Origin of the sequence: Paraburkholderia lebeckiae, assembly GCF_014201005.1 — a bacterium.
Classification (GTDB): Bacteria; Pseudomonadota; Gammaproteobacteria; order Burkholderiales; family Burkholderiaceae; genus Paraburkholderia; species Paraburkholderia tuberum.
This window is the reverse complement of sequence record NZ_JACHDK010000024.1, coordinates 1-57,671: the sequence shown is the minus strand read 5'-3', so window position 1 is coordinate 57,671 and position 57,671 is coordinate 1. Positions and strand designations below refer to the sequence as shown.

48 protein-coding genes, 1 other RNA gene, 1 pseudogene and 1 riboswitch (1 of these 51 running past the window's edge) are annotated in these 57,671 nt (G+C 66.6%); of the genes and pseudogenes, 23 read left to right on the top strand and 27 right to left on the bottom strand.

Features of this window, described 5'->3' with window-relative positions; all coding sequences use genetic code 11:
- Positions 1–1,015, bottom strand: partial view of a DNA gyrase subunit A gene (gene gyrA, locus HDG39_RS29325; RefSeq protein ID WP_184011039.1) — the beginning only. The gene continues 1,616 nt to the left of window position 1, outside the view; 1,015 of the gene's 2,631 nt are visible here — the first part of the coding sequence; it begins with the start codon at positions 1,013–1,015; the stop codon falls past the left edge of the window.
- A gap of 476 nt (positions 1,016–1,491) precedes the next feature.
- On the opposite strand from gyrA, the gene ompA reads away from it, so the two are divergent.
- From ompA to HDG39_RS29300, 5 genes and pseudogenes are all read left to right on the top strand, one after another.
- Positions 1,492–2,139: an outer membrane protein OmpA gene (ompA, locus tag HDG39_RS29320; protein WP_026225971.1), complete on the top strand. Its 648-nt coding sequence runs from the start codon at positions 1,492–1,494 to the stop codon at positions 2,137–2,139.
- A gap of 234 nt (positions 2,140–2,373) precedes the next feature.
- On the top strand, positions 2,374–3,072 hold the full coding sequence (gene ubiG / locus HDG39_RS29315) for a bifunctional 2-polyprenyl-6-hydroxyphenol methylase/3-demethylubiquinol 3-O-methyltransferase UbiG (RefSeq protein ID WP_184011037.1): 699 nt from the start codon (positions 2,374–2,376) through the stop codon (positions 3,070–3,072).
- A gap of 41 nt (positions 3,073–3,113) precedes the next feature.
- Positions 3,114–3,827 carry a phosphoglycolate phosphatase gene (gene gph, locus HDG39_RS29310; RefSeq protein ID WP_184011034.1) on the top strand — a complete coding sequence of 238 codons (714 nt, stop codon included), beginning with the start codon at positions 3,114–3,116 and terminating at the stop codon, positions 3,825–3,827.
- A 144-nt stretch (positions 3,828–3,971) separates the two neighbouring features.
- Positions 3,972–4,341: a transfer-messenger RNA gene (gene ssrA, locus HDG39_RS29305) on the top strand.
- A gap of 91 nt (positions 4,342–4,432) precedes the next feature.
- Positions 4,433–4,797 (top strand): annotated as a pseudogene (locus tag HDG39_RS29300) (COG4315 family predicted lipoprotein).
- Positions 4,798–4,912: 115 nt separating this feature from the next.
- Here HDG39_RS29300 and HDG39_RS29295 read toward each other — a convergent pair.
- Both HDG39_RS29295 and HDG39_RS29290 read right to left on the bottom strand, forming a co-directional pair.
- Positions 4,913–5,179, bottom strand: a complete 267-nt coding sequence (locus HDG39_RS29295; protein WP_184011032.1) for a hypothetical protein — start codon at positions 5,177–5,179, stop codon at positions 4,913–4,915.
- Positions 5,180–5,309: 130 nt separating this feature from the next.
- Entirely contained in the window at positions 5,310–6,389 is a 1,080-nt protein-coding gene (locus HDG39_RS29290; protein ID WP_184011030.1) for a substrate-binding domain-containing protein, read from the bottom strand.
- A 134-nt stretch (positions 6,390–6,523) separates the two neighbouring features.
- Here HDG39_RS29290 and HDG39_RS29285 point away from each other — a divergent pair, with 134 nt between their 5' ends.
- Genes HDG39_RS29285 through HDG39_RS29270 form a run of 4 tightly spaced genes read left to right on the top strand, consistent with a single transcriptional unit; the run spans position 6,524 to position 11,849 of the window.
- Positions 6,524–7,009, top strand: coding sequence for an NAD(P)H-dependent oxidoreductase subunit E (locus tag HDG39_RS29285; protein WP_184011028.1), 486 nt, complete (start codon positions 6,524–6,526; stop codon positions 7,007–7,009).
- The gene (locus tag HDG39_RS29280; RefSeq protein ID WP_184011026.1) at positions 7,006–8,580 is read left to right on the top strand and encodes a formate dehydrogenase beta subunit; all 1,575 of its coding nucleotides are present in this window, start codon (positions 7,006–7,008) and stop codon (positions 8,578–8,580) included. The genes HDG39_RS29285 and HDG39_RS29280 overlap by 4 nt, the downstream gene beginning before the upstream one ends.
- 15 nt (positions 8,581–8,595) lie before the next feature.
- Positions 8,596–11,580 (top strand): formate dehydrogenase subunit alpha, encoded by a 2,985-nt coding sequence (gene fdhF / locus HDG39_RS29275; protein WP_184011025.1) that lies wholly within the window; start codon positions 8,596–8,598, stop codon positions 11,578–11,580.
- Positions 11,581–11,588: 8 nt separating this feature from the next.
- A complete protein-coding gene (locus HDG39_RS29270) occupies positions 11,589–11,849 on the top strand; it encodes a formate dehydrogenase subunit delta (protein WP_184011023.1) in 261 nt (86 codons plus the stop codon).
- A gap of 87 nt (positions 11,850–11,936) precedes the next feature.
- Here the strand turns inward: HDG39_RS29270 and HDG39_RS29265 are convergent, their stop codons facing one another.
- Entirely contained in the window at positions 11,937–13,661 is a 1,725-nt protein-coding gene (locus HDG39_RS29265; RefSeq protein ID WP_184011021.1) for an FAD-dependent monooxygenase, read from the bottom strand.
- Positions 13,662–13,870: 209 nt separating this feature from the next.
- On the opposite strand from HDG39_RS29265, the gene HDG39_RS29260 reads away from it, so the two are divergent.
- Positions 13,871–15,718 (top strand): tetratricopeptide repeat protein, encoded by a 1,848-nt coding sequence (locus tag HDG39_RS29260; RefSeq protein ID WP_184011019.1) that lies wholly within the window; start codon positions 13,871–13,873, stop codon positions 15,716–15,718.
- Positions 15,719–15,792: 74 nt separating this feature from the next.
- On the opposite strand, the gene HDG39_RS29255 is transcribed toward HDG39_RS29260, so the two are convergent.
- Positions 15,793–17,094: an MFS transporter gene (locus HDG39_RS29255; RefSeq protein ID WP_184011017.1), complete on the bottom strand. Its 1,302-nt coding sequence runs from the start codon at positions 17,092–17,094 to the stop codon at positions 15,793–15,795.
- A gap of 322 nt (positions 17,095–17,416) precedes the next feature.
- Between HDG39_RS29255 and HDG39_RS29250 the strand changes: the two genes are divergently transcribed.
- Positions 17,417–17,941, top strand: coding sequence for a GNAT family N-acetyltransferase (locus tag HDG39_RS29250; RefSeq protein ID WP_018421404.1), 525 nt, complete (start codon positions 17,417–17,419; stop codon positions 17,939–17,941).
- A 200-nt stretch (positions 17,942–18,141) separates the two neighbouring features.
- On the top strand, positions 18,142–19,167 hold the full coding sequence (locus HDG39_RS29245) for a hypothetical protein (protein WP_184011015.1): 1,026 nt from the start codon (positions 18,142–18,144) through the stop codon (positions 19,165–19,167).
- A 9-nt stretch (positions 19,168–19,176) separates the two neighbouring features.
- Here HDG39_RS29245 and HDG39_RS29240 read toward each other — a convergent pair whose 3' ends face one another.
- From HDG39_RS29240 to HDG39_RS29230, 3 genes are all read right to left on the bottom strand, one after another.
- On the bottom strand, positions 19,177–19,890 hold the full coding sequence (locus HDG39_RS29240) for a DUF2968 domain-containing protein (protein ID WP_184011013.1): 714 nt from the start codon (positions 19,888–19,890) through the stop codon (positions 19,177–19,179).
- A gap of 66 nt (positions 19,891–19,956) precedes the next feature.
- On the bottom strand, positions 19,957–21,408 hold the full coding sequence (locus HDG39_RS29235; protein ID WP_184011011.1) for a gamma-glutamyl-gamma-aminobutyrate hydrolase family protein: 1,452 nt from the start codon (positions 21,406–21,408) through the stop codon (positions 19,957–19,959).
- Positions 21,409–21,536: 128 nt separating this feature from the next.
- Complete coding sequence (locus HDG39_RS29230; RefSeq protein ID WP_184011009.1) at positions 21,537–23,294, bottom strand: cation:proton antiporter; 1,758 nt, start codon at positions 23,292–23,294, stop codon at positions 21,537–21,539.
- Between the two features lie 213 nt (positions 23,295–23,507).
- Here HDG39_RS29230 and HDG39_RS29225 point away from each other — a divergent pair, with 213 nt between their 5' ends.
- The 8 genes from HDG39_RS29225 to guaD all read left to right on the top strand — a co-directional run bounded on the left by HDG39_RS29225 (position 23,508) and on the right by guaD (position 33,559).
- Positions 23,508–24,887, top strand: a complete 1,380-nt coding sequence (locus HDG39_RS29225; protein WP_184011007.1) for an amidase — start codon at positions 23,508–23,510, stop codon at positions 24,885–24,887.
- A 127-nt stretch (positions 24,888–25,014) separates the two neighbouring features.
- On the top strand, positions 25,015–25,524 hold the full coding sequence (locus HDG39_RS29220; protein ID WP_184011005.1) for a disulfide bond formation protein B: 510 nt from the start codon (positions 25,015–25,017) through the stop codon (positions 25,522–25,524).
- 86 nt (positions 25,525–25,610) lie between these two features.
- The gene (locus HDG39_RS29215; protein ID WP_184011002.1) at positions 25,611–25,772 is read left to right on the top strand and encodes a hypothetical protein; all 162 of its coding nucleotides are present in this window, start codon (positions 25,611–25,613) and stop codon (positions 25,770–25,772) included.
- 138 nt (positions 25,773–25,910) lie between these two features.
- The gene (xdhA, locus tag HDG39_RS29210; RefSeq protein WP_184011000.1) at positions 25,911–27,449 is read left to right on the top strand and encodes a xanthine dehydrogenase small subunit; all 1,539 of its coding nucleotides are present in this window, start codon (positions 25,911–25,913) and stop codon (positions 27,447–27,449) included.
- Entirely contained in the window at positions 27,449–29,938 is a 2,490-nt protein-coding gene (xdhB, locus tag HDG39_RS29205; RefSeq protein ID WP_184010997.1) for a xanthine dehydrogenase molybdopterin binding subunit, read from the top strand. Before xdhA ends, xdhB begins: the two co-directional genes overlap by 1 nt.
- A complete protein-coding gene (gene xdhC / locus HDG39_RS29200; RefSeq protein WP_184010995.1) occupies positions 29,919–30,935 on the top strand; it encodes a xanthine dehydrogenase accessory protein XdhC in 1,017 nt (338 codons plus the stop codon). Before xdhB ends, xdhC begins: the two co-directional genes overlap by 20 nt.
- Positions 30,936–30,982: 47 nt before the next feature.
- Positions 30,983–32,032: an adenosine deaminase gene (locus tag HDG39_RS29195; RefSeq protein ID WP_184010993.1), complete on the top strand. Its 1,050-nt coding sequence runs from the start codon at positions 30,983–30,985 to the stop codon at positions 32,030–32,032.
- A gap of 165 nt (positions 32,033–32,197) precedes the next feature.
- On the top strand, positions 32,198–33,559 hold the full coding sequence (gene guaD, locus HDG39_RS29190; RefSeq protein WP_184010991.1) for a guanine deaminase: 1,362 nt from the start codon (positions 32,198–32,200) through the stop codon (positions 33,557–33,559).
- A 46-nt stretch (positions 33,560–33,605) separates the two neighbouring features.
- On the opposite strand, the gene HDG39_RS29185 is transcribed toward guaD, so the two are convergent.
- On the bottom strand, positions 33,606–34,832 hold the full coding sequence (locus HDG39_RS29185) for an NAD(P)/FAD-dependent oxidoreductase (protein ID WP_409259217.1): 1,227 nt from the start codon (positions 34,830–34,832) through the stop codon (positions 33,606–33,608).
- Positions 34,833–34,989: 157 nt separating this feature from the next.
- Between HDG39_RS29185 and HDG39_RS29180 the strand changes: the two genes are divergently transcribed.
- A complete protein-coding gene (locus tag HDG39_RS29180; RefSeq protein WP_184010987.1) occupies positions 34,990–35,724 on the top strand; it encodes a class I SAM-dependent methyltransferase in 735 nt (244 codons plus the stop codon).
- 7 nt (positions 35,725–35,731) lie between these two features.
- Here HDG39_RS29180 and HDG39_RS29175 read toward each other — a convergent pair whose 3' ends face one another.
- Genes HDG39_RS29175 through HDG39_RS29095 form a run of 17 tightly spaced genes read right to left on the bottom strand, consistent with a single transcriptional unit; the run spans position 35,732 to position 52,462 of the window.
- Positions 35,732–36,154, bottom strand: coding sequence for a signal peptidase (locus HDG39_RS29175; protein WP_184010985.1), 423 nt, complete (start codon positions 36,152–36,154; stop codon positions 35,732–35,734).
- A gap of 36 nt (positions 36,155–36,190) precedes the next feature.
- Positions 36,191–37,474, bottom strand: coding sequence for a beta-ketoacyl-[acyl-carrier-protein] synthase family protein (locus HDG39_RS29170; RefSeq protein WP_018421421.1), 1,284 nt, complete (start codon positions 37,472–37,474; stop codon positions 36,191–36,193).
- Positions 37,471–38,697 (bottom strand): beta-ketoacyl-ACP synthase, encoded by a 1,227-nt coding sequence (locus HDG39_RS29165; protein WP_184010983.1) that lies wholly within the window; start codon positions 38,695–38,697, stop codon positions 37,471–37,473. The genes HDG39_RS29170 and HDG39_RS29165 overlap by 4 nt, the downstream gene beginning before the upstream one ends.
- Complete coding sequence (locus tag HDG39_RS29160) at positions 38,697–39,422, bottom strand: 3-ketoacyl-ACP reductase FabG2 (protein ID WP_184010981.1); 726 nt, start codon at positions 39,420–39,422, stop codon at positions 38,697–38,699. Before HDG39_RS29160 ends, HDG39_RS29165 begins: the two co-directional genes overlap by 1 nt.
- Positions 39,419–39,910, bottom strand: coding sequence for an ApeP family dehydratase (locus HDG39_RS29155; protein WP_184010978.1), 492 nt, complete (start codon positions 39,908–39,910; stop codon positions 39,419–39,421). The genes HDG39_RS29160 and HDG39_RS29155 overlap by 4 nt, the downstream gene beginning before the upstream one ends.
- Positions 39,911–39,915: 5 nt before the next feature.
- Entirely contained in the window at positions 39,916–41,100 is a 1,185-nt protein-coding gene (locus HDG39_RS29150) for a beta-ketoacyl-[acyl-carrier-protein] synthase family protein (protein WP_184010976.1), read from the bottom strand.
- A complete protein-coding gene (locus HDG39_RS29145; protein WP_184010974.1) occupies positions 41,097–43,571 on the bottom strand; it encodes an MMPL family transporter in 2,475 nt (824 codons plus the stop codon). The genes HDG39_RS29150 and HDG39_RS29145 overlap by 4 nt, the downstream gene beginning before the upstream one ends.
- Positions 43,571–44,293, bottom strand: coding sequence for an outer membrane lipoprotein carrier protein LolA (locus HDG39_RS29140; protein ID WP_184010972.1), 723 nt, complete (start codon positions 44,291–44,293; stop codon positions 43,571–43,573). The genes HDG39_RS29145 and HDG39_RS29140 overlap by 1 nt, the downstream gene beginning before the upstream one ends.
- Positions 44,281–44,721 carry an acyl-CoA thioesterase gene (locus tag HDG39_RS29135; protein ID WP_184010970.1) on the bottom strand — a complete coding sequence of 147 codons (441 nt, stop codon included), beginning with the start codon at positions 44,719–44,721 and terminating at the stop codon, positions 44,281–44,283. Before HDG39_RS29135 ends, HDG39_RS29140 begins: the two co-directional genes overlap by 13 nt.
- The gene (locus tag HDG39_RS29130) at positions 44,718–46,343 is read right to left on the bottom strand and encodes an HAL/PAL/TAL family ammonia-lyase (RefSeq protein ID WP_184010968.1); all 1,626 of its coding nucleotides are present in this window, start codon (positions 46,341–46,343) and stop codon (positions 44,718–44,720) included. Before HDG39_RS29130 ends, HDG39_RS29135 begins: the two co-directional genes overlap by 4 nt.
- Positions 46,330–48,054 carry a glycosyltransferase family 2 protein gene (locus HDG39_RS29125; RefSeq protein ID WP_184011072.1) on the bottom strand — a complete coding sequence of 575 codons (1,725 nt, stop codon included), beginning with the start codon at positions 48,052–48,054 and terminating at the stop codon, positions 46,330–46,332. Before HDG39_RS29125 ends, HDG39_RS29130 begins: the two co-directional genes overlap by 14 nt.
- Positions 48,054–49,763: an ApeI family dehydratase gene (locus HDG39_RS29120; RefSeq protein ID WP_184010966.1), complete on the bottom strand. Its 1,710-nt coding sequence runs from the start codon at positions 49,761–49,763 to the stop codon at positions 48,054–48,056. Before HDG39_RS29120 ends, HDG39_RS29125 begins: the two co-directional genes overlap by 1 nt.
- Positions 49,763–50,431 (bottom strand): COG4648 family protein, encoded by a 669-nt coding sequence (locus HDG39_RS29115; RefSeq protein WP_184010964.1) that lies wholly within the window; start codon positions 50,429–50,431, stop codon positions 49,763–49,765. Before HDG39_RS29115 ends, HDG39_RS29120 begins: the two co-directional genes overlap by 1 nt.
- Positions 50,431–50,682 (bottom strand): acyl carrier protein, encoded by a 252-nt coding sequence (locus HDG39_RS29110; protein WP_018421433.1) that lies wholly within the window; start codon positions 50,680–50,682, stop codon positions 50,431–50,433. Before HDG39_RS29110 ends, HDG39_RS29115 begins: the two co-directional genes overlap by 1 nt.
- 2 nt (positions 50,683–50,684) lie before the next feature.
- Positions 50,685–50,984 carry a phosphopantetheine-binding protein gene (locus tag HDG39_RS29105; protein WP_184010962.1) on the bottom strand — a complete coding sequence of 100 codons (300 nt, stop codon included), beginning with the start codon at positions 50,982–50,984 and terminating at the stop codon, positions 50,685–50,687.
- Positions 50,959–51,753 (bottom strand): lysophospholipid acyltransferase family protein, encoded by a 795-nt coding sequence (locus HDG39_RS29100; RefSeq protein ID WP_184010960.1) that lies wholly within the window; start codon positions 51,751–51,753, stop codon positions 50,959–50,961. The genes HDG39_RS29105 and HDG39_RS29100 overlap by 26 nt, the downstream gene beginning before the upstream one ends.
- A complete protein-coding gene (locus HDG39_RS29095; protein WP_184010958.1) occupies positions 51,737–52,462 on the bottom strand; it encodes a beta-ketoacyl synthase chain length factor in 726 nt (241 codons plus the stop codon). Before HDG39_RS29095 ends, HDG39_RS29100 begins: the two co-directional genes overlap by 17 nt.
- 439 nt (positions 52,463–52,901) lie before the next feature.
- Positions 52,902–53,115, top strand: a riboswitch (yybP-ykoY riboswitch).
- A gap of 10 nt (positions 53,116–53,125) precedes the next feature.
- Between HDG39_RS29095 and HDG39_RS29090 the strand changes: the two genes are divergently transcribed.
- Positions 53,126–53,698, top strand: coding sequence for a TMEM165/GDT1 family protein (locus HDG39_RS29090; RefSeq protein WP_184010956.1), 573 nt, complete (start codon positions 53,126–53,128; stop codon positions 53,696–53,698).
- Between the two features lies 1 nt (position 53,699).
- Here HDG39_RS29090 and HDG39_RS29085 read toward each other — a convergent pair whose 3' ends face one another.
- Positions 53,700–54,395, bottom strand: a complete 696-nt coding sequence (locus tag HDG39_RS29085; protein ID WP_184010954.1) for a DUF4136 domain-containing protein — start codon at positions 54,393–54,395, stop codon at positions 53,700–53,702.
- Between the two features lie 323 nt (positions 54,396–54,718).
- Between HDG39_RS29085 and pepN the strand changes: the two genes are divergently transcribed.
- On the top strand, positions 54,719–57,415 hold the full coding sequence (gene pepN, locus HDG39_RS29080; RefSeq protein WP_184010952.1) for an aminopeptidase N: 2,697 nt from the start codon (positions 54,719–54,721) through the stop codon (positions 57,413–57,415).
- Positions 57,416–57,671 lie beyond the last annotated feature (256 nt).

Genomic DNA, 57,671 nt, shown 5'->3' with positions numbered 1-57,671 from the left:
CGACGAGCGCGACCATGTTCATACCGAACGTGTCCTGAAGCTGGGTCGCCTTGTACAGATTGTTCAGCACGACCTCGGGCACTTCGCCGCGCTTCAGCTCGATCACGACACGCATGCCGCTCTTGTCGGATTCGTCGCGGATGTCGGAAATGCCTTCGAGCTTCTTCTCATTGACGAGCTCGGCGATGCGCTCGAGCAGCGAGCGCTTGTTCACCTGATATGGCAGTTCGTCGACAATGATCGCCATGCGCTGGCCACGGTCGATTTCCTCGAAGTGAGTCAGCGCGCGCATCACGACGCGGCCGCGACCGGTGCGATAGCCGTCGCGCACGCCGGCCACGCCGTAGATGATGCCGGCGGTCGGGAAGTCGGGCGCGGGGATGATCTCGATCAGCTCGTCGATCGTCGCTTCCGGGTTCTTCAGCAGATGCTGACACGCGTCGACGACTTCATTGAGGTTGTGCGGCGGGATATTGGTCGCCATGCCGACCGCGATGCCGGACGAACCATTGATCAGCAGATTAGGGATGCGCGCGGGCAGGATGGCCGGCTCGTTCTCGCTGCCGTCGTAGTTCGGCGCGAAGTCGACCGTTTCCTTGTCGATGTCGGCCAGCAGCTCGTGGCCGATCTTCGCCATGCGGATTTCGGTGTAACGCATCGCCGCGGCGTTGTCCCCGTCGACGGAACCGAAGTTCCCCTGGCCGTCGACGAGCATGTAGCGCAGCGAGAAGTCCTGCGCCATCCGTACGATCGTGTCGTAGACAGCGGTGTCGCCGTGCGGATGATATTTACCGATGACGTCGCCGACGATACGCGCCGACTTCTTGTAGGCGCGGTTCCAGTCGTTGTTCAGCTCGTGCATCGCGTACAACACGCGCCGGTGCACCGGCTTCAGGCCATCGCGGACATCGGGAAGCGCTCGCCCTACGATCACGCTCATCGCGTAATCGAGATACGAGCGGCGCATTTCCTCCTCAAGGGAGATTGGCAGAGTCTCTTTGGCGAATTGATCCATTATCCGTATCTTTTACGTGCGAAGGCGCGGTTTCGCCGCTTCTTCGCGTAAGCATTGCAGGCGCAACGCATCACGCGATTCTAACATGCCACGAATCCACGCCCGACGAAGGTACGTATACATATTAGAGGGGCACCCGCCAACACTTCGCCGATCGCACAATTTCGGTCTCGTCAGGCTCGATTCCTGCAGGGGACCGATTCGCCGCTCAGCCAGAGCCGGCGGACCACTCAGACGAAAACCTTTGTTGCGCATGCACCACAATTGGAGGGGGATTTGATCGGGGACGGATTTTTTTTTCGTCGGAAGGGAACGATATGGCAAAATGCCAACGCACAAAGAGTCGAGACGCTGCTCGAAGTCTACACAGACGGTTTTTGTTCCTCACCAATGTTATACTTCGAGCAATGTATGACTGGTCTTCGTCAACAGGCTCGCAGTAAACCTGCGGTAATCTCAATTTCGAGAGGAGAAATATGAATAAACTTTCAAAGCTCGCGTTCATTGCAGCTACCGCAGTTATGGCTGCATCCGCCATGGCGCAGTCGGTGCCGGCATCGCGACAAGCTACCAACGACAACTGGGTGAATGGTACTGGCGAATACGTGTGGATGAATGGCACGAACGAGCTTTGCTGGCGCGATGCATTCTGGACGCCCGCAACGGCTAACGCCAAGTGCGACGGCGCTCTGGTTGCTCAGGCACCGACCCCGCCGGCACCGGTCGCTCCGGCTCCGGCTATCTCCAGTGAAAAGATTACGTATCAAGCTGATGCGCTGTTCGACTTCGACAAGGCAATCCTGAAGCCGGCCGGCAAGGAACGTCTGAGCGAACTGGCATCGAAGATCCAGGGCATCAACCTCGAAGTCGTCGTTGCTACGGGCCACACCGACCGTATCGGTTCCGTCGCCTACAACGACCGTCTGTCGCTGCGTCGTGCTCAAGCTGTGAAGGCCTTCCTGGTCAGCAAGGGCGTCGAAGCCAACCGTATCTACACGGAAGGCAAGGGTCCGCGCAACCCGGTTACCACCGGTTGCAATCAGAAGAACCGCAAGCAACTCATCGCCTGCCTCGCACCGGACCGCCGCGTGGAAGTCGAAGTTGTCGGTACGCCGAAGCAGTAAGCTGGAAAATTACCGCAGTATCGAAAGCCCCGCTTCGGCGGGGCTTTTTTTATGCGCGGATGCCGCGACGGGGCGTGATGCGCGACGCAGGAGCGTCCCGCGCCGCTACTAGCGGCTCGCAGCTCGCATCGGCACCCGCTAACGACGCGCTTTTGCCGCTCTTTCTCTCGCCCTATATACTCACGGTTTATCCTCGAGCGTCCGCTCACCGCTTTCATCGAGGCAGCCTTCACCATGACCAACGCCGATCCCCACGAACTACAGAAATTCAGCGACCTCGCGCATCGTTGGTGGGACCCGAACGCCGAATTCAAGCCGCTGCACGAACTGAATCCGACTCGTCTAAGCTGGATCGACGCCCACGCCCATCTCGCCGGCAAGAAGGTGCTCGATATCGGCTGCGGCGGCGGCATCCTGTCGGAATCGATGGCAGGTTTGGGCGCTCATGTGAAGGGTATCGATCTGTCGACACAGGCACTCGGTGTCGCCGACCTTCACAGTCTTGAAAGCGGTGTAACCGTCGATTACGAAGAAATCGCGGCAGAGGCGCTGGCCGCACGCGAACCGGGCACCTATGACGTGGTCACTTGCATGGAAATGCTCGAGCACGTGCCCAGGCCGGCCGCGATCGTCGAGGCCTGCAAGAATCTCGTGAAGCCGGGCGGCTGGGTGTTTTTCTCCACGCTGAACCGCAATGTCAAGTCGTATCTGTTCGCGGTGATCGGCGCCGAATACATCGCGCGAATGCTGCCGAAGGGCACGCACGACTATGCGCGCTTCATCCGCCCGTCGGAGCTCTCCGGCTTCGTGCGCGCCGCCGAGCTGCGCACGACCGACATCAAGGGCATCGTGTACAACCCGCTCAGCAAGCATTTCGCACTGTCGTCCGACACGAGCGTCAACTATATGCTCGCCTGTCGCCGCGACGCCTGAATTGCCCGAACCGCCCCGATCCGCCGTATCCGAAACGAACAATGAGCGACCCGACTCCCCTGCCGCAACGCGAAGATAACGACGACACGCTCGGCTTTTGCCTCGCCGTGCTATTCGACCTCGACGGCACACTTGCCGACACGGCGCCCGACCTCGCGGCCGCCGTCAATAAGATGCGCCACGACCGGGGACTCGAGATGGTGCCGCTCGAGAAGCTGCGCCCGCTGGCTTCAGCCGGAGCGCGCGGACTGATCTGCGGCGCGTTCGGCATCGGGCCCGATCATCACGAATTCGCATCGATGCGCGAGGAGTTTCTCGCGAACTACGAAGCAGATCTGTGCATCGAGACAACGCTCTTTCCGGGTATCGCGGAAGTGCTCGACGAACTCGACGCGCGCGGCGTGCGCTGGGGCATCGTCACGAACAAGGTCGCGCGGCTCACCGAGCCGCTCGTCGCGCAACTCGGGCTCGAGGAGCGCGCCGGCTGCGTGGTGAGCGGCGATACGACCCCGCATTCGAAGCCGCACCCCGCGCCGTTGCTGCACGCGGCGCGCGAGCTGGACATCGCGCCGGAGCGCGTCGTCTATATCGGCGACGATCTGCGCGACGTGCAGGCCGGTTTTGCCGCCGGCATGAAGACCGTCGCCGCGGCGTACGGCTATTGCGGCAACGACATCCCGCCGACACGGTGGCACGCGCAACACGTCGTAGAATCGACGGCCGAGTTGCAAACCCTGCTGCGCGACATCGGCTGACAAAGTCAGACAGATCGGCTGAAGGGCGCGTCCGGCACTCCTGTTAACCATGTTGCACCATTCAGCGGCCACCGAGGATGCGCGACGCGGCTCTCGATCTATTGTAAAATCTCCTTTGGCTCACATATGTGAGCAACGAACCGCGGGGGCGACCTGGTTTCGACAGGGGTTGCGAAGCGGCTAGGGCATGTCGAGGACCCGTCACCTCGTTAATCAATGGGAAAAACGTAACTGCAAACGACGATACGTTCGCACTGGCAGCCTAAGGGCCGCCGTCCTCTGCCTAGTTCACTGACGGGCTAGTGTCGCAAGACCGGTAGCAATACCGACAGAGGTCATATACGTCAGTTAAGCCTTGGCGGCGTCACGACGTCCGGGTCGAAAATTTAGTGAATCGCCATAGCGCAGCGTGTTCGTCCGCGTCGCTACGGTTAAATCAAAAGACAGAACTAAACATGTAGAACTGGTCGTAGAGGACTTCTGGACGCGGGTTCGATTCCCGCCGCCTCCACCAAACACCTGGGACGTTCGCAATGAACGGCCCCGAAAAACCCCGTAGCGTAACGCTGCCGGGGTTTTTCATTTTCAGCACCGTCCGCGACGCTTTGTGGGCCGGCCACAATTCTCCGCTCGCGCTCGCCGTCCTACACGCCGGCGCCTTCGCCGATCCGCCCAATCTGTTCGACGGCCGCTTCGTCACCGTCGACGGCATGACGCTCTACACGTTCGACAAGGACACCACGCCCGGCGTCAGCGCCTGCACCGGCGGCTGCATGAGCAACTGGCCGGCGGCCACGGCGGCGCCGACCGACAAGCCGTCGGGGGCGACTGGACGCTGATCCCGAGCGCAGACGGTAAACAACAATGGATGTACAACGGCCATCCGCTGTATCACTACGCGGCCGACAAGCAGGCGGGCGATGCAAAGGGGGACGGCTTCAAGGAAATCTGGCACATCGCCAGGCCATAAGAAGCCACTCCGGCCGGCAACTGGGCCGCCATCGCCCTCGCCACAAAGCACAACGCCGACCCAAGGGCCGGCGTTGCGTCAGACCTCGAAGCTCGAGCGAAGCCCGAGCCAATTCTTATTCGTCTTTCGGGCACTGCAGATTGCAGCCATTCGGATCGCCCATGTCGCCACGCTTGCGCGCCTGCGAACGTTGGCCGTGCTGATACTTGTCCGACGGGGCGGACGCGGCGAACGGCATCTGCGGATGCTCGTTAATGCGGAATTCGTCGGTCAGGATGCCACCCGGCACGCCAGGCGAATTTTGCGCGTAAGCGACGGAGACGGTGGCACAGAGCACACCAGCCGCGGCAGCGGCGGCACATGCATGGAGAAGAGCTTTCATGTCGGTTCAGCGCGGCTTGTCGCGCGGTCAAGGCGGATACGAAGCCAAGAGAGTAGCCGAAACCGGCGCGCTGCGCAGCCGCGCACGCCGAGCGCCACCGCTTTTCTGGTTACAGGCTCTTACTCCGCCGTTACGCGAGCGCGCCGCCGAGCCCATCGTCCAGATCGACGAGCCTGCCGCAGTCGCACGGATCGTAGCCAGCGAGTTGCTCGACGCGTTGGTGAAACGCGCTGCCGCGCAACAGGTTGATCACCGTGGCGAGCGGCGCGCGAGAGAGGTGCGCGCGATCGCACGCGAAGTAATAGTCCTCGTCGACGATCGGAATGAAGTCGAGCCCGAAATGATGCGCGGCCGGTTCGACGCCGAAGCCTATGTCCGCCATGCCGCTCGCGACGAACGCCGCGATCGCCGAGTGCGTCAGCTCGGTCGACGCATAGCCGTTGACGCGGTCCGGGTCCACACCGACCTGTCGCAGCGCGAGATCGAGCAGCATCCGCGTACCCGAGCCCGGCTGGCGGTTGACGAAACGGATGTCGTCGCGCGCCAGATCGCCGAGCCCGCCGATCCGCTTCGGATTGCCCTTGCCGATGAACAGACCCTGCTTGCGTCGGGTCAGATGCACGAGCACATGGCGTTGCGGATCGAGCCAGCGCCGGTAGGTATCGGCGCACACCGCGCGGAACTCGCCGAGCGGCAGATGAAAGCCCGCCAGATCACACTCGCCGCGCGCGAGCGCACTGACCGCCTCGGCGCTGTCGCGGTACTTGATCTCGACCGGCAGATCGTTGGCGACCAGCGCCGTAACAAGCGCGGCCACCGCGTAACCGTGCGACGCGTGGATGCGCACGTCATCGGCGGGGGGCGCAAGCCAGCGGTTCAGATCGCTCGCCACTTCGCTCGCGAGCGCCTGCAAATTGCCGTCGAGCCGCTCGCCGCAGAGCCGCTGCCCGCGCAGCACCGCGTGACCGAGCTCGGACAACACCGAGCCGCGCCCACGCTCTTTCGCGATCAGAGGACCACCAAGCCGCTCCTCGATGCTGCGCAGCAAACCCCATGCGTGCCGATAGGACAAACCCTTAAGCGCCGCGGCCTGCGCAATGCTGCCAGATTCATCGACGAGTGCGAGCAGCGGCACCACGTCAGACAGGCTGGCCCCGCGGCCGTCCGCGCCCTTGACCACCAGATCGACCTGACATTCGATCCTGACCATATATGTTTGACTGTTTCCTATTGCGCGCGCCGGTCGGCGCGCCTATCTTTCGGCTATACCATATCGAATAAGCGAAGCATACGTGCATGCATTATGAATAACAAGTGCATATATCGCTTTGGAGGAGCTCCCCTTTGGACGATTCTCTCGCCACGGCGCCGGATCAGCTCGTGCAACGTCACGCGCAGCCGGGCCGCACACTCATCACGATCCTGCACGCGATCCAGGACGAACTCGGCTTTGTGCCACCCGCGGCGGTCGGACCGCTCGCCCGCGCGCTGAACCTGTCGCGAGCGGAAGTGCACGGCGTCATCACTTACTACCATCACTTTCGCACCTCGCCGGCCGCGCCCGTCACGGTGCAGCTTTGCCGCGCCGAAGCGTGCCGCAGCATGGGCACCGAGGCGCTTGCCCAGCACATCGAGGCGCACACCGGTTGTCGCTTCGACGCCGGTCACCATGACGGCGCAACGGTGGAACTCGAATCGGTGTACTGCCTAGGCCAATGCGCGCTGTCGCCGGCGATGATGCTCAACGGCACGCTGCACGCGCGCGTGTCGCCGCAAAAATTCGACGCGCTGTTCGCCGCTGCCCGCAAATGCGTGGAGGTACCGGCATGACGCGCATCTATGTTCCGCGAGATTCGTCGGCGCTCGCGCTCGGCGCCGATGCGCTGGCCGAAGCCATCGCCAGCGAAGCCGCGCGCCGCGGCATTGCGATCGAACTGATCCGCAACGGTTCGCGCGGGTTGCTGTGGCTCGAACCGCTCGTCGAAGTTGCGACGCCCGAAGGCCGCATCGGCTATGCGAGTGTCGACGTGGAAGACGTCGCCGCGTTGTTCGACGCGGGCTTCGTCGACGGCGGCGAGCATGCGCGGCGCGTCGGCGTGGTCGACGAGATTCCGTATCTGAAGAAGCAGCAGCGCCTGACCTTCGCGCGGATCGGCATCACCGACCCGCTGTCCATCGACGATTACGTCGCGCACGGCGGCCTCGAAGGCCTACGCAACGCCCTGCAAACCGACGGCGATGCCGCCTGCGAAGCGCTGATCGAATCCGGTCTGCGCGGCCGCGGCGGCGCGGCCTTCCCGGCCGGCATCAAGTGGCGCACGGTGCGCGGCGCGAAGGCCGCGCAGAAGTACGTGGTCTGCAATGCGGACGAAGGCGATTCCGGCACCTTCTCCGATCGTCTCGTGATGGAAAGCGATCCGTACGTGCTCATCGAAGGCATGATCATCGCCGGCGTCGTCACCGGCGCGACCGTCGGCTACATCTATGTGCGCAGCGAATACCCGCATTCGATCGCGACGCTCGAAGCTGCCATCGCCCGTGCGCGCACAGCCGGCTGGCTCGGCGACAGCGTGCTCTCGAGCGGGCAGCGTTTCGAGCTGTTCGTCGCGAAAGGCGCGGGCTCGTATGTGTGCGGCGAGGAAACCGCGATGCTGGAATCGCTCGAAGGCAAGCGCGGCATCGTCCGCGCAAAGCCGCCGGTGCCCGCGCTCGTGGGTCTCTATGGCCAACCCACCGTGATCAACAACGCGATCACGCTCGCCACCGTGCCGATCATCTTCGCGCGCGGCGCCGCGTTCTATAAAGACTTCGGCATGGGCCGCTCGCGCGGCACGCTGCCGTTCCAACTGGCCGGCAACATCAAGCGAGGCGGCCTCGTGGAACTCGCGTTCGGCGTGACCTTGCGCGAACTGCTCGACGACTTCGGCGGCGGCACCGCGAGCGGCCGGCCGGCGCGCGCGGTGCAGGTCGGCGGTCCGCTCGGCACCTATCTGCCGCCAAGCCAGTGGGACATTCCGATGGACTACGAGGCGTATGCGGCAGTCGGCGCGGTAATCGGCCACGGCGGTCTCGTCGTGCATGACGACACCTCGAACCTTGCCGAGCTCGCGCAATACGCGATGCACTTCTGCGCGCTCGAATCGTGCGGCAAATGCACACCGTGCCGGATCGGCTCGACGCGCGGCGTCGAGGTGATCGCGCGGATTCGCAACGGCGACACGTCGACGCGTCAGGTGCAATTGCTGCGCGATCTGTGCGACACGATGGTAGCCGGCTCGTTGTGCGCGATGGGCGGCATGACGCCGTATCCGGTGCTGTCCGCGCTCGATCATTTCCCTGAAGACTTCGGTCTCGCCGCCGATCCCACTGCCGACCACGCCACCAAAGCGGCCGCGGCCTGACTCCAGGAGTTCACCATGTCCGACCAGTTCAACTCCCCTGCCGGCGCCCCGAAGGAAGTCCCCCTGGGGGGCGGCTGCGGCTCAGGCAACTGCGCGTGCAAGTCGCAAGCCCTGGCACGCGCCGCCAACGCGTTCGCCGACGACACCGACTACGGCACCCCCGCCCGCCACTCGGACGTCGACGTGACGCTCGAAATCGACGGCCAGGCGGTGACCGTACCGGCGGGCACGTCGGTGATGCGCGCGGCCGCTGAAGCCGGCGTCAACGTGCCGAAGCTGTGCGCGACCGATTCGCTCGAACCGTTCGGCTCATGCCGCCTGTGTCTCGTCGAAATCGAAGGACGGCGCGGCTATCCGGCCTCGTGCACGACACCGGTCGAAGCCGGCATGAAGGTGCGCACGCAGACCGACCGTCTGCAGTCGCTGCGTCGCAACGTGATGGAGCTGTACATCTCCGACCATCCGCTCGATTGCCTGACCTGCCCCGCCAACGGCGACTGCGAACTGCAGGACATGGCGGGCGTGACCGGCCTGCGCGAAGTGCGCTACGGCTTCGACGGCGCGAATCATCTGAAGGACCAGAAGGACGAATCGAATCCGTACTTCACGTACGACCCGGCGAAGTGCATCGTCTGCAATCGCTGCGTGCGCGCGTGCGAGGAAACCCAGGGCACGTTCGCGCTGACGATCACCGGACGCGGCTTCGAATCTCGCGTCGCGGCCAGCGAGAACCAGCCGTTCATGGAATCGGAATGCGTGTCGTGTGGCGCCTGCGTGGCCGCATGCCCGACCGCGACCTTGCAGGAAAAGTCCGTCGTGATGCTCGGCCAGCCCGAGCACTCGGTCGTCACCACCTGTGCCTATTGCGGCGTCGGCTGCTCGTTCAAGGCAGAGATGAAGGGCAACCAGGTCGTGCGGATGGTGCCGCACAAGAACGGCCAGGCCAACGAAGGCCATGCGTGCGTGAAGGGTCGCTTCGCGTGGGGCTACGCGACGCACAAGGACCGCATCAAAAAGCCGATGATCCGCGCGAAGATCACCGACCCGTGGCGCGAAGTCAGCTGGGACGAAGCGATCTCGTACGCGGCGTCGGAATTCCGCCGCATCCAGGCGAAGCATGGGCGCGATTCGATCGGCGGCATCACGTCGTCGCGCTGCACGAACGAAGAGACTTACCTCGTGCAGAAGCTCGTGCGCGCCGCGTTCGGCAACAACAACGTCGACACCTGCGCGCGCGTCTGCCACTCGCCGACCGGCTATGGTCTGAAGACGACGCTCGGCGAATCGGCTGGCACGCAGACGTTCGCCTCCGTCGACAAAGCCGACGTGATCATGGTGATCGGCGCGAATCCGACCGATGGCCACCCGGTGTTCGCCTCGCGTCTGAAGCGGCGCGTGCGCGAGGGTGCGAAGCTGATCGTCGTCGATCCGCGCCGGATCGACATCGTCGATACGCCGCACGTGAAGGCGTCGCACCATCTGCAATTGCGGCCCGGCACCAACGTCGCGATCGTCAACGCGCTCGCGCATGTGATCGTCACTGAAGGCCTGCTCGACGCAGCGTTTGTGGCCGAGCGCTGCGAGACGCGCGCGTTCGAGCAGTGGCGCGATTTCGTCGCGCTGCCGGAGAACTCGCCGGAAGCGACCGAAACAGCGAGCGGCGTGCCCGCGCAGCAGGTGCGCGAAGCCGCACGCATGTACGCGACCGGCGGTAACGCCGCGATCTACTACGGCCTCGGCGTCACCGAACACGCGCAAGGCTCGACGATGGTGATCGGTATCGCGAACCTCGCGATGGCGACCGGCAACGTCGGCCGGGAAGGTGTCGGCGTGAATCCGCTGCGCGGCCAGAACAACGTGCAAGGCTCGTGCGACATGGGCTCGTTCCCGCACGAGCTGCCGGGCTATCGCCACATCAGCGATCCGCTCGTGCGCACTCAGTTCGAAAACGCCTGGAACGTCACGCTGCAACCGGAACCGGGCCTGCGCATTCCCAACATGTTCGACGCCGCGCTGGACGGCAGCTTCATGGGCCTCTACTGCCAGGGCGAGGACATCGTGCAGTCGGACCCGAACACGCATCATGTGGCGGCGGCGCTGTCATCGATGGAATGCATCGTCGTGCAGGACATCTTCCTGAACGAGACCGCCAAATACGCGCACGTGTTGCTGCCCGGTTCGTCGTTCCTCGAAAAAGACGGCACGTTCACCAATGCCGAGCGCCGCATCTCGCGCGTGCGCAAGGTGATGCCGCCGCTCGGCGGCTACGCGGACTGGGAAGTCACGCTGCTGCTGTCGCGCGCGCTCGGCTACGAGATGGACTACACGCATCCGGCCGAGATCATGGACGAAATCGCGCGGCTCACACCGACCTTCCACGGCGTGTCGTACCAGAAGATCGACGAAATGGGCAGCATCCAGTGGCCATGCAACGAGGACGCGCCCGACGGCACGCCGACGATGCACGTCGACACCTTCGTGCGCGGCAAGGGCAGGTTCGTGATCACAAAGTTCATCGCATCGCCGGAGAAGGTCACGCGCAAGTATCCGTTGCTGCTGACGACCGGACGCATTCTGACGCAATACAACGTCGGCGCGCAGACGCGCCGCACCGAGAATTCGCGCTGGCATGACGAAGACCGGCTCGAACTGCATCCGCACGATGCCGAGGAACGCGGCATCAAAACCGGCGACTGGGTCGGCATCGAATCGCGCGCGGGGCAGACCGTGTTGCGCGCGAAGGTGACGGAGCGGATGCAGCCGGGCGTCGTCTATACGACGTTCCACTTCCCCGAATCGGGCGCGAACGTGATCACGACCGACAGCTCCGACTGGGCGACCAACTGCCCCGAATACAAGGTCACCGCGGTGCAGGTGATGCCGGTCGAGCAGCCGTCGCAATGGCAGAAGGACTATTCGCGCTTCAATAGCGAACAGCTCGAACTGCTGAAGCAGCGCGAGCTGGCCAATGCGGCCGCGGCCGTCACCGCGGGCAAGTGAGGCGAGCCATGGACAATCGGAATCTGATCGACATGGCGAACCGGATCGGCGACTTCTTCGAGTCGATGCCCGACCACGAGGAAGCGCTGACCGGCGTCGCCGAACACATCCGCCGCTTCTGGGAGCCGCGCATGCGGCGCGCGCTAGTCGCGACGCTCGACGAAGCGCCGGACACGTATGACATCGCGCTATCGGACTTCACGCGCGAGGCGATCGTCAGGTATCGGGAGAAGTTGACGCCGGCGCAGGCCCAGGCGCCGGCGGCTTAGGCTCGAGCCGTTTCCCCCAATCAACCAGGCGCGGCGGCACGATCCGCTGCCGCGTGCGTGCCCATGCCATGTAACAGGCGGCGCCAATCACAACGTCGCCTGCTCCGATATCTCTCCCCCAACCGTGAACCACGCTTCGCAGTGCCGTACGAGACCGTGCAGGTCCGAGCCGGTGCGTCCGCGCGCGCTGATGTAGCCGTCGGGCCGCACCAGATAAAACGACGGCCGCGTGCGCCCATACGATTCGGACAACGCCGGGCCGCCGTCGCCGCTCGTATCGGTGACGCGCCAGATCCGCACCGCGTTCGGCAGCAGCCGCTCGACCTCGGCGGCGAGCTTTTCGACTTCGGGGTCCGGCGGTGGTGCATGTTTCGCGGCGGGATCGAGCGGCGTGCCATCGACGGGCAGCGGCGGCAACAGCAGAAACAGCGAGAAGAACGCCGGATCGTGCAGATCGAAAATGCAGCCGACGCCCGGCGCGCGCCCGAGCGGACCGTCGACGACGTGCACGAGCGCATCGGGTGCGCGCTCGCCCGCGCGGGGGCCGCCGTCGAGCACGCGTTCGAGCGTCAGCGGACTGCGCCGGTATTGGATCGACAGCTCGCTGATCGTCGCGCGTGCGGCATCGCGCAGCGGACCGAACGCGGCCAGCACCGGCATCACGCGCTCGCGCAGCAGCTTCATCGGTCCGTGATCGGCCTCGGCCATCTGCGTGATGAAACCGGTCTGCCGCAGCACCTCGCGCTCGATCGGATGTCGCTCGGCGTGATACGTGTCGAGCAGACGATCCGGCGCCGCGCCGCCGATCACGCGCGCGAGCTTCCAGCCGAGATTGAGCGCTTCCTGGATGCCGGTGTTCATGCCTTGCGCGGCCGCGGGGCTGTGTACGTGCGCGGCATCGCCGGCGAGGAAGATGCGGCCCACGCGCAGCCGATCGACCATCCGGCTGTTCACGTGGAAGTACGCCGACCACGCCAGATCCGACACGTCGACGCGCTCGCGTACGCGTCGCGCGATCAGCGCCTTGCATTGTTCGAGCGACGGCGCCGGCGCCCGCTCCAGCGGCGGCTCGCCGAGCACCGCGGGGGCCGGCGGCGCGGCACTGCCGGACGGCTCGACCGCATGATCGGCGATCAGACGATGGCGGCCGTGGCCCATCGGAAACAGCGCGACGAGACCGTCTCCCGACGCGAAGATATGGAACTCGTCGTCGGGCCAGTCGGTTTCGGCGTGCAGGTCGGCGAGCAGAAAGGTCTGCTCGAAGGTCTTGCCCTCGAAGTTCAGGCCGAGGCGATGGCGAATCGAACTGTGCGCGCCATCGGCCGCGATCAGATACGACGGGCGCATGGCTTCCGTGCGGCCGTCTGCGCGGCGCAAGGTCGCCTGAACGCTCGCGGAGCCTTGCATGAATGCCATGAGCTCGACGCCGCGCTCGACCTTCACGCCGAGCGTCGCCAGATGCTCGGTCAGGAGCCGCTCAGTCACCGACTGGTCGAGAAACAGCAGATAGGGATAGCGCGTGTGCAACGGGTCGAAATCGAGCTGCGCAAGCCGCATGCCGTTCGAAAACAGATTCGCCACGCGCGCGCGATGGCCGAGCTCGAGAAACGGTTCGACCAGCCGATGCTGCTCGAGCAGTTCGAGCGTACGTGCCTGAATGCCGATCGCGCGCGAGTAAGGGTTCGGCTGCGGCGCCTTGTCGATCAGGCGCACGGGGATGTGGGCGCGCGCGAGACTCATCGCTGCGGCAAGTCCGGTGGGACCGGCCCCGACGATCAGCACCGGCGACGCGTCGTAAGCGGCAGCGTCCATGCGGAACTCCGGAGGCAACAATGCGATCTAGTGTACGCCGCCGCTCTTGCGCACACGGGTGCGCTGCATCAATCGCGCGTCGGCAAGAGGGTCGCGCGGAGGTTCCATCCGTCGTTGCCATGAACTCACGCTCCGCGCAAATCCGGGCCACTTGCGCAAGTATGGGAAAATGCGCCCTCAGTCTGATTGATCCGAATGCCCTCCCCGTCATGCAACCTGTATTTGACCGCGCGTTCGCGGCGCATCGTGACGGCCGCCTCGACGACGCCGAACGCGGCTACCGCGCCACGCTCGACCACGACCCCAGCCACGTCGACGCGCTGCATCTGCTCGGCGTGCTGCGCCACCAGCAGGGCCAGCACGCCGAAGCCGCGGCGCTGGTGCGGCGCGCGGTCGATCTGCGCCCCGAAGACGCGGCGCTGCAGCTGAACCTCGGCAATGCGCTGAAGGCGCTCGGCCAGATCGACGACGCGATCGAGCAGTTCCGCAACGCGCTGACGCTCGCGCCGACCTTCCCGATGGCGCACTACAACCTCGGTAACGCGTACGCGTCGCTAGGCCGTCACGAAGACGCCGCCGATGCGTTCGAACGTTCGCTGCGCCTGCAGCCGAACGACGCGTCGTCGCACAACAATCTCGGCAACGCGCTGCACGCGCTCGGCCGTCACGCGGACGCGATCGCGTCGTTCCGGCGCGCGCTCGAGCTGCGCCCCGGTCACGCGGGCGCGCTGAACAACATGGGCATGTCGCTGAACGCGCTCGATCGACCGAACGAGGCGGTGCCCTGCTTCGAGGCCGCGCTCGCAGCCGAGCCGCGCTTCGTCGCCGCGCACTTCAATCTCGCGAATACGTTCGATGCGACCGGCCGCCATGCGCAGGCAGTCGCGTCATTTGAAGCGGCGCTGCGTCTGCAGCCGAACCTGCCGCCCGCGATCTATGGCATGGGCAACGCGCTCGCGTCGCTCGGCCGTGCCGAACAGGCGGTGCCGTATCTGGAGCGCGCGGTCGGGCTCGATCCGCAATTCGCGCTCGCGTGGCTTGCGCTCGGCACCGCGCACCAGGCGCTCGGCGCGCACGCGGCCGCGGTGCGCGCGCTCGACCAGGCGTTGCGGCTGCGCCCGGATCTGGCGTCCGCGCATATGAACCGTGCGCTCGCGTGGCTCGCGATGCGCGACTTCGAGCGCGGGCTGCCCGAATACGAATGGCGCTTGCAAACTGTCGCGCAACCGGTGATCCAGACGTTGCCGCGCTGGCACGGCGAGTCGATCGAAAAATACACGCTGCTGATCCATGCTGAACAGGGTTTCGGTGACACGTTGCAGTTCGCGCGCTTCGTACCGCTTGCCGCGCAACGCGCGGCGCGCGTCGTGCTCGAAGTGCAGCCGCAGTTGATGCCGCTGCTCGCCCCCGCCGCGAAGACGTGGCGCGTCTCGCTGATCGCGCAGGGCCAGCCGCGCCCCGCCGCCGATCTGCAGATTCCGCTCTTGAGCCTGCCGCTCGCGCTCGGCACGCGCTACGACACGATTGACGCGCGCACGCCCTATCTGAGCGTGCCGCCGACCTATGGCCGCAAATGGCGCGGCTCGCTCGGCGGTCAGGCGAAGCGCAAGATCGGGCTCGCATGGTCGGGGCGCATCCAGCGCAACGAAACCCGCACGATGCCGCTCGCCGCGCTGGAGCCGCTGTTCGCACTGAATGGCATCGACTGGATCGTGTTGCAGCTCGATCTGTCCGAGGACGACCGCGCGGCGCTCGACGCGCATCCGCGCGCGGCCGCGATCCATCGCTTCGACCACCGCATCGGCGACTTCGCGGATACCGCGGCGATCGTCGAGCGGCTCGACGCGGTGGTGTCGATCGACACGTCGATCGCGCACCTCGCGGGCGCGCTGCGCAAGCCGCTGTGGCTGATGCTGCCGTTCGCCGCCGACTGGCGCTGGTTCGACGGCGACTCGCGCAGTCCGTGGTATCCCGGCGCGACGCTCGTGCGTCAGCCGCGGCCGGGCGCGTGGGATGAAGTCGTCGAGGTGGTCGCTAACGAATTGCGGCACGGGTAGCCACAGACCACCCGCCGCAAACAAAAAACCCCGCTTTCGCGGGGTCTTTTGTTTTAAGAACACGAAGTGAACCGTCAGGCCGCCCGATATTGATTGCGCGCCTCCGGCGTGCGATACAGGAACAGCGTCGCGAGCAGACCGCAGATCGCCGCCACGCCGAGGACCAGACCCGGCGCCGCCTTGTTGCTGGTCACGTGGATCAGCAGCGTGGCGATGGCCGGCGTGAAGCCGCCGATCGTCGTCGCGAGACTGTACGCGAGCGAGAAGCCAGCGGTACGCACTTCGACCGGCATCACTTCGGTCAGCGCGACGACCATCGCGCCGTTGTAGCAGCCGTACAGGAACGACAACCACAGCTGCACGGCGAGCAGACGCGCGAACGACGGTTCGGCGACGAGCCATTGCAGCGCCGGATACGCGGTGAGGATCGTCAGGATCGTGAACGCGAGCAGCACCGGACGGCGGCCGATGCGGTCCGACAACGCGCCGGACAACGGCAGCCAGATCAGATTCGAGATACCGACGCAGACCGTGACGACGAGCGCGTCGATCGCCGACAGCTTCAGCACTTCCCTGCCGAAGGTCGGCGTGTAAGCGGTGATCATGTAGAACGACACGGTCGTCATGACGACCATACCCATGCCGCCAAGCACGATCGGGTAGTTCGCGAGCATCGACTTCAGGATCTCGCCCACGCTCGGACGATGCTTGCGCGCCGTGAACTCCTCGGTTTCCTGCAGCGAGCGGCGGATGATGAACAGGAACGGCACGATCAGACAGCCGATCAGGAACGGCACGCGCCAGCCCCACGCGAACATCTGGTCGGCGGGCAGAATCTTGTTGAGCCCCACGCCGATCAGCGCGGCGAATACCACCGCGACCTGTTGGCTGCCCGATTGCCACGAGCAATAGAAGCCCTTGTTGCCCTTCGTCGCGATCTCCGACAGATACACCGACACGCCGCCGAGCTCGGCGCCGGCCGAGAAACCTTGCAGCAGCCGGCCGAGCAGCACGAGCACGGGCGCCACGAGCCCGATGGTCGCGTAGCCCGGTATTCCCGCGACCGTCAGCGTGCCGAGCGCCATCAGGCTCAGTGTGAGGATCAGACCTTTGCGACGGCCGTGATGGTCGATGTAGGCGCCGAGCACGATCGCGCCGAGCGGACGCATCAGGAAGCCCGCGCCGAACACGGACAGCGACAGCATCAGCGACGCGAAATCGCTGCCGCTGGGAAAGTAGGTCTTGGCGATCGCGGAAGCGTAGTAGCCATAAACCATGAAGTCGTACATTTCAAGAAAGTTGCCGCTGACGACGCGGAACACTGTCTTGACCTTGGATTCTTCGGTGGTGGAAGCGGCGTGGGTCGCTGTAGACATGACACTCTCGGATAGGCCCGTCGCCCTGTCGGACGGATCGACGCGGACGGTGACGAGCGGGCAGTTGGAACGATCCACTGCGTTTGGCAAGCGGGTGCCGCAGGCGCACACACAGGTATAAGCAAGCGCGCCCGGGGGCGTCGCATTCTGCTGCTCACGGCGTTCATTCGATATCAGGGTAAACGCTGAGCTCGATGCCGGGCCGATGCCACGTAATGTTACTGCTGATAGGGTCGACGCGAAACGCATACAGTTTGCTTACGCGCGACACCCGCGGGCGACCGCAGACTGTCCGCGCGAGGCCATTCAGTCGATTACTCCGATGCGAACCACCCCTGCTCTTTCCCTGCGCCCCGCCACGCTCGAGGACGCCGCGCTGATTGCGTCGATCCACAGCGCCAGTTGGCAGGCGACCTATCGCGGTCTGTTGCCCGACGCGTTCCTCGACGGCGAAGTCACGCGCGAACGCGCCGCGTATTGGGAAGCACGTCTCGGCGCGCCGGGCGGCGAGCGCCGCATCGTGCTGATCGCCGAGCTGGCCGGCGAGCCGGCCGGCTTCGTATGTGTCGAGCGCCAACCCGAGTCCGCGTGGGGCGTGCTGCTCGACAACCTGCATGCGCTGCCCGGTTATCAGGGCATCGGCGTCGGCAAAACACTGATGCACGCAGCCGTAGACTGGACGCGCGCGCAAGGCGAGGCACAGCTGTATCTGTACGTGCTCGAGGGCAATACGGCGGCGATCGGCTTTTACGAACGACACGGCTGGCAGTTGGTCGGCGCGGAGCCCGATCAGATGGGCGGCGTGGACATCACCGCGTTGCGCTACGTGTACCGGTTGAAGGCTTGAACGCCGTGGTTGAGGTTGCGTGATGCGCGTGGCGTCGCGGGGACGGCGCGCGCCGGCGGTGTTCCTGTTTTCGGAGTCATCTGAACGGTAGACGACGTAGTTTCGAGGCATGATTTTCTGTTGCCGATGGCTTCATCGGCCCCCTACAGATTCCCTCACTGCCGCACCGGTGTGACTGTCCGAGACACCGGAAGAAACCGATGACCAGCACGCCGCTCATCCCGATCGAAGGCGCATTCGCGCTACCCCATCTCCGTGCGCTCGACCACCTGCCCGAACCGTTCGGCCGCGACTGGACGTTGCTGTCCGGCGCTCAGCGCTGGCGAACCGGGCTCGATTCGCTGTATGCCGCGCTGCTGCGCACCGTGTGCATCAGGGATCAGCAGTTGCTGTCGTATGGGCAGCGGGTGTCGATCGACGGCGTGCTGACCGACATGAAGCTGCCGGCAGAGACGCCCGTCGCAAACGCCACGCAGCCTGCCGGGGAACCGTCGCATACCGCGACGGCGGCGCATCCCGCTATGCAACGGAAGGTGCCTCAGGGTCCAATGCGAATCGCGCTCAAGGCCCGCTCGCCGCGAATCGCGCAGCGGCGCACTGTGCGGCATCGGCGAACGGTCGCGGCGAGTGCCGGCGTAATCGGCTGCGTCGCGGTGCTGGCGTGGTGGATCGTCGATCAGCCTCCGGCGCCGTGGCATATGGCCTCCGACATGCTGAAATCGGCGCAAGCTCTGATGCCCCGTCGTGATGCGCCGGCGCCGGTAGAAAAGCGTCGTGTGCAGCATCTGGTTGCGAGTCCCGAAGCACCGGTGATTGCGGAGGCCGTCACACCGGCTCCTGTGCTTCCGCCATTACCTGTCGACGTGGCCGCCGCCGCACCCACGCGCATCGCGGCTTTGCCTCAGCGCACCGCCACGCGACATGCGCCCACTCCGCGTGACGCGATTTACTCATCGCCTCCGCGTCGCGCGCTTCGCGTGCAAACGCATCCGCTTCCGGTAAATCGCCATGCCGCGAACGACCCATCGCATGAAGCGCGCGTTCGTGCCCGGTTCGGCGAAGACGGATACGCTGATATGACGACGTTCGCCATGATGTCTTTGCGCGACGTCGCGCTGCTGCCGCGCTCCACCGTATCGAACAATCTGCCGGCAAATAGCACCGAGTGGATGAACCTCATATCGCAGCGTCGCGTCACCGAAATCCCGGAACGATTCGCGCAATGAGCGCCGCCGTTACTTCGACGCAGGCAAACCCGCTTCCGTCTGCTGCTGCAAGCGCGTGACCGCGCTCTGAAGCTGACGCAATTGCGCCTGCGCGTTGTCGCGCTCCGCGCGCAGCGCGAGCGCCTCGTCGCGCGTCTGGCGCTGCCGGTCGTCGACCTTCGCCTGCCGCGTGCGGGCGACGTCGAGATCGGTCTGAAGCCGTTGCGCCTGCTGCTGCAATATCGCGATGCTGCCCTGCAGATACGCATTCTGCGCCTGCAACCGCGTGCGACGAATCTCGACGTCCGCGAGTTGCTGCGTCTGCTGCGCGAAACCGGCGTAGATCGCTTCCGCGCGCTCTGCCGAATCACTCCCGATCACGCGCCAGAAATGCTTGTTCTGAAACAACGCGACGTAGTACGTCATCCGCGGCGGATGGAAGTACAGGCTCGCACCGTAGCTGCCGTTGTAGGTCGTGCGCAGTTCGCTGAGGTTCGCGTCGTGAATCAACTGGATCAAATCGGCGACGTCGCCGCGCGCGGCGGCGGGCGTATTCGCGGACACCTCGGGCTCAGCGACGGACTGGGTGCCAGCCTCTCGCGGCGCCAACTCGCCTGGAGCCGGCCGCGTGTCCGCCAGCGGCGCGCTCACGCCGTCCTGCTGTGCCACCGCAACACCCGTATGCCGCAACGCGTAGGCACCGGCGAGCAACATAGCGCGCCGGATAATCAAGGAATACTTCATATGCCTGCTCCACGCCGCGGACTCAACCTCGACCGCGCACGCCGCGCCGACGCAAACCCGCGATGCTTAAAACCGCGTCTCCCGCGCGACCCGCAGGAACGTATCGAGCAACGGCGTGCAATCGAGCAGCTCCGGCCCGCCCGCGCGATGAAACTCCGGGTGCCACTGCACGCCCATCACGAACGGCGCGCGCCGGTAGCGCACGGCCTCGATGATGCCGTCCGACGCCGACACCGCCTCGATATTCAGATCGCGGCCCAGCGTCTTTACCGCCTGATGGTGAATCGAGTTGACGATCGCGTCGCGTCGCCCCGGGAACATGTTCACCAGCGTCGAGCCATCCGGAAAGTGCACGCCGTGCCGGTGCTGATCGTAGTTCTCGTTGACGTGAGCGTTCGCGGTCGGCACTTCCGTTGCGATGTCCTGATACAGCGTGCCGCCGAACGCGACGTTGATCAGCTGGCAGCCACGGCACACGCCGAGCACCGGCTTGCCCGACTCGATGAACTCGTGCAGCAGCTCGAGCTCGTACATGTCGCGCACGCGGTCGCCGGGCCATTCGTGGCTATTCGCCGCTTCCGCATAGGTCTGCGGCGACACGTCGGCGCCGCCTTGCAGCAGCAGGCCATCGAGATGCTTCGCATAGTCGCGCAGACGGATGTTGCTCGGGTGCAGCATGCCCTGATGACCGACGGTCGGGATCATGAACACCAGCACGTCGCGCGACATCACCCAGTGCGCGATCGACTCCTCCAGATACTGCAGCGTCTTGCCGCGCAAGCCCTTCGCGCCCGGTTCCGGGTGGAAGATGCGCGCCGACACGCCGATGCGCAGCGTGCGCTGCGTGATCCGCTGACCCGCGCGATCGAACAGCTGCCGCGCGCGCGCCGCGATGATGCGGCCGAACACGCTCCACGCCGAATCGCTCTGCCTCAGATAGCGCGGCGGCGACGGTGGCAGCGCGTTGGGCGGCGGCGGGTTGGTGGCGCTGAAATCGGGTGCCGCGCCGAAACCGCGCGGCGGCGAGCCGGGCGCACGCGCCGCGGGTGCGGCGGCTGCCTCGGTGGCGATTTCGTCGTCGGTGGCGATGTCCGCGGCGCTAACGCCGCCCGCGTGCGGCTCGCCGGCGGCCGCCGTCGGTTTGACGACTGGATCGGGTTTCACCGTGGTCGCGCCGCCGCTGTGCGTACCCGCGCGCCGCGCTTCGCGCTCCTGCACCGCGGCTTCCTGGCGCGCGGTCGATTCGGCGGCGGCGCTGCGTGCCTCGACTGCGTCGCGCAGCCGCGCCGTGCGCGGATCTTCAGGCGTGACCGACGATGCGCTGAGCGGATCGTCGGTCGACGACCTCGCGGTCGCCTCCTCGGCCGCCGGGCTCGTGTCTTTGGCGGCCGACTGGGTGGCATCTTCATGCGACGGAGGAAGCGAGGCGGCCGGTTCGGCCGGCGCGCTGCTCGGCGCGGGTGAGGCCGGCTGCGGACTGCCGGTCGTGCCGGCGTTTTCGGGTTTGTTTTCGCTCATGACTGTCGGACAGGCGCCTTACACGCGAACGAATGAATATGCCCTGATTATCCGTCAGTGCTGCAGCCCCCGCAAACCCGCACACAATTGCTCACATTGTTGCGAAGCGTTACACCGACCCCGATGCGTCAAGGATCTGGCTGCTCTTCGAAGGTTTCCCGCAACGCGATCTGCATCGACGCATGAATCTTCACGCACCAGCGCCACACGAGCGCGAGCAGCAGCGCGGCGCACACGAGCACCGCGACGAGCAGGCCAGTCGGCGGGAGGATGCTGCCCGACAGCGCCGCCACCAGCAGAAACACGCCGATCATCGACACGATCGGCACGAGATCGGCGATCGCGTGACGCAGCGCGCTCGTGAAGCGCCCCGCGGTGGTCGGCTGCACGCTGACTTCGGCGAGCAGCAGCGCGAGCGACTTGGTCTTGCGATACACGGCCACGAGAAAGGGCAGCGAAACGACGAGCGCGACGCTCCACTGCACGACGCGTTGCAGCGGCTCGTCGTCGAGCCAGTGCGCGAGCAGCCGGCCGCTATGCGGCGCGCTATACGACACGGCCAGGAAAATGGCCGCGACGAGCGCGAGATTCACCGCGATCTGCAATACGATGCGCCGCGTCATGCTCATGAGTGTCGGCTCGCCGCGCGCCGTGATCAAACTGCGCAGCCATTGCCCGTACATGCCGAACACGTTGGACAACGTGGCGGGCATCGCCTGCCCGATGCGGCGCGTGAGCGGATCGGCCACGCGGATCAGATATGGCGTCGTCAGCGTCGTCAATGCCGACACGGCGACCGCGATCGGATACAGAAACCCGCTCGTCACCTTCAACGTCAGACCGAGCGTCGCGATAATGAACGAGAACTCGCCGATCTGCGACACGGTCATGCCGACGCGCATCGAGGTGCGCGCGTCCTGCCCCGACAGAAACGTGCCGAGCCCGCACGACACGATCTTGCCGACGATCACCGCGAGCGTGATGACGGCGATCGGCCACCCGTAGTCGAGCATCACGGCTGGGTTCAGCATCAGTCCGATCGTCACGAAGAAGATCGCGGAAAACGCGTCGCGCAGCGGCGCGATCAGATGCTCGATCCGATGCAGATGGCGCGACTCGGCCATGATCGCGCCGATCAGGAACGCGCCGAGCGCGATGCTGTAATCGAGCTTGACGACCAGCAGACAGAAGCCGAAGCAGAAGCCGAGCACGGACACGAGCATCATCTCGTCGCTGCCCGTGCGCGCGACGTAGTTCAGCGCGCGCGGCACGAGCAGCACGCCGACCAGCAGCGACACCGTCATGAACAGCAGCAGCTTGCCGAGCGTGACGGCCGCGAGCCCGGCCGACAGCTGCCCGGTCTGCGCGATGCCGGTCAGCAGCACGAGCATCGCGATACCGAGAATGTCCTCGACGATCAGAATGCCGAACACGAGCTGCGCGAAGCTTTCGCGTTTGAGTCCGAGGTCGGACAGCGCCTTCACGATGATCGTCGTCGACGAGATCGCGAGGATCGCGCCGAGGAACAGCGAGTCCATCGGAGTCCAGCCGAACGCGCTGCCGATCTCGTAGCCGATCCACAGCATCAGCACGATTTCGGACAGCGCGGCGACGATCGCCGTCGCGCCGACCTTGAACAGCTTGCGCAGGCTGAATTCGAGGCCCAGCGAAAACATCAGGAACACCACGCCCAGCTCGCCGAGCGTCTGGATCGTCTGTTCGTCGTGGATCAATTGGAACGGCGGCGTGTACGGTCCGATGATCACGCCGGCCGCGATATAGCCGAGCACCACCGGCTGCTTCAGGCGATGGAACAGCACGGTGACGACGCCGGCCAGCGCCATCACGACGGCCAGATCCTGGATGAAGCCGATGCCATGGTGCATGAGCGCTTTCCTTACAAACAGTAATCTCGGAAAGCGCAGTGTAGCAAACGACCCGGCCATCTTTTTGGCGAATTCGCGCGCCGCGCCGCGCCGCCAGTAGCAGGCCGCTCGGCCACAAAACCTTGCTCTACAATGCGGACGGACCTTCCCTTTGGCTCCGCACTGCCTCGCTCATGCGCCTGCGCTGCGCTCAACCGGATTTCTACCGACATCATGGCCACTGAATTCGCCCCCTTCCCGCCGCTTGCCCAGCTTGCCGCCGATCTCGCCGCCGGCCGCACGACGAGCCGCGCGCTCGTCGAAACCGCGCTGGACCGGATCGCCGATCCGGCCGGCCAGGGCGCCGCCGTCTTCATGCACGTCGACACCGACGCCGCGCGCGCCGCCGCCGACGCGCACGACCGCCTGCGCGCGGCCGGCACCGTGCTGTCGCCGCTCGCCGGGATTCCGGTGTCGGTCAAGGACCTGTTCGACATCGAAGGCCAGCCGACCCGCGCGGGCTCCGTCGTGCTCGCCGACGCGCCCGCCGCGAAGGCCGACGCGGTCGCGGTCGCGCGTCTGAAGCGGGCCGGCGCCGTGATCGTCGGGCGGACCAACATGAGCGAGTTCGCGTTTTCCGGACTCGGCCTGAATCCGCACTACGGCCATCCGCTGTCGCCGTACCGGCGCGGCCTGAAGGGCGACGAGCGGATTTCGGGCGGCTCGTCGTCGGGCGCGGCGGCCTCGGTCGCCGACGGCATGGCCGCGGTCGCACTCGGCACCGACACCGGCGGCTCGATCCGCATCCCGGCCGCCTTGTGCGGGCTGACCGGCTTCAAGCCGACCGCCGCGCGCATCCCGAAGCAGGGCGGCGTGCCGCTGTCGTCGACGCTCGATTCGTTCGGGCCGATCGGCGTGTCGGTCGCATGCTGCGCGCTGGTCGACCGGATGCTCGCGGGGCTCGAGCCGCGCATCCCGGCCGCGCGGCCGCTCGAAGGCGTGCGCCTCGGCGTGCTGACCAATTTCGTGACCGACGGCGTCGAGCCCGAAGTCGCGCGCGCGATCGATACCGCGCTCAAGCATCTGGAGGCGGCCGGCGCGATCGTCAGCGAGGTGCGCTTCGCGCCGCTCGACCGGCTGCCGGAGATCAACCGCTTCGGCTTTTCGTCGATCGAAGCGTATGCGTGGCATCGTCCGCTGCTCGACAAGCATCGCGAGCAGTACGATCCGCGCGTGCTCGTGCGCATCATGAAGGGGCAGCCGGCCAGCGCGGTCGACTATCTGGACCTCGTCGCCGAGCGCGACGCGATGCTCGACGAAGCCGCGCGCACGCTGTGGCAGCGTTTCGACGCGGTCGTCGCGCCGACCGTGCCGGTCGTGCCGCCGCGCCTCGCCGACCTGCTCGACGACGACGACGCGTTCGGCCGCACTAATGCGCTGATCCTGCGCAATCCGAGCGCGTTCAACTTCCTCGATAGCTGCGCGCTGTCGCTGCCGTGCCATCTGCGCGGCGACGCGCCGGTCGGCCTGATGCTCGCGGGCGCACCGCACGCCGACGACGCGCTGCTCGCGATCGGCCGCGCGGCCGAGGCAGTGCTGAAAGCGATCCGGTAAAGCGCGCCGGGGTTCGCCGCCCGGCGCGGTCGCCGCCGCGCAATGTTCAGGCAATAAGTGGCGCGGCCGGGGTTCGCGCTAGAATCGCGGGCACCCGCCCTTTCGTCTCCAGAGCAATCGAAGATCCATGACTAACGACTCCGCAATGCTGCGCCGCGAGCGCACCCTGCTGGTTCTGCTCGGCCTGATCTGCCTCGCCCTCGTGGGCGGTGCGTTGTATCTGCAGTTCGGCCTGCGCGAAGACCCGTGCCCGCTGTGCATCATCCAGCGCTATTTCTTCCTGCTGATCGCGATCTTCGCGTTCCTCGGCGCGCTCTTCAGGCACTGGCGCGGCGTGCGCCTGCTCGAAGTGATGGCGGCCCTGTCGGCGCTCGCCGGCATCGCGACCGCGGCGCGCCACGTGTACATCCAGGCGAATCCTGGCTTCAGCTGCGGCTTCGACGCACTGCAGCCGGTGGTCGACAGCCTGCCCCCCGCGCACTGGCTGCCGAGCGTGTTCAAGGTCGCGGGCCTGTGCGAAACCGTATATCCGCCGATTCTCGGGCTGACGCTGCCGATGTGGTCGGGCGTCGCGTTTATCGTCGCGTTCGTCGCGCTGGTGCTGAGCCTGGTGCGCAATCGCCATCGAGTGTCCTGACGGCGGGCAAGCCTGGTCGAGCGAGCTTCGAACACCGCCTGAAGCGCCGAACTCGCCGCCAGGGCGCTTACCGATTCGCATCGCAAATGACGCCCGACTTCGTGTTGCCCATGCTGGGCACCGAAGTCCGGCGTTTTTTCTACGCGACGTTCCGCGATCGCGCGCCGTTCCTGTCGGTCCCCGCTCCGGCGCACGCAACTTCTCGCCTCGGCGCGAATCGTACCGGGATCATGACCGCCGCCGCATGAGCTTCATGCGACACAGGAAATATTTTCGGGCCGGCGTAGTGCTATCTTTGGGTAAGGATGGCGATCTACGTGCGCGAGGCCGGCTTTTGCGACCCCATGCGTAACGCGCGCCCGGTCCGCACTGTCTTCCGATTCGCCATGACAACGCAAACCATCCGCTTCTACCACCAGGGGTCCGTCCGCGAGGTCGCGGGCGTTCCGGCGACGCGCACCGTGCTGCAGCACCTGCGCGAGGACTTACGCTGCACCGGCACCAAGGAAGGCTGCGCGGAAGGCGACTGCGGCGCATGCACGGTCGTGATCGGCGAACTCGATGCGCGCGGCGATCTCACGTTGAAGGCGGTCAACGCCTGCATCCAGTTCCTGCCGACACTCGACGGTCGCGCCCTCTTCACCGTCGAAGACCTGCGCGCCGCGAACGGCGCGCTGCATCCGGTGCAACAGGCGCTGGTCGACTGTCACGGTTCGCAATGCGGCTTCTGCACACCCGGCTTCGTCATGTCTATGTGGGCGCTCTACGAGAACCAGCCCGTCGCCGCCGGCCTGCCGACCCGCCATGAAATCGACGCCGCGCTGTCCGGCAATCTGTGCCGCTGCACGGGCTACCGGCCGATCATCGACGCCGCGCAGAAGATGTTCGACTACGCGCAGCATCCGCGCGTCGCGCTCGACCGCGAGGCCATCGCGGCCACGCTGCGCACGCTGCAACGCGAAGACACGTTCGAATACAGCGCGCCCGGCACCCGCGGCGCCGCGTTCGGCTCGCCCACCTTCCATGCCCCGCTCACGCTCGACGCGTTCGCGACGCTGCGCGCGCAGCATCCGGACGCGCGCATCGTCGCGGGCAGCACCGACGTCGGGCTTTGGGTCACCAAGCAGTTCCGCGATCTCGACGAGCTGCTGTACACCGGCAACGTCGCGGAGTTGAAGGCGATCGCGCACGATGCGCAAACGCTGACAATCGGTGCAGCGGTCACACTCGAAGACGCGTACGCGGCGCTCACCGCCGATTACCCCGAGCTCGCCGAACTGTGGACGCGCTTCGCATCGCTACCGATCCGCAATGCGGGCACGCTCGGCGGCAACGTCGCGAACGGCTCGCCGATCGGCGATTCGATGCCGGCACTGCTCGCGCTCGGCGCCGAGGTCGTGCTGCGCCGCGATCGCACGACCCGCGCCCTGCCGCTCGACGCGTTCTACCTCGGCTACCAGAAGACCGCGCTCGCGCAAGGCGAATTCGTCAGCGCGCTGCGCGTGCCTCGTCCGGCCGGCGTGCTGCGGTTTCGCACCTACAAGGTGGCGAAGCGTTACGACCAGGACATCTCGGCGGTGTGCGCGGCGTTTGCGCTGCACGTCGCGGAAGATGGCACGATCCGCGCGGCGCGGGTCGCGTTCGGCGGCATGGCGGCGACGCCGAAGCGGGCCGCGCATGCCGAAGCCGCGCTCAACGGCGCGGCGTGGAACGAACCGACGGCCCGTCGCGCGATGGACGCGCTCGCCGCCGACTACCAGCCGCTCACCGACATGCGCGCGTCGAGCGCGTATCGGCTGAAGATCGCGCGCAATCTGCTGTGGCGCTTCTACCTCGAAACGCGCGACGACGCGCCGCTCGCGCTCTGCGACGTGAACGCGTTCGCGTTCGAGGCCAACGCAATCGTCGTGAAGGAGTCGCCGTGATGAACCGGACCGATGCCTTTATCGAACGCGCGGGCGCGCGGGCCGATCAACGCGAGGACGCGTCGATCGGCGTACCACTGCCGCACGAATCCGCCGCGCTGCACGTGAGCGGCGAAGCGACCTACACGGACGACATCGCCGAGCTGCACGGCACGCTGCACGCGGCGCTCGGCCTGTCGCGCCATGCGCATGCGCGCATCGTGTCGATGGATCTCGACGCAGTGAGAAACGCGCCCGGCGTGATCGCGGTGCTGAGTGCCGACGATATCCCCGGCGAAAACAATTGCGGCCCGGTGCTGCACGACGATCCAATCCTCGCCGACGGCGAAGTGCTCTATCTGGGCCAGCCGGTCTTCGCGGTAATCGCCGAGAGCCACGAACTCGCACGTCGCGCCGCCGCGCTCGCGAAAAGCGACGACGTGATCCGCTACGAGCCGCTCGACGCGATCCTCACCGCCGCCGATGCGAAAGCCGCGAAGCAGTTCGTGCTACCGCCACTGCATCTGCGGCGCGGCGACCCCGACGCGAAGATCGCCGCCGCGCCGCATCGGCTCGCCGGCACATTCGAGGTCGGCGGCCAGGAGCAGTTCTATCTCGAAGGCCAGATCGCCTATGCGGTGCCGAAGGAAATGGACGGCATGCTCGTCTACAGCTCGACGCAGCATCCGAGCGAAATGCAGCAGGTCGTCGCGCACATGCTCGACTGGCCCGCGCATAACGTCGTCTGCGAATGCCGGCGCATGGGCGGCGGCTTCGGCGGCAAAGAATCGCAATCGGCGCTGTTCGCGTGCGTGGCCGCGCTTGCGGCGCAACGCCTGCGTCGCCCGGTCAAGCTGCGCGCCGATCGCGACGACGACTTTCTGATCACCGGCAAGCGGCACGATGCCGTCTACGAGTACGAAGCGGGCTTTGACGAGCAAGGCCGCCTGCTTGACGTGCGCGTCGAAATCGCATTGCGCGCCGGCTATTCCGCTGATCTGTCCGGCGCGGTCGCGACGCGCGCGGTGTGCCACTTCGACAACGCGTACTACCTGTCCGACGTCGATATCGTCGCGCTGTGCTGCAAGACCAATACGCAGTCGAACACCGCGTTTCGCGGCTTCGGCGGACCGCAGGGCGCGCTCGTGATGGAGGTGCTGCTCGACGGCATCGCGCGCGAACTGCGGCTCGATCCGCTCGACGTGCGGCTCGCGAATTACTACGGCGTCGGCGAACGGGATACGACGCCGTACGGACAACGCGTCGAAGACAACATCATCGCGCCGCTGACCGACGCGCTGCTAGATTCGAGTGACTACCGCGCGCGTCGCGCGGCACTCGCCGAATTCAATGCGAAGAGTCCCGTGCTCAAACGCGGCCTCGCGTTTTCGCCGGTCAAGTTCGGCATCTCGTTCAACGTGCCGTTCCTGAATCAGGCCGGCGCGCTCGTGCACGTGTACAAGGACGGCTCCGTGCTCGTCAATCACGGCGGCACCGAGATGGGCCAGGGGCTCAACACGAAAGTCGCGCAGGTGGTCGCGAATCAGTTCGGCTTGCCGTTAGCGCGCGTCCGGGTGACCGCGACAGATACCTCGAAGATCGCCAACACGTCGGCAACCGCGGCCTCGACCGGCAGCGACCTGAACGGCATGGCCGCCGAAGCCGCCGCGCGGACGATCCGCGCGCGGCTCGCGGAAGTCGCGGCGCGCCAGCTCGGCGGCAACGCCAACGACGTGCAATTCGCGCGCGGCAGTGTGTCGGTGAACGGCGGCGCGCTGCCGTTCGAACAGATCGTCAACGCCGCGTATCTCGCGCGCGTGCAGTTGTGGTCGGACGGCTTCTACGCGACGCCGAAAGTGCATTGGGATGCGAAGTCGCTGACCGGTCATCCGTTCTATTACTTCGCGTATGGTGCGGCGGTGTCGGAAGTCGTCGTCGATACGCTGACCGGCGAGTGGAAGCTCCTGCGCGCGGACGTGCTGCACGACGCGGGCCAGTCGATCAATCCGGCGATCGATCTCGGCCAGATCGAAGGCGGCTTCATTCAGGGCATGGGCTGGCTCACCACTGAAGAGCTATGGTGGAGCCGCGACGGCCGCCTGATGACGCACGCGCCGTCGACGTACAAGATTCCCGCGGTCAGCGATACGCCCGCCGCGTTCCACGTTCGGCTCTACGACCACGGCAACGCCGAGCCGACCGTGTTCCGCTCGAAGGCGGTCGGCGAACCGCCGTTGCTGCTGCCGTTTTCGGTGTTTCTCGCGATTCGCGACGCGATCGCGGCCGCAGTGCCGGGCGCGCGACATGCTCCGCCGTTGCGCGCGCCGGCGACGCCCGAAGCGATACTCGACGCGCTGGACGCTCTGAATGCGTCGGACGCGTCGCAGAACGCAAGCCCGGTCGAACCCGTCACGCACCCCGACAGCGCCGCCCCCCACACGCCACCCGCCGCGCCGACACCTGACGCGGCCCCTCACGGAGAATCGCCGGATGCAAGCCTGGCTCACTGACCTGCAACATCTGCTCGCGCATGGCGACGCCGCCGTGCTGGTGACGGTCGCGCGCGTCGAAGGTTCGGCGCCGCGCGAAGCCGGCACGAAGATGATCGTTACGCGCGAGGCGGCCAGGCATACGATTGGCGGCGGCCACCTCGAATGGAAGGCGATCGAGACCGCGCGCCAGGTGCTGCGCGACGGCATGCGCGCGCCGCATATGCGGCGGCTCGAACGCTTCGCGCTGGGGCCGAGCCTCGGCCAGTGCTGCGGCGGCGCCGTGATCCTCGCGTTCGAGCGGCTCGACGTCGGCGATCTCGGCTGGCTCACGTCGCTCGCCAAGCGCCTCGCGGCGGGGCAATCGACGGTGCGTAGCGTATCATTCGGCCCCGCGCCGGATGCGGTGATGCTGTCCGAGCCCGAGCCCGGCATCGACGGCGCCGACTGTCTGCTGTGGGACGGCGCCGGTTTCGACGACAGCAGCGCGCTCCTCACCGAAACCATCGCGCCGGGCGAATTCGCCGTCGTGCTGTTCGGCGCCGGTCACGTCGGCGCGGCGCTCGTTCGCGTGCTGGCGACACTGCCTTGCACGGTGCGCTGGGTCGACGAGCGCGACGCGCAGTTTGCGTCGCTCGATGCGCTGCACGCGGCGAACGTGACGATCGACGCGAACGACGCACCCGACGAGGCGATCGATCAGGCCGCGCCGAACACGTACTTCGTCGTGATGACGCACAACCACGCGCGCGATCTCGAACTGGCCGAACGCATCCTGCGGCGCGGCGACTTCGCGTTCTTCGGCATGATCGGTTCGCATACCAAGCGCAAGCAGTTCGAGCATCGGCTCGCGGCTCGCGGCATCGATCCGGCGCGGATCACGCGGATGAAGTGTCCGCTCGGCGTCGACGGCATCGTCGACAAGTCGCCCGAGGTCATCGCGATCTCGGCGGCCGCGCAGGTGTTGCAGGCCGTCGAGGCGAACGCGGGTGCGCGCCACCCGACGCAGGCGGTTTGATACGCGGCCGGCGCCGCTCGTTACCCACCACACAATTCCAAACCACGATGAACCCGACAACCGCTACCCCTGTTTCCGCCGTTACGCTCGCCGACAAAACCGCGCGCGCACCGAAGGCCGAGCTGCATATCCACATCGAAGGCTCGCTCGAACCGGAGCTGATTTTCGCGCTCGCGCAACGCAACGGCGTGAAGCTCGCCTACGACTCGGTGGAAGCCTTACGCGCCGCCTATGCGTTCACCGACCTGCAATCGTTCCTCGACATCTACTACGCGGGCGCGAGCGTGCTGCTGCACGAGCAGGACTTCTACGACATGACGATGGCCTACGTCGAGCGCTGTCTCGCCGACAACGTCGTGCATAGCGAAATCTTCTTCGACCCGCAGACGCATACCGAGCGCGGCGTGCGGATCGCGACCGTCGTGGCCGGCATCGAACGCGCGCTCGCCGACGCGGAGAAGCGCGGCATGTCGAGCAAGCTGATCCTGTGTTTCCTGCGCCATCTGTCCGAGGACGATGCGCTCGCCACCTTCGACGAAGCGCTGCCGCTGTTCGAGCAGTACGAACATCGGCTGATCGGCGTGGGGCTCGATTCGTCGGAACGCGGCCATCCGCCGTCGAAGTTCGAGCGCGTGTTCGCGAAGGCGCGCGCGCTCGGTCTGAAGCTCGTCGCGCACGCGGGCGAGGAAGGCCCGCCGTCCTACATCTACGAAGCGCTCGACGTGCTGAAGGTCGACCGCGTCGATCACGGCGTGCGCAGCATCGAGGACCCGGCGCTCGTCGCGCGTCTCGCCGACACGCGCGTCGCGCTGACCGTGTGCCCGCTGTCGAACCTGAAGCTGTGCGTGTTCGACGACCTGACCAAACACACGCTGAAAGACCTGCTCGATCGCGGCGTCGCGGTGACCGTCAATTCCGACGACCCGGCCTATTTCGGCGGCTACGTGAACGCGAACTATCTGGCGACGATCGACGCGCTGAAGCTCGACGACGCCGAGGTCTACACGATCATCCGCAACGGCTTCGAGGCGTCGTTCGTGACGCCCGAGGAACGCGCCATGCTGATCGGTAAGCTCGACGCGTATTGGCGGCACTGAGTGCCGGCACTGAGCCGCGCGCCGACGGATTCCAACTGACGGACCTCGACCGACGTCGGCGGCCGGCGGCTTCGCTTCGTTCGGGCAAACGGCGACGACCCGAACCGGGAAGCCGCTGCCGCTGCCTGCGCCGCCCAGCTTTCAACATTCGGAGACAGCTTTTCCATGACTGAATCGGCTCATACCGCGCAAGCGGCGCAAGCGGCATTCCGCGCCCCTCTGCTGACCTTCAACGGCGATCCGGCGCACGCGCCGAACGCCGTGGTGTTTCACGAGGACGGTCTCCTGATCGTGGAAGACGGCCGCGTCGTCGCGGCGGACGCGTATGCGGCGCTCGCGTCGCGGCTCGCGCCCGGCACACAGGTCGTGGAGCGGCGCGACAAGCTGATCGTGCCGGGCTTCATCGATACCCACATCCACTATCCGCAGACCGACATGATCGCGTCGCCGGCGCCGGGTCTGCTGCCGTGGCTCGACACGTACACGTTCCCAACCGAGCGCCGCTTCGCCGACATCGCGCACGCCCGCGACACGGCGAGCTTTTTCCTCGACGAACTGCTCGCCTGCGGCACGACGACCGCGCTCGTGTACTGCACGGTGCACAAGGAATCCGCCGACGCCCTCTTCGCCGAGAGCGAAGCGCGCAATCTGCGCATGGTCGCGGGCAAGGTGCTGATGGACCGCCACTGCCCCGCGTTCCTGCGCGACACCGCGCAATCGGGCTACGACGACAGCGCCGAGCTGATCGGCCGCTGGCACGATCGCGGCCGCCAGATGTACGCGCTGACGCCGCGCTTCGCGCCGACCTCGACCGAGGCGCAACTCGAAGCGTGCGGCGCGCTCGCGCAACTGCATCCGGACGTGTTCATTCAGAGCCACGTCGCGGAGAACACCGACGAGGTGAAATGGGTCGCCGAGCTGTTCCCCGGCCACCGCAGCTATCTCGACATCTACGATCGCTACGGGCTCTTGCGCCGTCGCGCGGTGTACGGCCATTGCATCTACCTCGACGACGAGGACCGCAAGCGCATGGCGCAAACCGGCGCGCTCGCGTCGCACTGTCCGACCTCGAACCTGTTCCTCGGCAGCGGCCTGTTCGACTTCGACAAGGCCGACTCGGCCGGCATGCCGATCGCGCTCGCGACCGACGTCGGCGGCGGCACGTCGTTCTCGATGCTGCAGACGATGAACGAAGCGCACAAGGTTGCGCGCCTCGGCGGCCATCATCTGACGGCGACGCGCATGTTCTATCTCGCGACCGCCGGCGCGGCCGAAGCGCTCGATCTCGGCGACAAGATCGGCACCCTGAGGGACGGCTCGGAAGCGGACTTCGTCGTGCTCGATCCGCAGGCGACGCCGCTGCTCGCGCGCCGCGCCGCGCGGCGCGAATCGCTCGAGGAGCTGCTATTCGCATTCGCGCTGCTCGGTGACGATCGCGCCGTGTATGAAACGTATGCGGCCGGCAAGTGCGTGCATCGCCGCGACGACGCGCGCCAGCGCGTGCCGGGGCGCGTCGCCGCGGCCTGAGGTTGGCTGGAGGCCGGCTTCACGCCGATGCGAACCGGGCCGCGCCTCAGCCCGGCTTGCACACCTCATGCAACGCGTTGAGCCGCCGCACCGGGTCCGCGACATACGGATTCGACTCGTCCCACGCATAACCGGCGAGCACCGCGCAGATCATGCGACGAATCGTCGGTGTCTGCTCCGGGTAGTAGATGATGTCCTGCAGCTCGCCCGTGTACCAACGCTCGACGAACGCGCGGAACGTATCGATGCCCTTGCGCAACGGCACGTCGTAATCGGCTGACCAGTCGACCGTGTTGCCGTCGAGCTGCCGGTTCAGCGTGCGCGCCGCCAGATGCGCGGAGCGCAGCGCGATCGTCACGCCCGACGAAAACACCGGGTCGAGAAACTCGCCCGCGTTGCCGAGCAACGCATAGCCCGGCCCATGCAGGCTCGCGACGTTCGCCGCATAACCGCCGATCTGCCGCACCGGCATCAGGAACGGCGCCTGGCCGATCAGCAGGTTCAGCGTCGGCTCCTGCTGGATCAGCGCACGCAGCGTCGCCTCGCGCTGCGCTTGCGGCACATCGAGAAAGCTCGCCTCGGCGACACACCCCACCGAAGCACGGCCACCCGCGAGCGGAATCATCCAGAACCACACGTCGCGACGCTCGGGATGCGTGGCGATGCAAATCTTGTTGCGATCGATGTCGTCGGGAGCCAGACCATCGCGCACATGCGTGAAGAGCGCGGCGCGCGTCGGCATCCGCGTCGGCGTCTCCAGCTGCAGCAGGCGCGGGAGCACGCGCCCGAAACCGCTCGCATCGAGCACGAAACGCGCTTCGACCTGATACGCGTGCCCCGCTTCATCGGAGACGTCAAGCAGCGGCGCCGTATCCGTGCACACCGCGCTCACCGTGTGGCCGAAACGCACGTCGGCGCCCTGCGCGGCCGCGCAGCGAATCAGCACGTCGTCGAACAGCGCGCGCTCGACCTGATACGTGGTGCCCCAGCCCGGCGAATACTTATCGCGAAAGTCGAACGACGAGCGCTGGTCGCGATACACGAAATACGCGCCGTTCTTGTACTGGAAGCCCGCCTCGACGACGGCCTGCAACATGCCGGCCTCTTCGAGGTACGCCATGCTTTGCGGCAACAGGCTCTCGCCGATCGAGAAGCGCGGAAAGTGCTGACGCTCCAGCACCAGCACCGAGCGGCCTGCTTGACGCAACAGCGCGGCAGCCACCGAGCCGGCCGGACCGGCACCGATGATCGCGACATCGACCACGGTCCGCATTGAAGTATCGCTATTCAATTCACTGCTCCAACGGTTTGCACGCGTTGCTGCAACGCATGCGGGGGGTTCGCGCACCGCGCAACGTCGCGCAATGCAGCGTCTTGTCGATACAATCCTTCCTCCACAGCAACAGCGACGTTTCGCCGGGGAGTGCATCGTGCCGTCATCCGAACTGTCCAGTGTGCCCTTTGTGCCGGAGACGGCCTTTGGCATCTGGTTCCTGCGCACGCACACGTGGGAGCACCACGTGTTGCGGGTCGCGATCAACGATCTGAAGCGCCTGATCGATGCGCCATTGCCCGAGGCGCCGGTCATCGTCGATGCGGGCTGCGGGCAAGGCATTTCGTTTCGCCTGCTCGCTGAGGCGTTCCGACCGCGCCGCATCGTCGGCATCGATTTTCATGCACCGTCGCTGACGCTCGCCGCGCGGGCCGCGCACGCCTGCCGCGAGACGCTCGCCGACATCGAACTGCTGCATGGCGACTGCGCGCAACTGCCGCTGCCCGATGCGAGCGCCGACATCGTGTTCTGCCATCAGACCTTCCATCACCTCGTCGAGCAGGAGCGCGCGCTCGCCGAGTTCCACCGCGTGCTCAAACCCGGGGGCGTGCTGCTGTTCGCCGAATCGACCGATGCGTACATCAAGTCGTGGGTGATCCGGCTGTTGTTTCGTCATCCGATGCAGGTGCAAAAGAGCGCCGACGGCTATCTCGACATGATCCGCCGCGGCGGCTTCAGCTTCGGCCCTCACCATGTTTCGCTGCCGTACCTGTGGTGGAGCCGCGCGACAGACTTCGGTCTGCTCGAACGACTCGGTTTGTACCGGCCGCAACCCGGCAAGCGTCGCGAGACGCTGGTCAATGTCGCGGCCGTGAAAACTGGCGAAGCCTGACTCAAAGTCAGCCCGCGTCCAGCACCACCAGTTGGCCGCGCACCGCGATCGCGGCCGCGCTCGGGCTCACGCCGCAGGTGAAGTCGCTCGACGAGTCGGTTTCGGTGCTATGAAAGCGCGTCGACACGTCGATCACCGCATTCGCGTGACGCTCGCGCGCCGCGGCGCGCAGCTTGCCGACCGCTTCGGCGAGCGCCAGCTGGCACGCTTCGTTCGGCTCGGACATCTTGCGCGCAATGCGCACCGAGTACGACACTTCGCCGAGCCGCGTCTTCACCGGCTGGTGAGGTTGATCGCCGAAGTACACCGGCACCTCGCCGCGCGATTCGCCACCCGACGCCGTGAACGGCAACGATTTCACTTCCGTGCCGCAGCCGGCCTGCGTCAATGCCACCACCAACATCGCACCCACCAAAGAAAACTTTTTCATTCTTATCCTCTTCCCTGTCTACGCATTTGCGGCCGCTCACGCGTTGCGCGGCCAGTGATCGTGGCGAGTCGGTGCAGCTGACTCGAACGCTCGCCACGCTTCGAACATCAGGCTCGCGCAACTGCCGCCGAACCCGAATGAAATCGACATCGCCGTGTCGATGCTTGCATCGCGCGCGGTGCGCGCGAGCGGCATGTCGCGCACTTGCGGCTCCGGCGCGTCGACCTCTGCCGTCCCCGCGATAAAACCGTCGCGCATCATCAACAGCGTATAGATCGCTTCGTGCGCGCCGCACGCGCCAAGCGAATGCCCGGTCATGCCCTTGGTCGACGAAAACGCCGGCACCCCTTGGCCCGATGCGCCGAACACGTCGCGCAACGCGTGCAGTTCTTCGAGATCGCCGAGCGGTGTCGACGGCGCATGCGTGTTCACGTAGTCGGGACGGCGGCCCGCCGGTCCGAGCGCACCGCGCATCGCGCGCGCGATGCCGGCCGCGCGCGGCGCGACCATGCCCGCGCGATCCGTGCAATCGCCGAAGCCCGTCAGCTCCGCGTAGATGCGCGCGCCGCGCGCGAGCGCATGATCGAGCGCTTCGAGCACCAGCACGCCACCGCCCGACGCAATCACGAAACCGTCGCGCTGCGTGTCGTACGGCCGCGATGCGCGGTCAGGCGTGTCATTGAAGCGGCGCGACAGCGCGCCCATCGCGTCGAACATCAGCGTCATGTTGTCGTGCAGCGCTTCGCTGCCGCCCGCGAGCACGATCTGCTGCCGCCCGGTCTGGATCAGTTGCATCGCCTGACCGATCGCGAGCGCCGATGTCGTGCATGCCGACGATGGCGAATAGCTGACGCCTTCGAGCCCGAATGTCTGCGCGACGTTCGCCGACGCGGTGCTGCTCATCGCATGCGGCACCGTGTACGGCGGCACCTTGTCGACGCCGCGCGTTTGCGCGATCGCGAGCGCCGCGTCGTAGCTCGCCATCGCGCCGACGCCCGAGCCGATCACGACGCCCGCGCGCGGCGACTGCAAGGCCGCGACGGCGAGCCCGGCATCGTCGATCGCACGTTGCGCCGCGTGGCACGCGAAGCGCGCGGTGTCGCCCATGAAGCGTTCGAGCTTGCGCTCGAATGGCGCCTCGCGCGCGACCGACGCGACGCCGGCCACCTGCGACGCAAACCCGCGCTCGCGCCACGCATCGATCCGCTCGACGCGCGAGCGCCCAGCGCGCAAGGCAGTCGAGACATCGTCGAGCGTATTGCCGAGGCACGACACGATGCCCATGCCGGTCACGACTACGCGTTGCAGGCTGACGCTCATCGAACGCGCCGGAAAATCAGCGACGTGTTGATGCCGCCGAACGCGAAGTTGTTGCTGATCACGTACTCGGCGTCGATCTCGCGCGCACCGCCGACGATGTAGTCGAGCGGCGTGCAGGCCGGATCGACGTTCTCGAGATTCAGCGTCGGCGCGTACCAGTTGCGCTTCATCATCTCGATCGTCCACCACGCCTCGATCGCGCCGCACGCGCCGAGCGTGTGACCGATATAGCTTTTCAGCGAGCTGATCGGCATGCGCGCACCGAAGGTCTGCGCGGTCGCGTGGCTTTCGGCCATGTCGCCGCGATCGGTCGAGGTGCCGTGCGCGTTCACATAGGCAATCGCCTCGGGCGGCAATTGCGCGTCGCGCAGCGCGAGTTGCATCGCGAGCGCCATCGTGTCGGCGGTCGGTTGCGTCATGTGCGCGCCGTCCGAGTTGCAGCCGAAGCCGACGACCTCCGCGTGAATCCGTGCGCCGCGCGCCAGCGCGTGCTCGTATTCTTCGAGCACCAGCGTCGCCGCGCCCTCGCCGACCACGAGGCCGTCGCGCGCGGCATCGAACGGACGCGGCGTCAGATGCGGCTCGCCGTTGCGGGTGCTGGTCGCGTACAGCGTGTCGAACACGGCCACCGCCGGGCCGGATAACTCTTCCGCGCCGCCTGCCAGCATCAGCGTCTGCTTGCCGGACTGGATCGCCTCGTACGCGTAGCCGATCGCCTGGCTGCCCGACGCGCATGCGCACGAGGTCGGGATGATGCGGCCTTTCAGATCCCAGAACAGGCTCACGTTGACGGCCGTCGTGTGCGGCATCATCTGCACGTAGCTGTTCGACGTGACGTTGCTCATCGAGCCGGTTTCGAGCATCGTGCCGAACGCGCGGATCGGCTGCACGGAACCCGACGACGACCCGTACGCGACGCCCATGCGGCCGTCGGCGATGCGGGTGTCGTCGGCAAGGCCCGCGTCGGCGAGCGCGAGTTCGCTCGCGCGCACCGAGTACAGCGATACCGGGCCCATCGAGCGCACCTTCTTGCGCGGGTAATGGGCGGGGGTCGTGAACTCGGGCAGCGGACACGCGAGCCGCGTATGCAGTGACGCGAAGTAGTCCCATTCGGGCATGCGCCGCACCGCGTTCTCGCCGCGTTTCAGGCGGGTTTCGACCGCGTCCCAGCTATCGCCGAACGCGGTCACGCCGCCCATGCCGGTAATGACGACGCGCTTCATCAGATCATCCCGCCGTTCACGCCGATCACCTGGCGCGTCAGGTACGACGCGCCATCCGACATCAGAAAGCTCACGACCGACGCGACCTCGGCCGGCTGGCCGACGCGGTTCATCGGCACGGTCTTCAGCGCGTGATCGAGCGTCATCTGTTCGAGCATGCCGGTCTCGATCAGCCCCGGCGCGACGCAATTGACGGTGATATTGCGCGACGCGAGCTCGACCGCGAGTGCCTTGCTCGCGCCGATCAGTCCGGCCTTCGCCGCGCTGTAGTTGACCTGGCCGCGATTGCCCATCACGCCCGACACCGACGCGATCGTCACGATGCGTCCGCCCTGGCGCGCGCGCACCATCGGCATCGTCAGCGGATGTACGACGTTGTAGAACGCGTCGAGGCCGGTTTCGATCACGACGTCCCAGTCTTCTTCGGTGAGTGCCGGGAACGCGGCGTCGCGCGTGACGCCCGCGCTGCACACGATGCCGTAGTAGGGACCGTGCGCGGCCACGTCCTCTTCGAGCGCCTCGCGGCACGCGGCGCGCTCGCGCACGTCGAATTGCAGCACCCGCGCCATGCCGCCCTGCGCGGCGATGCCCGTCGCGACCGCGTCGGCTTCGCCGCGTCCCGTGCGGCAATGCACGGTCACGGCGAAGCCGTCGGCGGCCAACTTGTACGCAATCGCGCGGCCGATGCCGCGGCTTGCGCCGGTAACGAGAACTCGCCGGTTCATGAACTGACACTCCCTTCGATGAATGACTGAAAATCGGGCGGTTGAAACACCTTGATCACGGCTTCGGCGCAGCGCACGCCGCCGTCGTCGTCGAGCGTGCATTCGTAGGCGCCGTGGCCTGCTTCGCTGCGAAGCAGCTCGCTAACATGAACGCGCAAACGCGCGCCGCTTCGGAACGCCGGTTGCAGCGCCCGATAGCTGCGCGAGCCGAGCAGCACGCCGGCACGCGCGTGGCCGCCGGCGCGCATCGCGACGAGCGCGACGTGCGCGGCGATCGCTTGCGCCATCACCTCGATGCCGATCCATGCGGGCATCGCGCCGGCGGCGTCCGCATACCATGCATGCGGGTCGACGTTGGCGAACGCGCTCAATGTGGTGTCGGCGAACCTGTCGATCGCATCGAGCAGCAGCATGCTGCCGCGATGCGGGATCATCGCCTCGATCGGTTGCCGCGCGAGTTGCGCGTCGGTCAGGAGAGGAGTCGTCATGCGTGTTAACGGGCCAGAATCAGGCTGACATTGCTGCCGCCGAATGCGAACGAGTTGCTCATTGCGTACTGCGTGGCCGTGCCGCGCGGCAGATAGCGCGCGCCGTCGACGAGGTCGAGCGCGGGCAGCGCGGGATCGGCCTCGCCGTCCCACAGATGCGGCGGCAACGTCGCGTTCTCGCGCGCGAGCGTGAGCCACGCGAAGCCCAGTTCGGTCGCGCCGGCCGCGCCGAGCTGGTGGCCGGTGAGCGGCTTGGTGCCGCTCGCGGCGACGCCGTCGGGAAATACGCGCGCCATCAGCTGCGCTTCCATGTCGTCGTTCTTCTGCGTGGCGGTCGCGTGCAGATTCACATAGCCAACCGCCGACGCCGCGATGCCCGCGTCCGCCAGCGCCTCGCGCAAAGCCATTTCGCCGCCGACGCCGCGCGGGTCCGGCGCCGAAATATGATGCGCGTCGCTCGATTCGCCGAGACCCGCGAGCCGCACCGCCGCTTCATCGCGACTCATCAGGAACACGGCCGCGCCCTCACCGACGTTGATGCCGCAACGGTTGCGGCTCATCGGATTGGTGCGCACGCGGCTGGTCGATTCGAGCGACGCGAAGCCCTGCACGGTCAACTCGCATAGCGAATCGACGCCACCGACGACAACCGCATCGCACAACCGCAATTGCAGCAGCCGACGCGCGGACGCGAACGCCTTGGCACTCGACGTGCAGGCGGTCGAAATCGTGAACGCCGGCCCCTGCAGGTCGAGCGCGGCGGCCGCGAATGGCGCGGCGGTGCCGATTTCCATCTGCCGGTAGTTGAAGCTGCCCGGCAATTCGCCGGCTTGCGCGTGATAGACGAACGCGGTCTCGGCCGCCTCGATGCCCGACGTGCTGGTGCCGAGCACGACGCCGATGCGCTCAGGGCCGTAGCGCTCGCGCGCGGCTTCGATCGCGGGCGCGATCTGCGCGAGCGCCGCGAGCAGCAGCCGGTTGTTGCGGCAGTCGTAGCGCGCGAGATCGGCGCGCGGCGCGAGATCGAGCGGCGCAAGCACACTGCCGACGAACGCATCGCCGATGCCGGTATGCACGTTGCCCATGCCGCGCGAGCGCGCGGCGGCGAGCGCCGGCACGATCTCGTCGACATCGCCGCCGAGCGCGTTGATCATGCCGAGCGCGTGCAAATAAACTGATGGCGCGTTCATGCCGCCCTCCGTGATTCCGATGGCATGCCGATAGGCGCAAGCAGCACCGCGACCGCGATGCCGAGCGCGAGCGTCATGCCGAAGCTTCTGAGCGCGGGCATCGCGCTGATGCCGAGCATGCCGAACGACAACAGCGCAGTGGCCGCCGACAGCAACACGCCAGTCCACACCGCGCCGAGATTCGCATCCGCGCGCGAACAGCCTTCGCGCAGAAACACCGCATAGTTTGCGCCGACGCCGAGCACCAGCATCAGCGCGAGCCAGTTGAACAGATTGAGCGGCACGCCCGCATAACCGAACACCGCCAACGCGACGCCGAGCGCGAGCAGCACGGGCAAAGTCGTCGCGATACCGCCGCGGGCTCCGTAGCGCAGCATCAGCAGCACGCACACGAGCGCGAGCGCGCCGCCCAACCACCAGCCGGTGTCCACGCGATACGCGCCGAGCAGCTTCGACACGCTCGCGGCCTTGTCGACGAACACGATGCCGGGTAAGCCGTGCGCGAGCGCGATCAGCGCAGGCTCGTTGCGCGGCGTCACGCCTTGCGGGATCACGACGGCGGCGTAGCCTGCCGGCGCATGCGCTCGGTTCGCCCGGTTCGATCCCACCGCGCCGAGCCACAGATGCCGATACGGCCGCGACCAGGGCGCCGCGAGCCAGCGCTCGACGGTGAGCGGCGCTGCCGGCTTCGCGAACGCGGCGAGCCACGCATCGGCGACTTCGTCCTTGAAGCCGGCTTGCAGCAGCGTCGCGCGCAAGGCGGCGGGGTCGTGGAACGCGTGCTGCGCGAGCAGCGCGCGATCGTCGTTCTGACGCTGCGCGGACGGTACGAACTGCGCGACCGACTGATAGCCGCCGACGCTATGCGCGGTGCCGTTCAGCGCATCGAGCTGCGCGCCGAGCGCTTCGGCGCGTTGCAGCACCGCTTCCTGCGTCGCGCCGCGCACGACGAAAAACTGCGCGCTGTTATCGACGCCGACCGCTGCGCGCACCGTGTCTTCCTGCGCGACCAGCGACGCGTCGCGCTGAATCAGCAGATGAACGTCATCGTCGCTCGTCAGACGCAGCCAGCCGGGCACCGCCGCGATCAGCAGCAGCGCCGCGACCAGCCACGCGCGTTTGCCGCCGAGCGCCTGCTGCCAGCGCACGAGCAGCCGCGCCGCGCCCGCGAACACGCGTTGCGGGCTGCGCTTCGGCGCGCGCGTGAGCAGCGCGGGCAGCAGCGACAGCACCGACACGAACGCGGTCGTGATGCCCACCATCGCGAAACACGCGATCTGCTTCAACGCGGGGAACGGCACCCAGATCAGGATCGCGTAGCCGAGCAGACTCGTCGCGAGCGCAACGCTGAGCGCGGGCCGCACCGTGCGCGCGCCGCGCCGCGCCTCCCAGTCGCGGCCCGCGCCGAGATAGACGACGAAATACTGGATCGAATAGTCGACCGCCTCGCCGATCAGGCTCGCACCGAACACGAGCGTCAACAGATGCAGCTTGCCGAACACCAGCAGCGTCGCCGCGAGCGCACAGACGATGCCGAGCGCCGTCGATACGAAGCCAAGCAGCAATAGACGCGGCGAGCGGAACACCCACGTCATCAGCAGCGCGATGCCGCACAGCGACGCGATACCGATGACGTGCACTTCGCGTTCGGATGCGCTGCGCGCGGCCTCGGCATAGAACACGGCGCCGGTGCGCGCCAGCGATACGTCGGGGAACGTCTGACGCAAGCTGCTTTGCGCATCGGCGAGCACCGCGCGCACCGCCTGCTGCGTCTTCGTTTCATAGGCGGAGCCGGGCAGCGTCGCGACGATCAGCACGCTGGTCGTGTCGCCCTGCGCGTCGTGACGGTGCGCCACGAGCAGGCCGTCCTCGACTTCGAGATTCGACGTCGCGAGCGGCAGATTGCCGAGCCAGCGTTCGAGCCAGCCGAACGGATCGTCGGCGAGCTGGGTGCTGAGGCCGCCTTGCAGCGGGCTATAGATGCGTTGCGCGAGCAGGTCGTGCAGCGTCGTTGCGCTTGCGCTCGCAAGCGCGCTGCGATCGGCCGGCGCGAGCAGGCCGAAGCGGTACGGCAGATACAGTGCCGCGATCTGTGACAGGTCGAACGGCGGCAGCTCGGCCGTCACCGATGCGAATGCGCCGCTCTTTTGCAACGACGCGCCCAGTTGCTTCGCGGCCGCTTTCGCGTGTGCATCGTCGCGGCTCGTGACGAGCAGCACGGTGCGATCGCCGAGCGCGCTGGCGAGCGTGTCGACCGCTTTTTCGGCGACGGGGTCCGCTTCGGTCGCGGGCAGCAGCGCGAGCAGATTGGTTTCGAGCGGCGACGCTCCCGCGAAGCGCCAACCGCAATAGAGCGCCGCCAGCAGCGCGAGCGCGAGCCATGCGGCACGCACGCCCCATGCGCGCTTTGCGGCTTGTTTCGCAGCTTGTTTCGCGGCTTGTTTCGCGGCTCGCTGCTGCGGCACCGCCATCACGGTGCTCCGAACAGGCTGCGCTCGTCCGGCGTCGGCTCGGCGACGGCCGTGCTGTTGGCGAACTCGAGCTTCGTCACGTCGCCGGTCGCGAGCGTGATGCGCAGGCTTTGCAGATAATCGCCGCCGCTCATGTCGAGGGCCTTGATCGACTGCGCGAGCTGCGGTTGATTCGGCGTGAGTCGCATGCGCCATTGCGCGGCGTTGCCTTCGGCACTCACGTCGAACTGCGAGTACAGCGCCGACAGATCGCCGCCGAGCATCGCGCGCATCATCTTCGACACCTGCGCGACGCCGCGCGTGGCCTGCGCGCTATGGGTGCTGACGCGATGGCCGCTGGCGTCGAGCTGCGCGACGTTAGCGTCGGTGATCACGTAAGTGGCCTTGTAGGGCGTGTCGATCTGCCAGATCACGCCGCGCTCGCGGAAGAACAGCAACGTGCCGTTGCTGACGAGCGGCTGCTTCATCGCGGCGAGCGTCTGCGTCTGCGTGAATCGCGCGCGCACGCCCTTGGGTTGCGCGAGATGCGCGGCGATCTGCGAGACCAGCGCGGCGTTGGCGTTGTTGGCGGCACTGTTGGCGGACTCGTTGGTCGGGGCTGGGTTGCTTGCGGTAGCCGCAGCGGCCGACCCCGCGGGCAATGCGAGCGCCCCCATCACGCCGATCACCCCCGCGAGCCGTGACACGACCACTGTCAGCGCACGGCGATTCATCGTCCCCATACACGCTCCAGCTTGTCGAATACGACCGGCGGCGACACGAACTGCAATTCCTCGGTGGCGGCATCGACGGCGACCTGGATTGTATAGCCCTTCGTGAGCCGCGTGCCCGACGCGCAATCGACGATTTCATAGCCTATTTTCAGGCGGTTTTCGTATTCGAGCAGTTGGGCGCGCACTTCGAGCGTCTGTCCGTACACGGCGGGCCGCACGTATTTCAGATGCGCCTCGACGATCGGCCACAGATAGCCGGATGCCCGCATCTCGCGATAGTCGTAGTCGAACGCGCGCAGCAGCGCCGCGCGGCCCATCTCGAAGTACTTCAGATAATTGCCGTGCCAGCACAGGTTCATCGCGTCGACGTCGTGAAACGGCACTTCGAGCGTCGCGCTGGCAGTCAGCGCGTGGTTCGGTTTCGCGGCGTCGCTCATGCGTTGGCTCCCTCGCGATAGTCGTCCATGTCCAGCAGTTCGCACCCGGCAATGCGCGCGGTCAACGCGCGCAACTCGCCTTCGAGCGCGCGGTCCTCGGCAACGAACGGCGAGCGCGCGCCGACGTCGTCGACAAACGCGCGCAGCGGCGCGGGCACAGGTGTCGCGCTGTCGATGCGCAAGCGCAAATGCACGGCCTGCACCGTCGCGAGCGTGTGCGCGGCGGCGACCTGCTCCGTCAATTCGAGCACGCGCAGGCAATCGCGCGCGGCGATCGTGCCCATGCTGACCTTGTCCTGATTGTGCGCCTCGGTCGAGCGCGAAAACACGCTCGCGGGCATCGTGTTCTTCAGCGCCTCCGCGGTCCACGCGGACGACGAAATCTGCACGGCCTTGAAGCCGTGATTAATCGCGGCGCGTTCGGGCGCTGCGCCCGACAGATTGCGCGGCAAGCCGTTGTTGAAGTTGACATCGACGAGCAACGCGAGCTGCCGGTCCATCAGATCCGCCAGATTCGCGACGGCGACTTTCAGCGCATCCATCGCGAACGCGATATGGCCGCCATAGAAGTTGCCGCCGTGCAAAATGCGTTCGTTGTCGGGATCGATGAGCGGATTGTCGTTCGCGCTGTTCAGCTCGTTTTCGACGTCGCGGCGCACCCAGCCAAGCGCATCGCGCGCGACGCCGATCACGTGCGGCGCGCAGCGAATCGAATAGCGGTCCTGCAGGCGATGCCCGGGCGTGTCGGCGCGGCCGGCCAGATCGGCGCGGATCCATGCGGCCGCTTCGGCCTGGCCCGCGTGCGGCTTCACCTCGAACAGCGTCGCGTCGAAGTGCGCGGCGCGGCCGTCGAGCGCGACGGTCGACAGCGCGGTCAAACGCGCGGCAAGCCGCGTCAGGTGCTCAGCGCGCGCCACCGCCAGACAGGCGAGGCCGGTCATCACGGCCGTGCCGTTCATCAGCGCGAGGCCTTCCTTCGGCGCGAGCGTCAGCGGCTCGACACCCAGCTCGGTCCACACCTCACGCGCCGCGCGCAACCCGCCGGCGTACTGCACGTCGCGCTCGCCCGCGAGCGCAGCCGCCACATACGACAGCGGCGTCAGATCGCCGCTCGCGCCGACCGAACCCTCGGACGGAATCAGCGGCAACACGCGATGATTGATCAAGGCCGCGAGGCGTTCGAGAAGCACCGTACGCACGCCCGAAAATCCATAGGCGAGGGAATTGAGACGCGCGGCGATCACCGCGAGCGTTTGCGCTTCGTCGAGATATGCGCCCATGCCGCAGCCGTGATACCGCGTCAGTTGCAGCGGCAACGCCTCGACGAGCGCCATCGGCACGTCGACCACGCAGGCGTCGCCGTAACCGGTGTTGACGCCGTACACGGTCGCGCCGGCGGCCAACTGGCGGCGCAGGAACGCGGCGCCGCGCTCGATGCGCGCGCGCCATGCGGGATCGTCACTCAGCGCGACAGACGCCCGCCGTCGCGCAATCGCGACGACCTCTTCGATCGTCAGCCGGCGTGCACCGACGACGATCGGCGTGCAATCGGCATCCGCAGCCACATCGGCATTCGCAACGCCGCGTGCGTGCCGCACATCGTTCAGATCATGTTCGGCCATTCGCGCCTCGCTTGGGCTGGCCCCAGAAATCGAAGAAGTTGAACCATTGATAAGGCGCCTTGCGGCAATAGTGTTCGAGGCGCAGCGCGTAGCGTTGTGCCCACGCGGCCAGATGCTGCGTGCGTTCGCGGCGCGGCAGCTCGATGCGTTGGGCGAACGGCTCGAAGTACATGCGATAGCCGTCGCGTTCCTTCAGGCAGAAAAACAGATAGACCGGACAGCCTAGCGCATGCGCGAGCACGTACGGCCCTTGCGCGAACGGCGCGCTCGCGCCGAGAAATTGCGCGTCGGTGGTGCGTCCCGCTTCGCGCGCCGGCACCCGATCGCCGACGATCACCAGCAGCTCGCCCGCATCGATACGTTGTTGCATCAGCACCGCCGTCTCGGGACCAAAGTCGCCGACCTCGAGCAGATGCCGCGCGAAGTCGCGATTCGACGACGCCAGCACGCGATTGAAGCGGCGCGCGTGCTCGGTGTAGACGACCGCCGTGACCTTCGCGTGCTCACCGCGCACGGCGAGCGCGCGCATCATCTCCAGATTGCCGAGGTGCGCGCCGATCACGAGCGCACCGTTGCCGCTCGCGATCAGTGCTTCGAACGCCGAAGGATCGTCGAACGTCACATCGGTTTCGTTGACGCGGCCGCTCCACGCGGCGAGCTTGTCGAAGCCAGACTGCGCGAACGCGAGCATATGGCGATACGCGGACAGCCAGCCCGGACGCGGCGTATCCACCGACGGCGCCGCCGCGTTCAGACGCGTGAAGTAGTTGCCCGACGCGGCGCGCGCGGCGCGGCCCGTCAGCAGAAAATACGCGACGATCGGATGCAGCCACAGCGCGGTGAAGCGGCGCCCGAACAGCTTGCAGCTGAGCGCGAGCAGGCTCATGCCGAGGTGGCTGCCGCGTTCGGCGAGACGCCACCATGCTTCGGGCTGGGCTTCATCGATGTCGTCGGCCACCACGCCACGGCGCGGCATCACCTTGTGCGCGAGCAGCATCGGCAGGCGCGACAGCATGCCGAACACGAGCCGCGTATGGCTGCGGCTGATGCGCACGTTGTCCCACAGCACGTCGAAATGCGACACGCCGTCGGACGCATAGGTGACGCGCGTCGCGATCGAGCGGAACGCGGCGCGCCGCCAGTACAGACGCACGAGGATCTCGATGTCGAAGTCCATGCGCGTCGGCAGCTGCACGCTGTCGATCAGCTCGCACGCGAGCGCGAGCGGATACAGACGAAAGCCGCACATGGAATCGCGGATCGTCAGCGACAGCGTCTCGATCCACACCCACACGTGGGTCAAGTAGCGGCCGTACAGACGTGCCTTCGGCACGCTGTCGTCGTAGATCGGACGGCCGAGAATCACTGCAGCGGGTTCAGTGCGCGCCGCATCGATGAAGCACGGCACGTCGGCCGCGTCGTGCTGGCCGTCGGCGTCGATCTGCAGCGCGTGCGTGTAGCCTGCGGCGCGCGCCGCGCGCAGGCCCGCCATCACCGCCGCACCCTTGCCGCCGTTTTCGAGCAGACGCAGCAGCGTCATCTGCCCGGCGTACTGCCGCGCGAGCCCGGCAAGCACCTGCTGGGTCGGCTCGTCGCTGCCGTCGTCGACGACGAACATCGGCAGGCCGTGCACCGCGAGATGCGCGACGGTCGCGCCGATCGCGTCCTTGTGGTTGTAGATCGGAATGACGATGCAGGGCGCGAACTTCATCATGCGTCCTCCCGATGCACGAGCACGCCCGACGCGCATTCGCGTCCGTCGAGCCGGTACGCGAACTGCACGCGCCGGCGCTCGAGGTCGTACGCGAGCGTGAGCTCGAGCACCGCACCGGGTGACACCGGCGCCATGAACTTCAAGCGGTCGACCGACGTCACCTCGCGCACCCGCGGCCAATGCCCGGCCGCGATTCGCGCCGCCCAGTCGACCTGCACGACGCCCGGCAGAATCGGCAGGCCCGGAAAGTGGCCGGCGAAATGCACGAGCGACGGCGGCACGCGCAGCACGTAGTGCAGCGCGTCGCCGACGCGCGTTTCGGCGAGCACTTCCATGCCCTCGGCGCGCGGCGCGAACGCGGCGGCCACCGCGCTGGCGGGCAGCTTGCCGCGCGCGTCGAACGGCAGACTGATGCGAAAACGCCAGTGACGCGGCAGCACGACCGCATCGAAGTAGTCGGCCAGATGCCGGCGCAGCGTTTTCGCGAGCGCGACGCGGCCTTCGTCGCGCAGCGCCGCGCTGCCCGCTTCGCTCAGCGCGACCACTGCGCCGACCCGTTCGCGCGATGCGCCTTCGAGCGGCACCAGCGCCGCTTGCGCGACATACGGATGCAGCGCGAGACGCGCCTCGAGCTCCGGCAGCGAGACGCGCTTGCCGCCGAGCTTCAGCACGCGGTCGAGGCGCCCTTGCAAACGGAAGCGCCCGTCGGCATCGAACGCGATGCGGTCGCCCGTGCGATGCCAGCCGTCGTGATCGAGATGCGGTGAACGCACGCACAGCGCGCCGTCGTCGTCGCGGCGCAGCTCGGCGCCGGCGACCGGCTGCCACGCGTCGCCCTGATCCTGGCGCCGCCACGCGATCCCGCCGGTTTCCGTGCTGCCGTAGATTTCGAGCGGCGCCGCGCCGAAGCTCGCCGCATAGGGCTGCGCGGCGTCGGCCGCGAGCGGACCACCCGACGAAAAGAACGCGCGCGGCGCGGGCGTCAGCGCGGCGAAGCCCGGCAACGCGGGCCAGCGCGATAGTTGCGCGGGTGTCGACACGATCGCCGTCGCGCCGCATTGCGCGATGCGCGCCTGCAGCTGCTGCGGCTCCATGCCGATCGCGCGATCGAACGCGCGGCCGGCCGCGAGCGGCCACAACACGCGAAACAGCAGGCCGTAGATGTGGTGATGCGGCACGCTCGCGAGCATCGTCGCGTTGCCGAGCAACCCACCCCACTGCAGTTCCAGCGTGTGCACTTCAGCGTTGAATTGCGCGAGCGTCTTGCGAATCGGCTTCGGCGTGCCGCTGCTGCCGGACGTGTAGAGCGTGAGCGGCGCGTGCGGGTCGATCGAATAGGCGGTGCTAGCGGCGGCATGTGCATGCGCCGATGCGACGAACGGCGGCAGATCCGCATCCGTCAGCATGAAGTCGTACGCGCCCGCGAGCTCGGCGAGATAGCCCGGCGTCGCATTGGCCGGGATCACCGGCTCCTTGCCGCACGCGAGCAGCGCGAACAATGCGCAGGCGAACTCGAACGGATCGTCGATACAGACCGCGCAGCGTGGCGCGTCGTGCATGCGCACGAGCTCGACCAAGCCCTCGACGCGCGCGCGAAACGCCGCGCGATCGAGCAGCACCGCGCCGTCGCGGCACACCGGTGCGGCAAGCGCATCACCCGCGACGAGCGCGGCGTCGGCCGACAACAGATCGTGCAACGCGATCATCAGGCCGCCTCCGAACCCGCCCGCGCGGCGCGCGGCAGCATGAAGAGGCGCCGCCACACGTACTCGCCGGCAAGCAGCGCGCCGATCAGCCCATACGCGACGGCGCCGTTGTACAGCGACCAGCTCGCGCGGCTCCAATCGAGCGCGGTATAGGCGGAAAACACCCCGTTCAGCATGAAAAAGCCGCACCAGACCCGGGTCACGCGCCGCGTATAGCGCACCGCGTCCGGCGGCAGTTCAGGGCTGCCGAGGCGCGCGAATTTTTCGATCATCGACGGCCCGCGCACGAGCGTCGCGCCGAACGCGATCAGCAAACCGAGATTGACGAACGACGGATAGAAGCGCAGCAGCAGCTCGCTATCGGTGACGACGATCGCCACCGACGCGCAGCTCAGCAGCATCACCACGCCCCAGTCGAGCGCGGACAGCTGGCGCAGCGGCATCGCGACCGGACCGCCGCCGGCCCAGCGCTGCAGCCATACAGTCGCGAGCAGCAAGCAGCCGACGAGACGCGGCGCGTCCCAGTGCCATGCGCACAAAATCAGCGCGGGGTAAGCGAGTCTCAGCGGCACCTGCAAGGCGGTCCTGCTCCAGTGAAGGCGCGTGCCGGATTCGCTTGCGGCGGGGCGTGGCTTTAACATCTGCGGGCGCGGGCGCGCGGGCGGCATCAGCCTTGCGCCGCGAGCAGCGATTCGACCGCGTCGATCACGTCGCCGACCGTGCGCACGGACTTGAAGTCCTCCGGCTTGATGCGGCGGCCGGTCATTTCCTGCAGCTTGATCGCGAGATCGACCGCGTCGATGCTGTCGAGATCGAGCTCGTCGAACAGGTGAGCGTCGGGTGTCACGCGCTCCGGCTCGATCGCGAAGTTTTCCTTGAAGATCGCGCGGATGCGCTCAAGAATCTCAGTCTCAGACACGGTTAATCCCCCTTCCTTGTGGTTTCGTTCGCAGCGTGCGCCGCTTCGCGCTGACTCTCGACCAACGCGGCGAGCGTGTTGATCGAGCGAAAGTACTCGCGCGTGCGTTCGTCGTTCGCCGCGATGGTCAGTTGGTATTGTTTGCGCAGCACGATGCCGATCTCGAGCGCGTCGATCGAGTCGAGACCGATGCCGTCGGAACCGAACAACGGTGCATCGTCGTCGATATCGGCCGGGCTCAGGTCTTCGAGATCGAGAGCTTCGATCAGAAGCTTTTTAATTTCCAGTTTTAAAGAATCCATAATCGAACAGGTGCTTGGTAATGTGGGCTTCGACGGCATTCGTCACGCTGCGCGCCGCGATGGCCGCGCTCGTGTCGTGCGCGGCCAATTCGGCGATGCCGAGCGGCGCGAGCACGTTCACGCGCATCCGGAAAGCGCGCGCCGGCACGTCGTACCAGCGCATCTGCCGCGTGAACGCGGGCGGATCGCAATCCATCAACACCGGCACGATCGGCGCGCCGGCCTTCAGCGCCATATGCGCGAAGCCGCGCGAAAACGCGTGCAGCCGGTTCGGCGCGGGGCTGCGCGTGCCCTCGGGAAAAATGATCATCGTATAGCCGGCCGCGAGCTGCTTCGCGCCCGCGTCGACCAGCGCGGTCGCATCCGCGTTGCTCACGTATTCGGCCGCTCGCACGATGCCCCAAAAACACGGGTTGCGCCAGTGCGCGTGCTTCACGACACAGCACGCGCGCGGCGTCAGCGACAGCAGGACCATGACGTCGAGGTAAGTCGGGTGATTCGCGACGACGATCGCCGGCTCCCCGGCGCGCAACGCCTGTGCACCGGACACCTCGAGTTCCATCACGCCGAGACCGCGCAGCACCGCGACGAGCGCGCGGAAAAACCAGTGGATCACCGCGCTCACCGCGTGCTGCCGCGACGCGCGATGCGGCCAGAGCCACGCGAACGGAAACACCAGTACCGAAAACAGCACGCCGCACACGCCGAACCCGACGAAGGCAAGGCCGGTTGCGCAAAGACGCCATGCGTAATCAAGCCGCCCGGTCATCCCACCTCCAATGCCATACCGCGCCGGCGCCGTGCCAGCGCGCGGGCTCGCCGGTGTCGAGGCAGTGCAGCAGCGCCTGGCTCTGGGTCGGAAAGCTGGCGGCATCGCTCGAGGCGGTCCGGGACGCATCCCGGGGGTCGCCCGCATCCTCGTCAGCGCGGCTCAGCGAGCAGACGATGTGCCCGGCCGACGCATCTTTCTCCAGCAACAGCGCGATCGCGCCGCCCTGCACTTCGTCTTCGATCGTGCCGTACGCGAGATCGGCCGGTTCGTCGGCATACACGAGCAACACCGGCGCATCGGCATGCGTCGCATATTGCGCATACGCTTCCAGCAGCGCATAGCCGAGCGTTTGCGCACCGGCCGACACCGCGCTCGCAGCCGAACGGTCGCCGCGCGCGATGCCGAACACGCCGGTCATCGCGTTCAACACCGACAGGCTGAACGCGGTCGGCGACACCGGCTCGCCCGCGCTGATGCTGCGCAGGATGTCGGTGGTGCGCCGCAGTTCGCCATGCCGCGAGGCGAACACCACGCGCGCCGGCTCCTGCGCCACACAGTCGTGCGCGACCTTGAGCGCCACCTTGGACAGCGTGCTGAGACGCCGCCTCACGATCGGCTCGATAAAGCCGATGTCGGGTGCGGCAGATGCGGCCGCCGGCCAGCTAGACCAGCGACCGACCGGAATGGTCCAGTGCAGATCGGGCATATCGGTGTTCGCGCGTAGAAACGAGGAAAGGACTCAGGCGCCTGACGGAATACGCAGCCGTCACAGCAAGCGGCGCCGCGCGGACCGGAAACTTTCAGCCGGATCGAGCAGTCTTCTTTGCGGGAAATACAGGATTATCGGCAATCGGCCCCAATCATTTAGGCTCCGCTGACAATCGTGCGCACGGATTGTGGCCCGGGCTCCTTTTGTGGCCGAAATAATACTGAATATTCTGGATTAAATCAGCCAGAAAAGACGTATCCATCTGTATCCGCGTCCGCGAAACAACGGAATGTCAGGCGATTTGACGCCGCCGCCGACAATCGGCGAAACCCTTCATTCGACTTTCAGCGCATCTGTTACAGAGCGGTACGGCGCGATACCGGTGCGCCTGCGCAAGCAATCTTCGCCGCAACGGTACGTCCGCGCCTGCTATACTCCGGCCCTCATTGGGGAGTAGCCGCCCCGCGGCACGTCCGCACCGCTTCGCCGGTGCGTCGCACGTGTGGTTCGCGGGGGCGCCTGTCAACAGACTTGGCCTGCACGGCCATGGCAGTCGCAGCCTCTGGCCTGGCGAGACCGATGATCCACACGCGCCGCAACAGGGCCCGGCGTGTCGTGGGTCGTCGCTCGTTCATCTTCGGCCCGAGGAATCCATTCAACGTGAATCAAGCTTTTCTGATTTCGACCGGAGCGGTCGCGCTCGCCGAGATCGGCGACAAGACGCAACTGCTGTCGCTCGTGCTGGCCGCGCGCTATCGCAAGCCCGTACCGATCATTCTCGGCGTGCTCGCGGCGACGCTGATCAATCACGCGGGCGCCGGCGCGCTCGGCGCCTGGCTCGGCTCGATGCTGACGCCGACCATCATGCGCTGGGCGCTGGCGGCGTCGTTTATCGGCATGGGGCTGTGGATTCTCGTGCCCGACAAGCTCGACGACGAAGAAGCCAACACGAACCGCACGCACTTCGGCGTGTTCGGCGCCACGGTCGTCACCTTCTTCCTCGCGGAGATGGGCGACAAGACGCAGATTGCGACGGTCGCCCTCGCCGCGCGCTTTCACGATTTCTTCGGCGTGGTGGCCGGCACGACGCTCGGCATGATGATCGCGAACGTGCCGGCGATCCTGCTCGGCGACCGCTTCGCGCATCGTCTGCCGACCACGCTCGTGCACGCCATCGCCGCGGTCATGTTCGTCGTGCTGGGCGCGATGGCTTTGTTCGGGGTCGGGGTCTGAGCTACTGCGCGGCCTTCGGCGCCGACGCCGCGCCCCCGGGCGGCGCCGCCGCCGGCAGCGAAACTTCGTTCGCGTCCGCGCCGCCACCGCCGCCGAGCGGAATCTTCACGGTGTGCACCGCGCCGTTGGCCAGCGGGAAATCAGCCAGCGCGCTACGCGCAAGATATGGCATTGCCCGCACCAGCGACGACTCCTCGCCGACATTGCGCGCCGTGACGTTGTAGACCTCCCGGCCGCTCGCGCGCTCGGTGATCCGGATGCCGAGCAGATGCGTGAACACCGGGTAGCTCTGGTTCACGTACGTCGCCGGGAAAGGCCCCCACGGTCCCCACGGATCGAACGGCCGGCCCCAGTAAGGACCGGGCCACGGGTTGTAGTAGACCGGCTGCGCGACGGTCACGATGTCCGAGCGGATGCCATAGGCGAGCTCGACCAGATAGCGCGCGTCGTCGTGCGCGACTTCGCGGAACGCGTGCAAGGCGAGTTCGTTCGCGACGATCCGCTCGTAAGCGCTCAGTTCGAGATTGTTCTTCTGATCCTCGTGCCGCGTGAAGGCATAGGTGCGCGTCGCGTCGCTTCCGCGCCAGTCCGAGAACGCCGTGACCTGCGTGGTCACGTAGGTCGTGCAGCCGGATAGCAGCACCGTCAGCGCGACGAACAGCGGCGCGACGCGGCGGGTCCATCGATCGATGTTCATGGTTTGCCTCGTGATGCCTCTGATTGCATCTATTCTGCTTCAGTTAAAACTCTGCTTCAGTCGAGATTATTCCGTCGCGCGATCCGCTGCCCGGCGGACGATCCCGGCGCTCCGCCACGCGCGGCGCCCGATAATACGCTGACCTCGCCAGCCGGTAAAAGGTTCTTCCCCTGTCCGTCGAAAGCGGCAGCGCTACCCGGCGCCGAGACTCCGCTACCTTCCCTTCCGCACGATTGCCCGAGGCTTTGTACAATGAGCCGACCAAGCCCGGCTCGCGCGCCGTTTGCGCGCCCGACCGCTCGAGTACACCACTACAGAACGCCATGGCCGATACCGCAACGCCCAATGTGATCCGCCGCGCCGATTACGCGCCGCCCGCCTTCCTGATCGACACCGTCGCGCTGGAGTTCGATCTGGTTCCCGAACGCACGGTCGTCAGGAACACCATGCGTGTTCGCCGCAACCCGGATGCGTCGCGCGCCGCGCATCTCGAACTGATGGGCGAGCAACTGGAGTTCGTCAGCGCCGCGATCGACGGCAAGCCGTTCCCGAACGCGCACCCGCACGAGCACGGCCTGCTGCTCGACAATGTGCCGGACAGCTTCGAGCTGACCCTCACCAGCATCTGCAATCCCGCGGAAAACACCACGCTGTCGGGCCTGTACGTCTCGAGCGGCAACTTCTTCACGCAGTGCGAGGCCGAGGGCTTTCGTCGCATCACCTATTTCCTCGACCGCCCCGACGTGATGGCGAGCTTCACGGTTACGCTGCGCGCGAGCAAGGCCGACTATCCGGTGCTGCTGTCGAACGGCAATCTTCTGGAACAAGGCGAGTTGCCCGACGGCCGCCATTTCGCGCGCTGGGAAGACCCATTCAGGAAGCCGAGCTATCTGTTCGCGCTCGTCGCGGGCAAGCTCGTTGCGCTCGAAGAACGCGTGAAGACCGGCTCGGGCAAGGAAAAGCTGCTGCAGGTGTGGGTCGAGCCGCACGATCTCGACAAGACCCGTCACGCGATGGATTCGCTGATCCACTCGATCCGCTGGGACGAACAGCGCTTCGGGCTCGAGCTCGATCTGGACCGCTTCATGATCGTCGCGGTCAGCGACTTCAACATGGGCGCGATGGAGAACAAGGGGCTCAACATCTTCAACACGAAGTACGTGCTCGCGAACCCCGAAACGGCCACCGACAACGACTTCGCCAACATCGAGGCGGTGGTCGGCCACGAGTACTTCCACAACTGGACCGGCAATCGCGTGACGTGCCGCGACTGGTTCCAGCTGAGCCTGAAGGAAGGCCTGACGGTGTTGCGCGACCAGGAGTTCTCGGCCGACATGGCGGGCGGCGCCACCGACGAAGCCGCGCGCGCGACCAAGCGCATCGAGGACGTGCGAGTGCTGCGCCAGATGCAGTTCGCCGAGGACGCGGGCCCGATGGCGCATCCGGTGCGCCCGGAAAGCTACGTCGAGATCAACAACTTCTACACGATGACCGTCTACGAGAAAGGCTCGGAAGTCGTGCGGATGTATCAGACGCTGTTCGGCCGCGACGGCTTTCGCAACGGCATGGACCTGTACTTCAAGCGTCACGACGGCCAGGCCGTGACCTGCGACGACTTCCGTCACGCGCTCGCCGACGCGAACGGCCGCGACCTCGCGCAGTTCGAGCGCTGGTATAGCCAGGCCGGCACGCCGCGCGTGTCGGTGCGCACGCGCTACGACGCCGCGCAGCAGCGCTACAGCGTGACACTGCGCCAGGGCTACGGCGATGCCGTGCCGGCCGCGCGCGAAACGCAGAAGGGGCCGCTGCTGATTCCGTTCGCGATCGGTCTGATCGGCAAGGACGGCCGCGACCTGCCGCTGCAGCTCGACGGCGAGGCGAAGGCGTCGGAGTCGACCACGCGCGTGCTCGAATTCACGCAGACCGAGCAGACCTTCACGTTCGTCAACGTCGGGCAGGAACCGCTGCCGTCGCTGTTGCGCAATTTCTCTGCGCCGGTGATCGTCGAATACGACTACACGGGCGAACAGCTCGCGTTCCTGCTCGCGCACGACAGCGATCCGTTCAACCGCTGGGAAGCCGGCCAGCGGCTTGCCACGCGCGAGTTGCTCGCGCTGGCCACGCGCGCGGCCACGGGCGCGGCGCTGCAGTTCGACGACTCGGTGGTCGCCGCGTTCGCGCGCGTTTTGACCGACGAGACGCTGTCGCCGGCGTTCCGCGAGCTCGCACTGATGCTGCCGTCCGAAGCGTATCTCGCCGAGCAGATGGCCGAATCGAATCCGGCCGCGGTGCACGCGGCACGGCAGTTCGTGCGCAAGCGCCTCGCGAATGCGCTGCGTGACGACTGGCTGAAGGTCTACGAGCAGCATCGCACGCCGGGCGCCTATGAAACGACGCCCGAGGCCGCCGGTCATCGCGCGCTGAAGAATCTCGCGCTGTCGTATCTGACCGAACTCGACGACTCCGCGGACGCCGTGCGCCTCGCGGCCGCGCAATATGAAGCGGCGAACAACATGACGGACCGCGCGGCCGCGCTGTCGGCGCTGCTCAACGCGGCCGCGCCGCAAGGCGGCAGCCCCGAGGCGCAGCACGCGCTCGACGACTTCTATCGACGCTTCGAGAAGGAGCCGCTCGTCATCGACAAATGGTTCGCGTTGCAGGCCACCCAGCGCGGCGGCGCACGACATCCGGTGATCGATACGGTGCGCAAGCTGATGACGCATCCGGCCTTCAACCTGAAGAACCCGAACCGGGCGCGTTCGCTGATTTTCAGCTTCTGCGCGGCGAACCCCGCGCAGTTCCACGCGGCAGATGGCTCCGGCTACGCATTCTGGGCCGAGCAGGTGATCGCGCTCGACGCGCTCAATCCGCAGGTGGCCGCGCGCCTCGCGCGCTCGCTCGAACTGTGGCGACGCTTTACGCCGGCGCTGCGCGACAGCATGCGCGCGGCGCTCGAGAAAGTGGCCGCACAGGTCAAGTCGCGCGACGTGCGCGAGATCGTCGAGAAGGCGTTGGCGTGATGCCTCTCTGAGTTCTCGAGTCACATCGGAAAGCCGGCACGCGTTGCCGGCTTTTTTTCGCGTTGTTTTCAGCTGCGTTCACGCGCTCGTGTCGCGCCGTTAGCCGCTTGGCCGACTGTTCATCGGACCTCGCCGGGCAGAAGGTATACGTGCAGGTTTGACTTTCAATTACCCACATTTCTACAATGAATCCTGGTAACCTGGCGTGCGTCATGACGAGCGCGCGAGCAGAATGGCCGGGAAACGACAAGTAGAA

Coding starts and splice junctions, on each gene's coding strand:
- HDG39_RS29230 (WP_184011009.1), bottom strand. CDS start 23,294: ATGCACCATGGCATCGGCTTCATCCAGGATCTGGCCGTCGTGATGGCG.
- HDG39_RS29240 (WP_184011013.1), bottom strand. CDS start 19,890: ATGAAGTATTCCTTGATTATCCGGCGCGCTATGTTGCTCGCCGGTGCC.
- HDG39_RS29120 (WP_184010966.1), bottom strand. CDS start 49,763: ATGATCGCGTTGCACGATCTGTTGTCGGCCGACGCCGCGCTCGTCGCG.
- HDG39_RS29245 (WP_184011015.1), top strand. CDS start 18,142: ATGACCAGCACGCCGCTCATCCCGATCGAAGGCGCATTCGCGCTACCC.
- HDG39_RS29175 (WP_184010985.1), bottom strand. CDS start 36,154: ATGAAAAAGTTTTCTTTGGTGGGTGCGATGTTGGTGGTGGCATTGACG.
- HDG39_RS29085 (WP_184010954.1), bottom strand. CDS start 54,395: ATGAACATCGATCGATGGACCCGCCGCGTCGCGCCGCTGTTCGTCGCG.
- ompA (WP_026225971.1), top strand. CDS start 1,492: ATGAATAAACTTTCAAAGCTCGCGTTCATTGCAGCTACCGCAGTTATG.
- HDG39_RS29265 (WP_184011021.1), bottom strand. CDS start 13,661: ATGGACGCTGCCGCTTACGACGCGTCGCCGGTGCTGATCGTCGGGGCC.
- HDG39_RS29100 (WP_184010960.1), bottom strand. CDS start 51,753: ATGACCGGGCGGCTTGATTACGCATGGCGTCTTTGCGCAACCGGCCTT.
- HDG39_RS29185 (WP_409259217.1), bottom strand. CDS start 34,832: ATGCGGACCGTGGTCGATGTCGCGATCATCGGTGCCGGTCCGGCCGGC.
- fdhF (WP_184011025.1), top strand. CDS start 8,596: ATGTCCGACCAGTTCAACTCCCCTGCCGGCGCCCCGAAGGAAGTCCCC.
- HDG39_RS29145 (WP_184010974.1), bottom strand. CDS start 43,571: ATGGCGGTGCCGCAGCAGCGAGCCGCGAAACAAGCCGCGAAACAAGCT.
- HDG39_RS29250 (WP_018421404.1), top strand. CDS start 17,417: ATGCGAACCACCCCTGCTCTTTCCCTGCGCCCCGCCACGCTCGAGGAC.
- HDG39_RS29130 (WP_184010968.1), bottom strand. CDS start 46,343: ATGGCCGAACATGATCTGAACGATGTGCGGCACGCACGCGGCGTTGCG.
- HDG39_RS29140 (WP_184010972.1), bottom strand. CDS start 44,293: ATGGGGACGATGAATCGCCGTGCGCTGACAGTGGTCGTGTCACGGCTC.
- HDG39_RS29290 (WP_184011030.1), bottom strand. CDS start 6,389: ATGGTCAGGATCGAATGTCAGGTCGATCTGGTGGTCAAGGGCGCGGAC.
- HDG39_RS29295 (WP_184011032.1), bottom strand. CDS start 5,179: ATGAAAGCTCTTCTCCATGCATGTGCCGCCGCTGCCGCGGCTGGTGTG.
- HDG39_RS29220 (WP_184011005.1), top strand. CDS start 25,015: ATGACTAACGACTCCGCAATGCTGCGCCGCGAGCGCACCCTGCTGGTT.
- HDG39_RS29125 (WP_184011072.1), bottom strand. CDS start 48,054: ATGAAGTTCGCGCCCTGCATCGTCATTCCGATCTACAACCACAAGGAC.
- xdhC (WP_184010995.1), top strand. CDS start 29,919: ATGCAAGCCTGGCTCACTGACCTGCAACATCTGCTCGCGCATGGCGAC.
- HDG39_RS29135 (WP_184010970.1), bottom strand. CDS start 44,721: ATGAGCGACGCCGCGAAACCGAACCACGCGCTGACTGCCAGCGCGACG.
- HDG39_RS29270 (WP_184011023.1), top strand. CDS start 11,589: ATGGACAATCGGAATCTGATCGACATGGCGAACCGGATCGGCGACTTC.
- HDG39_RS29215 (WP_184011002.1), top strand. CDS start 25,611: ATGACGCCCGACTTCGTGTTGCCCATGCTGGGCACCGAAGTCCGGCGT.
- HDG39_RS29150 (WP_184010976.1), bottom strand. CDS start 41,100: ATGAACGCGCCATCAGTTTATTTGCACGCGCTCGGCATGATCAACGCG.
- xdhB (WP_184010997.1), top strand. CDS start 27,449: ATGAACCGGACCGATGCCTTTATCGAACGCGCGGGCGCGCGGGCCGAT.
- ubiG (WP_184011037.1), top strand. CDS start 2,374: ATGACCAACGCCGATCCCCACGAACTACAGAAATTCAGCGACCTCGCG.
- HDG39_RS29280 (WP_184011026.1), top strand. CDS start 7,006: ATGACGCGCATCTATGTTCCGCGAGATTCGTCGGCGCTCGCGCTCGGC.
- HDG39_RS29115 (WP_184010964.1), bottom strand. CDS start 50,431: ATGCCGCCCGCGCGCCCGCGCCCGCAGATGTTAAAGCCACGCCCCGCC.
- HDG39_RS29105 (WP_184010962.1), bottom strand. CDS start 50,984: ATGGATTCTTTAAAACTGGAAATTAAAAAGCTTCTGATCGAAGCTCTC.
- HDG39_RS29170 (WP_018421421.1), bottom strand. CDS start 37,474: ATGAGCGTCAGCCTGCAACGCGTAGTCGTGACCGGCATGGGCATCGTG.
- HDG39_RS29255 (WP_184011017.1), bottom strand. CDS start 17,094: ATGTCTACAGCGACCCACGCCGCTTCCACCACCGAAGAATCCAAGGTC.
- HDG39_RS29195 (WP_184010993.1), top strand. CDS start 30,983: ATGAACCCGACAACCGCTACCCCTGTTTCCGCCGTTACGCTCGCCGAC.
- gph (WP_184011034.1), top strand. CDS start 3,114: ATGAGCGACCCGACTCCCCTGCCGCAACGCGAAGATAACGACGACACG.
- xdhA (WP_184011000.1), top strand. CDS start 25,911: ATGACAACGCAAACCATCCGCTTCTACCACCAGGGGTCCGTCCGCGAG.
- guaD (WP_184010991.1), top strand. CDS start 32,198: ATGACTGAATCGGCTCATACCGCGCAAGCGGCGCAAGCGGCATTCCGC.
- HDG39_RS29165 (WP_184010983.1), bottom strand. CDS start 38,697: ATGAAGCGCGTCGTCATTACCGGCATGGGCGGCGTGACCGCGTTCGGC.
- HDG39_RS29225 (WP_184011007.1), top strand. CDS start 23,508: ATGGCCACTGAATTCGCCCCCTTCCCGCCGCTTGCCCAGCTTGCCGCC.
- HDG39_RS29095 (WP_184010958.1), bottom strand. CDS start 52,462: ATGCCCGATCTGCACTGGACCATTCCGGTCGGTCGCTGGTCTAGCTGG.
- HDG39_RS29160 (WP_184010981.1), bottom strand. CDS start 39,422: ATGAACCGGCGAGTTCTCGTTACCGGCGCAAGCCGCGGCATCGGCCGC.
- HDG39_RS29155 (WP_184010978.1), bottom strand. CDS start 39,910: ATGACGACTCCTCTCCTGACCGACGCGCAACTCGCGCGGCAACCGATC.
- HDG39_RS29235 (WP_184011011.1), bottom strand. CDS start 21,408: ATGAGCGAAAACAAACCCGAAAACGCCGGCACGACCGGCAGTCCGCAG.
- HDG39_RS29260 (WP_184011019.1), top strand. CDS start 13,871: ATGCAACCTGTATTTGACCGCGCGTTCGCGGCGCATCGTGACGGCCGC.
- pepN (WP_184010952.1), top strand. CDS start 54,719: ATGGCCGATACCGCAACGCCCAATGTGATCCGCCGCGCCGATTACGCG.